The following is a 56,864-nucleotide window of genomic DNA, read 5'->3' as shown; positions in this document are numbered from 1 at the left end:
GTGCGCGAGGCGCTGTCGCATCTGAAATCCGACGGGCTGGTCGAGGCCCGGGCCGGCTCGGGCGTCTTCGTCACCGAGAATCGCGAGGCGCGGGCCTTCCGGATGACCGGGGTCGATCTCGATGGCACCGAGGCGCTGGCCCAGGTGATGGAGCTTCTGGAGGCGGTCGAGGTGGCGGCGACGCGCTCGGCCGCGCTGCACCGGGACGCGGCGGATCTGAAGGCGATCCGGCGGGCGCTGATCGGGATGGAATATGCCATCGCCAGCGACGAGCTGGGCGACGAGGAGGATTTTGCCTTCCATCAGGCCATCGTCGAGGCCACCCATAACCCGCATTTCGTCTCGCTCTGCCAGCATCTCGAATTCGGCGCGCGTGACGTGATCCGCCGGGCGCGGGCCAATACCCGCGCCAACCTGTCGGATCTTCTGGACGCGGTGCAGGCCGAGCATCAGGCGATCTACCGCGCCATTGCCGAGGGCGATCCGGAGGCCGCCGCCGCCGCCGCCGCGCGCCATCTGAGAAACGCGGCAGAGCGGACCCAGCTTTACCGGCGGCGGGAGGGCGAGGCATGAGCGGGGTGCACACGGGCGGTTGCCTCTGCGGCCGGGTGCGGTTCCGCGTCACCGGGACCTTCGGGCATTTCTTCCTGTGCCATTGCGCGCGCTGCCGCCATGACAGCGGATCGGCCTTCGCGGCGACGTTGTTTGCCGGGCAGGCGCGGCTCGACTGGCTGGCCGGGCGCGACCAGGTGCGGACCTTCCGGCTGGAGGGCACCCGCCATGCGCGGGCCTTTTGCGGGACATGCGGCTCGGCGCTGCCGGTCGAGACCGGGGACGGGGGGCTGGCGGTGCCGGCAGGCTGCCTTGACGGCGATCCGGGGATCGCGCCCGAGGCGCATATCTGCTGGGCCGACCGGGCGCCCTGGGAGGATGCCCTGGATCGGGCCCCCCGGCTTGCGGGTCTGCCGGGCGAGAGCTGAGGCGGGGCAAAGGCGGGGGCGCCGCCCTCCCTGTCGGAAGGACGGCGCCGGGGGACGGGCCGGGGCGCGGAAAGCCCGGTCGGGCCGGGAGGGAGCGCCCGCGCCGCTTTGGCCCGTATTCCGTTGAGCCGTATCTCGGCCGCGCTCAGATCGCGGCGGTGACGGTCATGGTCGAGAGATAGGCCTCGATCCCCTCGATCCCGCCTTCCGAGCCGTAGCCCGAATCGAGCACGCCGCCGAACGGGGTCTCGGGCAGGGCGAGGGCGAAATGGTTGATGCCCAGCATCCCCGATTTCAGCCGGTCCTGAACCTCTTGCGAGACCTCCATCGAGCGGGTGAAGAGATAGGCCCCGAGCCCCACCGGCAGGCGGTTGGCCTCGGCCAGCGATGCCTCGAGGCCCTCGCTGCGCATCACCAGCGCGATCGGGCCGAAGGGTTCCTCGTTCATCGCCAGCATCTCGGGGGTCATGCCCGAGACCACGGTGGGGGCGAAGAAATTGCCGATATTGCCGACCCGCGCGCCGCCGGTCTCGAGTTTCGCGCCCCGGCCTTCGGCATCGGCGACCATCTCGGCCACCTGGTTCAGCTGCGCCTTCTGGGTCAGCGGCCCCATCTGGGTGCCTGCCTCGAGCCCGTCGCCCAGTTTCAGCGCGGCCGCGCCCTCGGCCATGCGGGCGACGAAGTCGTCATGCAGCGCGTCGTCGACGATGAAGCGGGTGGGCGAGACGCAGACCTGGCCCGCGTTGCGGTATTTCCACTGCACCGCCATCGGCACCAGCCGGTCGAGATCGGCATCGGCGGCGACGATGACGGGGCCATGGCCGCCGAGTTCCATCGTCACCTTCTTGAGGTGCTGGCCGGCCTGGGCCGCGACGATCCGGCCGACCCGGGTCGAGCCGGTCAGCGAGACCTTGCGGATCTCGGGGGCCGAGATCAGCGCATCCGAGATCTCCGAGGTCTTGCCCCAGACCACCGAGATCGCGGCCGGGGGCAGGCCCGCATCGAGCAGCGCCCGGCCGATCATCCAGGCGGTGCCGGGCGTTTCCGAGGCCGGCTTGATCACCACCGAACAGCCCGCACCAAGCGCCGGGGCGACCTTCTGCATGGTGTTCCAGGCCGGGAAGTTCCAGGGCGTGAAGCAGGCCACGGGGCCTGCGGGTTTCTTCAGCACGCTGATATGGATCGAGGGCGCGCGCGAGGCCACGATCCGGCCATAGACGCGGCGGCCTTCCTCGGCGAACCAGTCCAGAAGATCGGCCGAGCCCATCCATTCGCCCCGGGCCTCGGCCAGCGGCTTGCCCTGTTCGAGCGTCATCACGCGGGCGGCCTGATCGGCGCGCTCGCGCATCAGATCGGCGGCGCGGCGCATCACCTTCGAGCGCTCATAGGGTGACAGGGCCGACCAGTCGGCAAAGCCCTTCAGCGACAGGCGGGCGGCCTCTTCGGCCTCGGCGCGGCCCGCACGCGGGATCGTCGCCAGCTCCTGCTCGTTGGCGGGGTTCGACACGGTCATCGTGCCTTCGCTGGCGGTGGCGCGGGCCTCGCCGCCGATGATGAGTGTCATGTCGGGATACATCTTCGTCTCCATCCGGTTTCGGGGGGCTCAGCCCGCCGAGAGTATTCCTTGCGCCGCCTTCCGCGCAATCATCATCACCGCCGCCTGGGTATTGCCCGAAACCATCTCGGGCATGACCGACGCGTCGATCACGCGCAGCCCGTCAATGCCACGGACCTTCAGTTCGGGATCGACCACGGCGGCGAGGTCGGTGCCCATGCGGCAGGTGCCCGCCGCATGGTAGATCGTCTGCCCGTTGGCGCGGGCGAATTGCAGCCAGTCCTCGTCGCTCCGGCAGTCGGGCCCGGGGCTGAGTTCGGCCACCCGGTAGGCATCCATCGGCGCCTGCCCGACGATCTCGCGGCCGAGCTTCATGCCGTCGACCATGGCGCGGCGATCCTCTTCGGCATCGAGGAAATTGGGCCGGATCTCGGGCTGCTGCGCGATATCGGGCGAGGTGGCATGGATCGAGCCCCGCGATTGCGGGCGCAGCTGGGTCACGCCCAGCGTCATGCCGGGGAAGCGGTCGAGCTTGCGCTCGGCGGCATTGGCGTAGCTGGCATGCATGAAGAAATACTGCACGTCGGGCCGGTCGAGACCCTCGCGCGAGCGCAGGAAGCCATGTGCCAGCCCGGTGCCGTAGGTCAGCACACCCCGGCGGGAAAGCGCGTATTTCGCGACCTCGCCCAGCAGTTTCGGAAAGCGCGTCAGCTCGTTCAGGGTGACGGGTTGCGAGACCCGCCAGTTCATCCGGGTGCAGAAATGGTCGAGATAGTTCTCGCCGACGCCGGGCAGATCGTGGACGACCTCTATGCCAAGCCCGCGCAGCCGGTCGGCATCGCCGATGCCCGACAGTTCCAGCAGTTGCGGGCTCTGGACCGCGCCGGCGGCCAGGATCACCTCGCCGGCCTGGACGCTGAGCGCGCCGCCGGGCCGGGAAAGGGTGACGCCGGTCGCGCGCCGGCCCTCCAGCAGCAGGCGGGTGGCGCGGGCATGGGTCAGCACGGTCAGGTTGGAGCGGCGGCGGGCCTTTGCCAGCCAGGCGCGGGCCGCCGAATGACGCTCGCCGCGCTCCTGGTTGACCTGATACCAGCCGACGCCCTCTTGCCCCGCGCCGTTATAGTCGGGGTTGAACCGCTGGCCCTGGGCGCGGGCCGCCTCGATGAAGGCCTGGCCCACGGGGGTCTTCTCGACCACCTCGGCGATGGGCATCGGGCCGTCCTGCCCGCGCATGCCGTCGGGATCGGGCCCCGCCCAGCGTTCGAGCGCGCGGAAATGCGGCAGCACATCTTCCCAGCCCCAGCCGGTGCAGCCGCGCGCCTCCCACAGGTCATAATCGCCGGGCTGGCCGCGGACATAGATCATGCCGTTGATCAGGGTCGAGCCGCCCAGTCCCTTGCCGCGCGGAATGGCGATCCGGCGGTTCAGCGTGGCGGGCTCGGCCTCGGACCAGAAGCCCCAGTTATAGGCGGGGTTGGTCAGAAGCTTGTAGAACCCGGCAGGAATGGTGATCCAGGGCGAACGGGCCTCGCCGCCCGCCTCGCACAGAAGGACCGAGGCGCGGCCCGAGCGGCTGAGCGCCTCGGCGAGGATGCACCCCGCCGTGCCGCCGCCGATGATGACGTAATCGAAGCGGCTGCCATCGGGCAGGTCTTGCGGCATCTGGCGCGTCCTCAGTCCTGGGGGGTGGCAGCGGGCAGGGCGCCCAGATGTTCGGCCATCAGCCGGATCTGCTGGCGCAGCATCGGCAGACCGGGATGGACCCGCGCGCCCGCCGCGCGGGCGGTGGCCAGGAGCCGGGTCTCGACCGGGTCCATGATCGCGTCGGCCACGACCTGACCGGCATGGAAGGCGGTATCGTCCAGCGGCAGCGGATCTTCCGGTTTCAGCCCCAGCGAGGTGGCGTTGACGATCAGATCGCGGCTCGCGGTCTCGGGCGCCCCGGCGGCGACGGGCACGCCCGGATAGGCCAGGGCCACCCGGGCGGCGAGATCCTCGGCCTTGTCCTGCGAGCGGTTGACGATGGTCAGGCGCGAGACCCCGGCCTCGGCCAGGGCAAAGGCGATGGCGGCACCCGCGCCGCCCGCGCCCAGAAGGCAGGCATTCATGCCGCGCGGCTCGATCCCTTCCGAGCGCAGCCCCTCGACGAAGCCGAGCCCGTCGAGAATGGCGCCGGTCAGCGTGCCGTCGGCCTCGCGCCGGACCACATTGACCGCGCCGATCTGGCCCGCGTCGCCCAGCAGCCGGTCGCAGAGCGCGACGATCTTCGTCTTGTGCGGCACGGTGACGACGAAGCCGCCAAGGCTTTCGATGCCCTTCAGGCCCGCGACCGCCGTGGCGAGGTTCTCGGGATGGACCTGCATCGGCACCATCACCCCGTCGATTCCCTCGGCCGCGCAGAGCGCGTTGATTTCCTGGGGCGTTTTCACATGGCCGATGGGATCGGCGAGAATGGACCAGACCCTGGTCTTGCCGGTGATCATCCTGTTCCTCATGTCATCAGGAGCCCGCCGGCGACGTCGATCGTCTGGCCGGTGACAAAGCTCGATTCCGCATCCGTGAGCCAGAGCGCGGCCTCGGCCACCTCGGCGGGCTCGCCCAGACGCCCCAGAGGCGTCATCTCGACCTGGGCCGCGTTCACCTCGGGGGCGACGCCCAGCACCATCGGCGTCTCGATCCGGCCCGGCGCCAGCGCGTTGACGCGGATGCCATGGGGTCCGAGCTCGCCCGCAAGATGGCGGGTGAAGCCGAGGATCGCGGATTTGGTGGCGGCGTAATGGCAGGCGACCACGGGCATGAAGGTCTTGCCCGCGACCGAGGACATGTTGACGATCCAGCCCCGCCTGGCCGCGATCATGCCCGGCGCCAGCGCGCGGACGGTGTTGAAGCTGCCGGTGAGGTTCACGTCGAGCACGCGGCGGAACTCGGCCGGGTCCATTTGCCAGACCTTGTGTGCGACGCCGTCATGCTTGGGCGAGATGCCCGCATTGTTGATGACGGTGTCGAAATTGCCCCCGGCGGCCTCGAGCGCGGCGGCCAGCGCGGTATAATCCGAGACATCGCAGGTCACGGGCAGGACCGATCCGGCGGTGCCGGAGGCCGAGATGGCGGCGGTCGCTTGGGCCACGGCCTCGGGGTCGAGATCGCAAAGCGCGACAGTCGCGCCGCGCGCGGCGAAGGCTTCGGCAATGGCCAGCCCGATGCCCCGGGCGCCGCCGGTGACCAGCACGCGGCGGCTTTGATGCGACAGGCGGGTGCGGAATTCGGGACGGACGGTTTCGCTGCGGGTCATGCTCATATCCCCAGATAGGCCTGCCGGACATAGTCGTCCTGAAGCAGGTCTTCGGCGCTTTCGGAAATGACGACGCGCCCGTTTTCAAGCACATAGCCCCGCTGCGCGACCTTGAGCGTCGAATAGACATTCTGCTCGACGATCAGCACGGTGGTGCCCTTGGCCGCGATCTGCCGCACCACCTCGAAGACCTGCGAGACGATGATCGGCGCAAGCCCCAGCGAGGGCTCGTCGAACATCAGAAGCCGCGGATTGGCCATCATGCCCCGGGCGATGGCGACCATCTGCTGCTCGCCCCCCGACAGCGACGAGGCGGTCTGGTTCAGCCGCTCGCGGACGCGGGGGAAGATGTCCATAACCTCTTCCAGGCGCTCGTCCTGGAAATCGCGGGCGGCGCGGCGATAGGCGCCCATCAGAAGGTTCTCGCGCACGGTCATGTCGGGGAAGAGCTGGCGCCCCTCGGGGATCAGGGTGATGCCCCGGTCGACGACCTGATCGCCCCTGAGGCGGGTGATGTCCTCGCCGCAGAAGGTGATCCTGCCCGATGTCGGCTTGATCAGCCCGGCGATGGTCTTGAGCGTCGTCGTCTTGCCGGCGCCATTGGCGCCGACGATGGTGACGATCTCGCCTTCCTTCACGTCGAGGCTGACATCCTGCAGGATCGAGGTCGGGCCGTAGCCGGCATGGATGTTTTCAACGGTGAGCATTGGCGAACTCCTTGCCCAGATAGGCCTCGATCACATGCGGGTCGCGGACCACCTCATGGGGGTCGCCCTCGGCGATGACCTCGCCCGCGGCCAGGACCAGCACGCGGTCGGACAGCGACATCACCGCCTGCATCACATGCTCGATGGCGATGATCGACACGCCGCTGTCGCGGATTGACAGCATCAGGTCGATGGCGCGGCGCACATCGGTCTGGTTGATGCCCGCCATCACCTCGTCGAGCAGCAGGATGCGCGGCTCCATCGCCATGACCCGGGCAACTTCCAGCCGCTTGAGCCCGCCGATGGTCAGCCCGCGCGCCTCGTCCTGCAGAAGCGGGCCGAGACCCATCCGCCAGGCGGTCTGGCGCGCGGCCTCGCGGGCGTCATGTTCGTCATGGTGGTGGTAGAAGGCGCCGACCATGATGTTCTCCTCGACCGTCATCGCCGCGAAGGGCTGGACGATCTGGAAGGTCCGGCCGACGCCGAGGGCCGCGAAATCGGCCGGGTTGACGGGGGTGTGATAGCCGCCATCGGGGCCGCGCACGGTGACCGAGCCCTCATTCGGGGTCAAAAAGCCCGAGAGCATGTTGAACAGCGTGGTCTTGCCCGCGCCATTCGGCCCGATCAGCCCCAGCACCTCGCCCTCGCGCAGGGTGAAGTTGACGTTCTTCGTGACATGCAGCCCGCCGAAGCGCTTGTTGAGGTTCTGAACCCGCATCACGTCGCGGCCGATGCCCTCACGGTCGGGCGAGGGGGGCGTCGTGGCCTGTGCGGGGGCCTTGATGCTGTCGGTCTGGGTGGTGGGCTCGTCCTCGTCCAGCTCGTGATGCGGCGCGCGGCGGAACTTCTGCAACAGGCCGATGATGCCGTTCGGCATGAACAGCACCGCCAGGAGCAGCACGACGCCATAGACGAAGCCATGCAGCCCCAGCGCCGAGGCGCCGAACGAGGCCCGCGCCCATTCGGTCAGCGGCACCAGCAGGACGGCGCCCAGAAGCGGGCCCGAGACGGTGCCGAGCCCGCCGATCAGCGCGAACATCGCGATCTGGATCGAGAAGGTCAGCGAGAACATCGCCGAGGGCTCGATGAAGGTCAGGTACATCGCGTGGAAGGTGCCCAGCATCGCGCAGAGTGCCGAGGAGATGGCGACCGCGACCAGCCGCACCTGCACGGTCTTCACGCCCGCGGCCTTGGCGGCGGATTCGCGTTCGCGGGTGGCGATCAGGTAGAAGCCGAGCCGCGAACGGCGCACCGCCCAGACCACGACCAGCACCGCGCAGAGCATGCCGAAGATGATCAGCAGGGACGGCCAGCGTTCGCGGAAGACCATCCAGGTCCAGCCCAGTTTCAGCGGGATCATCTTGCCGGTGGCGCCGCCGGTGAACTCCGAGAAATGCAGCGTCAGGACCCGGAACACCTCGAGAAAGGCGATCGAGGCCAGCGAGAAGAAGGGCCCCTTGAGACGGAAGCAGGGATAGGAGATTGCCATGCCGACGATCGCCGCGATGCCCGCGCCCGCGAACATGCCGATCCAGGGCGTGATGCCGAGATTGACGAGGATCACTGCGGTGTAGGCGCCGATGCCGTAGAAGGTGGCATGCCCCAGCGAGAGCTGTCCGGCAAAGCCGCCGACCAGGTTCCAGGCCGAGGACAGCGCCGCCATCAGGCAGATGGTGACGAAGATATGGGTGACGAAGGCATTGCCGATCCCCAGCGGGATCAGCAGCAGCGAGGCCAGCACCAGGGCCACGCCGATGGCGGGCCAGGGCAGCGACGGGGCGGACACGGAGGAGGTGCCGGAGGTCGTTTCGTTGCTCATGGGAGGGGCCTCAGGACAGGTGCGACAGGTTTTGCCGGGCGCCGAACAGGCCCGAGGGCCTCAGGATCAGGATCAGCAGGAACAGCCCGAAGACGACGGCCTCGCGCAGGTCCGAGCCGATGTAATAGCCCGACAGCGCATCGACCTCGCCGATGATCAGCGCGCCGAGGAAGGCGCCGGGGATCGAGCCGAGCCCGCCCAGCACCACCACGACGAAGGCGGTCAGCACGAAATAGGTGCCGATATTGGACGAGGTCGGGTAAAGCGGCGCGATCAGCACGGCGGCAAGGCCGACGCAGGCGGCGCCGAGCCCGAAGGTCAGCACGTAGATATGGTTGACATTGATGCCCATCAGCTCGGCCGCGCCGCGGTTCTGGGCAACGGCGCGGATCGCCCGGCCGGTCTGGCTGTATTTCAGGAACAGCTCGAGCCCGACCACCAGCACGATGGCCGCGCCGAAGATCATCAGCTGGCCGCTGAGAAGCCTCAGATCGCCGAATTCCAGCGGCGCGCGCAGGCCATGCGGCGGGGTATTGGCGATGTCGGCGCCGAAGATCAGCAGCGCGAGGTTGATCAGCGCGGTCGACAGGCCGACGGTGGCGAAGATCTGGATGTGGTCGTCGCGGGCCGACATCAGCGGCTGGATCAGCAGCCTCTGGGTCAGCGCGCCCATCACGAACAGCACCGGCACGACGACGATCACCGCCGCATAGGGGTGCAGCCCCATCTGGGTGGTGATCAGCCAGGTGATGAACATGCCCCCCATCAGGAATTCGCCATGGGCGAAGTTCACCACCTTGATGATGCCGAAGATCAGCGTCAGCCCGATGCTGACGATGGCGAAGAGGCCGCCCAGCATCAGGCCGTTCAGAAGGATTTGCAGAAATGTCGTCATGTCGGCTCCGCCACGTTCGGAGGGCGGGCGACACCCGCCCCCGCCGGTTTCGGGGGGTGTTTGCTGCCGCCGGGGACGGGGCAGGTCCTGGAAAAGGGCCTGGAACAGGGCCGGAGGCGGGGACCGGAGCGGTTGCCCGGACGGTCCCCGATCCGATCCGTCGGGCCGGTCAGTCGGGCAGGCGGATCTCGGCGACGGCCGCATCGGACGGATAGACCGTCAGAAGCTTGCCGTCCTGCCATTGCATGCCCATCATCCGCGCGCGCTCGTTCTGGTTGGTGTCGTCGAACTTGACGCCATAGCCCGCCGCGGTGCTGCCATCGGGAATGTCCATCGCCTTGACCGAGGCGACGATCTGGTCGGGCTCGAAGCCCTCGCCCTCGCCGATGGCCTGAAGCACCGCGAGCGCGCCGACATAGTTGGTCAGCGAATGGCCCGAGCGCGGCTCCTGCCCGTATTTGGCGCGATAGGCCTCGAGGAAGGTCTCGATGCCCGGGGTGAAGTCGGGATTGATCGCGTATTGGGTGAAATCGACGTCATAGATGCCGTCGATCACATCGGCGCCGACCGCATCGGCCGTGGGCTGCATCGAGTAGCCGCCGCCGCCGCCGATGATCGCCATCGGCTTGTAGCCGGCCTCGTTGGCCTGCTGCAGGAACAGCACCGTGTCGTTCTGATACGAGGTCTGCAGCACCACGTCGACGCCCTTGCCCTTCAGGTCGAGCACCAGCGAGGACATGTCGACGATATTGGCCGGGTAGCCCGATTTCAGCACCACGTTCAGCCCGCGCTCCTTGGCATGGGCGACCTCGTGACCGGCGACCGAGGTGCCGTAGGAGCTGTCCTCGTAGATGATGCCGATCTTGAGATCCTCGGGCGCCTTGCCGGCGGCCGGGGCGATCTGATCGACCAGCATGTCGATGACGGCGATGCCCATATGCTCGGCGGTTGGGTTGGTGCGGAACAGGTAGGTCATGCCGCGGCCGGTGACCTCGTCGGCGACGGCGCCGAGCTCGAAATAGGGGATGCCGGCCAGTTCGGTCACCTGCGAGGCCGCGATCACCCGCGACGAGGAATAGGTGCCGAAGACCGCCTTGACGCCCTCGAGCGAGATCAGCCGGCGGGCTTCGCCGATGGCCTGGTTGTTGTCGACGGCATCGCCGCGCTCGAGCACGATCTGTTCGCCGTGAAGGCCGCCCGCGGCATTGATCTGGTCGACCGCAAGGTCGAGCCCGCGCGCGCTTTCCTCGCCCAGCAGCGCCAGCGGGCCGCTGAAGGGATAGAGCGAGCCGATCTTGACATCGGCCAGCGCGCTGCCGCCGAGCGTCAGGCCAAGCGCGGTGCCCAGCAGGATGGATCTGGTGGTCATGGTGGTTCCTCCCGTTTCGGATTACGTGTTATGGGCAGGCGGCACGACCGGACGGCCCTGGGGCGCGCGGCCGGTCGGCCGAATTCTGTGGGGGGCGTTTCCGGCCCGGGCCCGTCGTTCAGGCCGGTCGCTCAGGGGCGTCGTTCAGGCCGCATCGGTCAGCAGGATGATCTTGCCGGTATGGGCCGAAGCCTCGAGCCGGGCATGGGCGTCCTGCACCCTTTTCAGCGGAAATGTGGAATCGATCACCGGTCCGGCGCCCTTCTGAAGGATCAGCGGCAGCACCTTCGCCTCGATCTCGCGGGCCAGCTCGGCCTTCATCGCCAGGGGCCGCGCCCGAAGCGTCGAGCCGCAGAGCGTCAGGCGCTTGAACAGCACCGGGCCCATGTCCATCTCGGCGCGCGAGCCCTGCTGGAAGGCGATCTGGGCGATCCGCCCGTCTTCGGCCACCAGGTCGAGATTGCGCTGCATGTAGGGGCCGCCGACCATGTCGAGGATCACCTCGGGGCCCTTGCCGCCGGTCAGATCGCGTACCGCCTGAACGAAATCGGTATCGCGGTAATTGACCGAGGCCGCGGCGCCCAGCTTCTCGGAGGCGCGGCATTTCTCGTCGCTGCCGCAGGTGGTGATGACGCGCGCGCCGATCGCCCGGGCCAGGAGCGTCGCGGTGACGCCGATGCCCGAGGTGCCGCCATGGATCAGCGCGGTTTCCCCGGGCTGCAGCCCGGCGCGGATGAAGAGGTTCGACCAGACGGTGAAATAGGTCTCGGGGATGCCTGCGGCCTCGGTCATCGACAGACCCTCGGGCACCGGCAGCGCCACATCGGCCTGCACGATGGCCTCTTCGGCATAGGCGCCGCCCGCGACCAGAGCCATCACCCGGTCGCCGGGGGCAAAGCGGGTCACGCCCGCGCCGATCTCGAGAACCTCGCCCGAAAGCTCCAGCCCCAGCACGTCGGAGGCGCCGGGCGGCGGCGGGTAATTGCCCTCGCGCTGCATCGCATCGGGGCGGTTCACGCCCGCAGCATGGACGCGGACCCGCATCTCGCACGGCCCGGGGGCGGACAGGGTCCGGGTTTCGAGCGTCAACGCCTCGGGGCCACCCGGAACGGGTGCCGTCACGGACAGAACGCCGGTCATCGGGCGGTTCCCACCGGGCATTGCGCCCGCGCCTTTGCGACCTGACGCGACTGTGACAATTTGAACATGCAACCTCCCGTTTGCCGTTGGCGGCTCCCCTTCCGCCCTGCGACGTTATGTGTAATTTGTTATAACAACATGTCAACACGATTTCGGGGAGGAGCGAAGGTGATGACGTCATGAACGGGGCCGATCCGGCGGCCTGGATCAGGCCGGTCGAAAAGCAAAGCCTGAGCGAACAGGCCTATAGGGGATTGCGCGAGGCACTGATGCGGGGCGAGTTGCAGCCCGGCACGGTGCTGACGCTGCGGCCGCTGTCGCAGCGATTCGGGATCAGCGCGACGCCGATGCGCGAGGCGCTGATGCGGCTGGTGGCCGAGAATGCATTGCGGCTCGATTCGCGGGGGCGGACCTGCGTGCCGTATCTGACCCGCGGCATCCTGATGGAGATCCGCGGCATCCGCGAGCATCTGGAGGGCAATGCCGCGGCCGAGGCCGCGCGGGTCGCCGTGCCCAAGGATATCGACGCGCTGGAGGACATGCATCGCCGGATGATCGCGGCGCAGGATGCGGGCGATTTCGCCGAGGCGATCGGCGAGAATACCCGCTTTCATTTGATGCTGTGCGAGATGGCCGGGCAGCCGGTGGCGCTCGATCTGGTGTCCAATCTCTGGATGCGCTGCGGGCCGATCCTGTCGCATCTCTACGATGGCGGCATCCCCCCCAACTGGGAGCCGCACCCCCATCGCCGGATCGTCGCCGCGATCCGCGCGGGCGATGCCGAGGCCGCCCGCGACGCCTTGATCTACGACATTCGCGGCAATGGCGAGGGGCTTCTGGCCCATGTCGCCGAGGGCCTGCCCGATTAGGGCAGGCTGCGGGCAGGCTCAGGCGGCGGCCAGATCGGCGATGAGCCCCAGCGGGTGACGGGCCGGGACCCTGGCCAGCCGCTCGGTCTGGCAGCGACAGGAAAAGCCGGTGGCGAGGACCGGCGCTTCGTCCCCGATCTTCGGCGCCCAGGACATGTCGAACAGGCGTCTCGAGACGGTCTGGTGGCGGGTCTTGTGCCCGAAGAGCCCCGCCATGCCGCAACAGCCGGTGGCGGGGGTGTCGATTTCCACGCCCAAGGCCGCGAAGACCCGGCGCCAGTCGGCGGCGGCCTCGGGCGCGCCGGTCGTCTCGGTGCAATGCGAAAAGAGCTTGGGCGCGGGGCCTGTCGCGGCGAGATCGGGAAAGCGCCGGCCCGCCGCGATCTCGCGAGAGAGGAATTCCTGCGGCAGCAGCACGGGCGGCAGCGCGATGCCCGCCTGCGGATAATCCTGCCGAAGCTGCATCACCACTGCGGGGTCGAGCCCGATCAGCGGTGCGCCTGTCGCGGCGGCGGCCTCCAGATGCCGCCTGAGGCGGGTGGCCATCGCGGCGAAGCGCGGATCGCCGAGGCTTTGTGCGGTCTTGCCCGCGGGACGCATCGCAAGCATGCGCGGCCGGTAGCCAAGCGCCTTCAGCCCGGCCAGCGCATCGGTCCGCGCCGCGCCGTCGAACAGCGCCGAGAACCAGTCCTCGATGACGATCACCGTGCCCTCGGGCAGCGGCCGGGCCAGATCGGCGGCGCCGATCCGGTCGGCGCGGGGCAGGGCGGGGGCCAGTGCCTTGGGCAGATCGACCGTGCCGGTCAGCGCCCCCCCGATCCGGGCCAGCAGCGGCCAGACCGGGCGCAACATCGGCGCAAGGACCTGAAGCGTCACGCTTTCCCGCTCGGCCAGCAGCATCAGCCGGTCGGCCAGCGGGCGCGCTTTCCGGGCATAGAGATCGGCATAGAAGGCAGCGCGCATGGCGGGGATGTCGACCTGCACCGGGCAGCTCGACGCGCAGGCCTTGCAGCCGAGGCAGGCGTCGAGCGTCGCTGTCAGATCGGCCTCGAGCGCGGCATCCACGCGGCCCTCGAGCCGCGCCTGCCGCCAGGCGCGCAGCGCATCGGCCCGGCCCTTTGGGCTCTGGCGCAGATCGGCGGTGGCCTTGAAGGAGGGGCACATCGGCGTCGCCGCGGCATAGGACAGGCATTGCGCATTGCCGTTGCAGCGGAAGGCGCGGGTCAGCGCATCGCCCTCGGGCGCGTTGAAGGGGCGGAACGGGATTTCGTCGATGGCGGGCACGGGTGCGTCAAGGCCCACCAGCTTGCCCGGATTGCAGCGCCCGGCCGGGTCGAAGGCGGCCTTGACGCCCTGCAGTGCGGCATAGGCCTCGGGTCCGATCCAGTCGCGCAGATAGGCCCCGCGCACGCCCTTGCCATGTTCGCCCCAGAAGATGCCGCCATGTTTGCGGGTCAGTTCGAAGACCGCATCCGAGACGGCGACCAGCCTCTCGCGGTCGGTGTCGATGTCCAGTGCGGGCCGGACATGCAGACAGCCCACATCGACATGGCCATAGATCCCGAAATCGAGCCCCTGGGCGTCCAGTACCGCCAGAAAGTCATCGAGGAAGGCGGGCAGGTTTTCGGGCGGCACCACGCAATCCTCGACAAAGGCCACGGGGCGCGCGCGCCCGTCGACCTTGCCCAGAAGCCCGACACCGGCCGAGCGCACGGCCCAAAGCTCGCGGATCTCGGCGGCATCGCGCGCCATGTGGATCGCCCGGGCGCCGGGCAGGGCATGGATCGCGGTTTCGCAGGCGTTCAGGCGGGATTGCAGACCGTCCGGGTCATCGCCGTTGAACTCGATGAAGACATAGGCCAGCGGCTGGCCACGGCTTGCGCGCAGCGCGGGCGGCAGCCGGGTCAGGATGCCTGCATCATCGGCCAGCTTCTGCACGCGCTCGTCCATCACCTCGATGGCGGTGGGCTCGAACTCGGCCAGCGGCAGGGCCGAGGCCAGCGCCTCGCGGAAGCTGGCAAATCCCGCGACCAGCAGACGCTTTTCGCGCGCGAGCGGGCGCAGGGCCACGCGGATCCTGCTCACCAGCCCCAGCGTGCCCTCGGCGCCCAGAAACAGCCGCCACCACTCGAAGCCGCCAGCCTCGGGGCAGGCGCGTTCCAGATCGTAGCCGGTGAAGCGGCGGTTCAGCCGGGGCGTCGCCGCGATGAAGGCCGCGCGCCCCGACCGGGCGGCGGCCTCGGCCGCGTCCAGCATCGGGCGGGTCCAGTCGGGGGCGGGGGCGAGGTTGGACAGCAGGCCCTCGGGCCGGGCGATCTCGAGCCCGATGATATTGTCCGAGGTCTTGCCATAGACCCGGCTGCCCTTGCCCGAGGCATCGGTCGAGACCATGCCGCCGATGGTGCAGCGGGTCGAGGTCGAGGTCTCGGGCGCGAAGAACACCCCGTGCGGGCGCAGCCGCTCGTTCAGATCGTCGAGCACCATCCCGGGTTCGACATCGGCCCAGCCTTCGGCGGCATCGAAATCCAGCAGCCGGTGCATGTGGCGGCGGGTGTCGACGATGACCCCGCGGCTGAGGCTCTGGCCATTGGTGCCGGTGCCGCCGCCCCGCGCGGTGACGGGCATGGCGGCAAAGCGCGGTTCGGCCATGACCCGTTCCAGCGTGACCATGTCGGCGGCGTCCATCGGCGCCACGACCAGATCGGGCATCACCTGATAGACCGAATTGTCGGTCGACATCGCGCTGCAAAGCGCCCGGTCGCTTTCGATCTCGCCCCGGAACCCGGCGGCGCGCAGCGCGGTCGTGAGGGCAGGCGGGCTTTGATCGGTCATGGCGGCCTTTCGCGGTGTCTTCGGGTCGGGGATCTTGAACCACAGATCCGGGCTTCGTAGAAATAGAAAGACATGAAGCTAGGTTCGGAAAATCTGAATATCACGCTCCGCCATCTGCGGGCGCTGCATGCGATCCGGGCGCAGGGCAGTTTCGCGCGGGCGGCGGAGGCGCTGGGGGTGGTGCCCTCGGCCCTGACCGAGACCGTGCGCCAGGCCGAGGAGGAGGTCGGGGCACCGCTCTTCGACCGCCGGATGCGGCCGCCGCAGCCGACGCCGCTGGGGCTGGCCTTTCTCGAGGAAACCGCGCCGGTGCTGGCCGATCTCGACCGGGCGCTGGGGCGGATGCGGGCGCAGGCGGGGCTGAGCGAGGGCCGGCTGGCGGTCGGGGCCGCGCCCTCGGCCATCGGCGATCTGGTCGGGCCGGCGCTGGCGCGGTTCCGCGCGGCGCATCCGGGGATCTCCTGCCTGCTGCATGACGATGTGGCCGAGCGGCTGGCGGGGCTCGTCTCGGACGGTACGCTCGATCTGGCAGTGGCGGGACGGGCGCGGCAAAGCCCCGATCTGACCCAGACCGAGCTGCGGCGCGATCCGTTCGGGCTGGCCTGCGGGGGGGGGCACCGGCTGGCCGGGCGCGATGCGGTGGCCCTGTCCGAGATCGACCCGGCCGAGGTCATCACGCTCTCGGCCGAGACCGGCACGCGACAATTGCTGGCAGGCGCCGCGGCCCTGCCCGAGGCCCTGAAAGAGACCCGGCTGCAGGCCCATTCGACCATCGCGCAGCTGTGCATGATCCGGGCCGGGCTGGGGGTCGCGTTGATGCCGAAAGCGGCGGTGGGGCTGTTCGGCGATCCGGCGATCCGCTTCGTTCCGGTGACGGGTCTTGGGCTCTGGCGGAAGCTCTACCTGCTGGAACCGGCACGGCGGGCGCGCTCGCATGTGGCGGCGGCGTTCCTGGCCGAGCTTGGAAAGAGCCCGGGCGCCACCTGATTGGGCAGCGCCCGGGGGGAGCGGCCCCGGGACCGAGGAAGAACCGGGGCCTTTCGGGTCAGGCCTGGCGCGCGCGCCGGGCCCGAATGTGTTTCCAGACCGGCGGCAGCACCGTGGTCAGGACCAGAAGCGCGATCAGCACCATGCAGATCGGCCGGGTGAACAGGATATGTTCGTTGCGCACGTCCAGCAGCAGAGACAGGCGCAGGTTGCTTTCGATCAGCGGCCCGAGGATCACCCCCAGCGCCACCGGCGCCAGCGGCAGGCCGGTCTTGCTCATGACATAGCCCAGCAGGCCGAAGCCGAACATCAGCCAGACATCGAACAGCGAGTTCTGCACGCAATAGGCGCCGACGATGCTGAGGCAGATGATCAGCGGGATCAGCAGCGGGCGCGGGATCCGCAGCACCTGGGCGAAGAGATTGGTCGCGAAGGAGCCGCCAAGCGGGATCAGGATCAGCGATGTCAGGAACATCTGGATCATGAAGCCGTAGATGATGTCGGCGCTGTTGCGGAACAGGTCGGGGCCGGGTTGCAGACCGTGCACAAGCAGCCCGCCCATGATCACCGCCGCGACCGAGCTGCCGGGAATGCCCAGCGTCACCGTCGGGATCAGCGCCGCCGCATTGTCGGCATTGTTGCCGAATTCCGAGGCGGCGATGCCTTCGGGATTGCCCTTGCCGAAGCTCTCGGGGTCCTTCGACATCCGCTTGGCGCGCTCATAGGCCAGGAAGGACACGAAGCTGCCGCTGGCGCCGGGCAGAAGCCCGACGAAGATGCCGTAGAAATAGGCCCAGCTCCAGATCCTGAAGTAACGCGGGATCTCGCGCATCGTCTTCAGGAAGGGCTGGAAGTCCAGCCTGATCCGGGCGCCCACGGCCCTGGCGGTATCCTCGGCCATCTCGAGACAGGGCGGGATGGCGTAAAGCCCGACCATCAGCACGACGATGTCGATGCCCGATTCCAGCTCGAGCTGGCCGAAGGTGAAGCGGTCGGTCGACATCACCGGGTCGAGACCGACCATGCCGATGAAAAGCCCGATCAGCGCCGAGAGCATGCCCTTGGGCAGATCCTCGCCCAGAAAGACCGCGACCGCGGCCATGCCGAAGATGCCGACCCAGAACACCTCGGGCGGGCCGAAGGCCAGGGTCACCAGCGACAGGGGCGGCGCCAGTACCATCATCGCGATGGCGCTCATCATGCCGCCGAAGGCCGAGGACAGAAGCGCGATCTGCAGCGCATAGCCGGCGCGGCCCTGCTGGGCCAGCGGGTAGCCGTCGAAGGTGGTCACGATGGCCGCGGGGGTGCCGGGAATGCGCAACAGGATCGCGGGGATCGCCCCGCCATACATCGCGCCGTTATAGATGCCCGCCATCATGCCGAGCGCGACCAGCGGGTCCATGGTGAAGGTCAGCGGCAGCAGGACCGCGATGCTCATGGTCGCGGTCAGCCCGGGCAGCGAGCCGACGACGATGCCGACCAGCACGCCGCCGACCATCGCCAGCAGGTTGGGGAAGGTCAGAACCGCCGGCAGCGCATCGAGAAGCGGAGAAAACAGGTCCATCTCAGCTGCCTCCGAGCCGGGTCCAGATCTCGGCCGGCAGCGGGCGCGAGAGGATCTGGATGAAGACGATATAGACCATCGCGAGGAAGCCCGCGGTGGTGGCCAGGATCGGCAGCGCCCGCCGATAGCCGAGCGTGACCGACAGCAGCGGCACGGTCAGCGCCGATGTGGTCAGAAAGCCCAGATATTTCAGCCCGATCAGCGCCAGGGCCATGACGCCCGCGACCAGGAAGAAGCGGCCGGGGCTGGCGAAGAAATCGGGATTGTCGCCGGTCCGGGTCTGTTTCAGATAGCCGCGTACGGCGATGAGCAGGCCCAGCAGAACGGCGGGGCCCAGCACCAGAAGGGGAAAGACGCGGGCATCGGCCCCGAACCCCAGCGCCCTGTGAATGCCGAGCGCGGCGAGAATCGCCACGCTCGTTCCCAGAACGACATCATTGTGGATGGATTTCATGATGTCCTTTCGACGGGGTTACTCAAGCCAGGGGCTCTCGGCCCAGATCTTGCGCATGGCCTGGTCGAAGGCGTCGAGCTGGGCGGCGAAATCTGTGCTGTCGGCAAAATCGAGCACCACGCCCTGATTGATCGCATCCTTGCGGAAATCGGGGTCGTTCACCGCCTGGGCGATGGCCGCCGACAGTTTCCCGACCGCCTCGGCGGGCATGCCCTTCGGCCCGGCAAAACCGCGCTGCGACGAGGCAACGATGTCGAAGCCCTGTTCCTTCAGGGTCGGGACCTCGGGGGCAAGCTCGGACCGCCTGGCGGCCATGATGCCCAGAATGTCGATCGAGTCCTGATAGTTGACCGCCTCGCCAAGATTGAAGCTGCCGACCGCGACATGACCGCCCATGGTGGCGTTGCGCGCGGCGACGCCGGGGAAGGGCACGAAGGTGAACTCGGCCCCGGTCAGCTTTTCAAGCTGCAGCCCGGCCAGGTGATCGTCGCCGCCGAAATTGCCGGTGGCCATGGTCACGACCTTCGGGTTTTCCCTGGCATAGTCGACCAGCCCGGCAATGTCCGTGAACTGGCTGCCCTTCTTGACGTTCAGCGCCGCAGGATCGGTGACCATGTTGGCGATGATGGTGAATTCCTGCCAGGTGAAATCGGCCTTGCCCTCGATCGGCTTGGTCACGATCGACGGCGTGGTGATGACGCCGATGGTGTAGCCGTCGGGCTTGGCATCATGCACCGCCTGCCAGCCGATGATGCCCGAGGCGCCGGTGCGGTTCTCGACCACGACCTTGGCGCCGTCGCCGAGATATTTCTCGATATAGGGCGCGACGGTGCGCACCATGATGTCGCTGCCGCCGCCGGCGCCATAGGGCACGACGATGGTGACGGGCTTCTCGGGATACTCGGCCAGAGCCGCGGTCCCGGCCAGCAGCGCGATGGCGGCCAGCGAGGCGGTGATGCGTTTCATCGGGTCTCTCCTTGTTGGGTCTTATCGGACGGCAGGGTTAAGGCGCCGTCACGCCACGTTCCATTTTTCCAGCGCCGGCATCAGCCAGCCGGGTTTCGGCGCGCCCGCGGCGATGGCCTCGATCCGCGCAGCCTCCTTGGCCAGCTTGTCACGGCAGAGCGGCAGCAGAGCGGCGGCATCGGCGGCGGGCACCACCATCACCCCGTCATCGTCGCCGATGATGATGTCGCCGTGATGGACGACGACATTGCCGACCGCCACCGGAATGTTGACATGGCCCGGCCCGAGCTTGCGCGAGCCGCGGGCGCAGGTGCCGCGGGCAAAGAGCTGGAACCCGCTTTCGGCGATCCAGGCGCTGTCGCGGCACATGCCGTCCAGCACCAGCCCGCCGAGGCCGCGCGCCATGGCGGCACGGGTCATCAGCTCGCCCCAGACGCCCGAATGGCGGTCGTTCGAGGTCGAGGCGACGATGATGTCGCCCGGTTCGGCCGCATGCAGCGCCGCATGCAGCATCAGGTTGTCATCGGGCGGCATCGCCACAGTGACGGCGCGGCCGCAGAGATGCATGCCCCTGGCGATCGGCTTGATCCCCGCATCCATGATGTTGCGGCGACCATAGCAGTCATTGGCGACCGGCGCCGGGATATCGCTGAACCCGGCGGCGAATTCGGCACTCAGCGGATGGTTCACGGGGGCGACCGAACAGTCGAAGCTCATGCGGAGGGTCCTTCCTTGGCGGGCGTAAGTCTGGCCACGGCGGCGCGCAGCTTGAGGCAGGCCTCCTCCAGCACCTCGATGCCGCAGGCAAACGAGATCCGGAAGAAGGGCGACAGTCCGAAGGCGGCGCCCGGCACGCAGACCACCTCGGCCTCCTCGACGAAATAGCGGGTCAGGTCGGCATCGCTGGCGATGGTGCCGCCATCCGGCCTTGTGGCGCCGATCAGGGGCGCGCAGTTGACGAAGAGATAGAAGGCGCCGTCGGGCGCGTGGCAGGACAGCCCCTCGGTCTCGTTGATCAGCCGGACGCCAAGCGCGCGGCGGGCGCGGAAGGCCTCGAGATTGGGGCCCATGAAGGCGCGGGTATCGGTCAGCGCGGCCAGCGCGCCGAATTGCGCGGGATGCATCACGCCTCCGGTGGTCTGGCCCTGATAGGTGCGCATGGCGTCGATCAGCGCCTGCGGCCCGGCCGCGAAGCCGACGCGCCAGCCGGTCATGCACCAGGCCTTCGAGACGCCATTGGCGGTCAGGGTCCGGGCCTTCATCGCCTCCGAGACCTGGGCGATGGTGAAATAGGGCGCGGGGCCGTAGCGCAGATGCTCGTAGATGTCGTCGCTGAGGACCATCACCTGCGGATGACGCTCCAGCACCTCTGCCAGGGCGCGGATCTCGGCCTCGGTCAGGATCGTGCCGGTCGGGTTGCAGGGGTTGTTGAGGATCAGCCAGCGGGTGTTCTCGGTGATCGCGGCCTCGAGAGCCTCGGGCCGCAGGCGGAAATTGTCGTCCCACCGGGTTTCGAGCCACACTGGCACGCCGCCATTCAGCCGCGTCATCTCGGAATAGCTGACCCAGCCCGGCGCCGGGATCAGCACCTCCTGGCCGGGCTCGAGGCTGGCCGCCAGCGCGTTGAAGACGATCTGCTTGACGCCATTGGCGACGATCACCTGACTGGCGCGGTAATCCAGGTCGTTGTCCAGGTGGAATTTCTGGCAGATCGCCTCGCGCAGCGCCGGAATGCCCTGGACCGGCGGATAGCCGGTGCGGTTCTCGGCCAGCGCGGCGACGCAGGCGGCCTTGATATGGTCGGGGGTCGGGAAATCGGGCTCGCCGGTCGCCAGCGAGATCACCCGGCGGCCCTGGCCGCGCAGATCCCGCGCCAGCTGCGCCGCCTCGAGCGAGGCCGAGGGCTTGGTGTCGCGCATCCGGCGGCTGACCGGATCGATGACGGGTATGACGGTCTCTGGGTCGGCTCTGTTCATCTCTGCTCATGCCATAACCGCGCACCCCGTGCAGCGGGGGTCGAGTCGGGCACGTCCTCGAAGGTTCGGAATATGTCGGGCGCGGTCGTCCGTTCATGGCGGTCCGCCGCGCTGTCTGCACGCTACCTAGTCAAAATAGGTTTACGCAAGCGAGTAATTTTTACCTTTCTGTCAAGAAAAACTTGCGATAGACCAAGCGGCGGCGGCCCGTCGGGCGCCGGCCTGCCAACTGCCTGAAACCTTGCGTAAACCTAATGAAAGCCACTGCGGAGCCCTGCCATGTCGATCCGCCGCCTGAAGACCCTTGTCGCCATCTCGCGCCATGGCAGCCTGTCGGCCGCTGCAGCCAGCGAGCATCTGACCCGTTCGGCAGTCTCCTTGCAGATGAAGCAGTTCGAGGAGGATCTGGGCGTCGAGATCTTCGACCGGCGGCGCCGGGTTCCCGAGCTGAATGCCCGCGGGCGGCTGCTGGTGCCCAAGGCCATCGAGGTGCTCGCCGCCTATGACGAACTGCGCCGCACGGCGCGGGGCGAGGCCACGATAACCGGCACGCTCAATATCGGCGCGATGTTCACCGCCATGACCGGGGCGGTGCCCCATGCGATGAAGCGGATGCGCGCGCTTTATCCCGACCTGCATATCCAGGCCGCCCCCGCCCATTCGGCCAATCTGGTGGCGCCGGTCGATCGCGGCGCCCTGGACGCGGCCTTCATCGGGCGGCCGCCGGTGCTGGGCTCGCGGCTGGTCTTTCACACCGTCACCGAAGAGCCGTTCCACCTTCTGACCGCCGGGGATTGCCCGCTCGACGATCCGCGCGAGATCCTCGAGGCCTATCCCTTCATCCGGATCAGCCGTTCGCTCTGGTCGGGGCAGCTGATCGACGACTGGCTGGTGCGCGAGGACATCACCGTCCACGAGGCGATGGAGCTTGACGGTATCCAGATGATCTCGACGATGGTCTATCACGGGCTGGGGGTGGCGGTGGTGCCCCGGCGCTGCGTGCCGGCGCCGAACCCGGTTGCGGTGCGCGAGATCGCGATCCCCGGCCTGGCCGGGCGGCCGGTCGGCATCCTCGCGCGCGATGACAGCCCCAAGGCCAGCCTGATCGATGCCTTCTGCACCCAGATGCGCCTGGTCGTGGCCGAGATCGGTCGCCGCGACGCGCCGGACGATGCGGATCAGGGGGCGTAAAGCTCGGCGAAGGCATTGCGCACGTTCTCGGTGACGGCTTCGAGCCGCCGCTCGATATGGCCGCGCATCTCGTGCTGGGCCGCCTCGGGGTCGCCCGCGCGCACCGCGTCGAGAATGCGCCGGTGCGGGGCGGTGGTGACGACCTCGGGCCCGTCGCGCTGGCTGAGCGTGCGCAGATCGATCAGCCGCACGAAATGGATGCGTCCGTTGACGTTTTCCAGAAGGCGGCTCAGCTCGGCATTGCCCGAGAGTGCTGTCAGTCGCATATGGAACGCTTCGTCGAGCCGGACCAGTTCCACCGGCGAGGTGCCGGGCTGGTAATCGGGGCAGGAGGCCTCGAGAAAGACCTCGAGCGCGTCGAGTTCCTGCGGGTCGGCGCGGCGCGCGGCAAGCTTGGCGGCCTCGCATTCGATCGCGGCGCGGGCCTCGTAAAGGTCCATGATCTCGCCCGGCGTCAGCGAGCGGCAGAAAAAGCCCTGACCGGGGCGGAACACCAGAAACCCCTCGGCCGCGAGCCGGTTCAGCGCTTCGCGCAGCGGCGTGCGGCTGGTCTCAAGCTGGCGCGCCAGCACCCCTTCGTTGAGGCGCGAATCCGGCTTGAAGGCATAGGTTGCGGCCATCTCCTTGAGCATCCGATAGGCTCTTTCAACCGTACCCGCCGTTTTTTTAGCCATTTCAATGGTTCCGTCCGAAAGGAGAAGAGGCGCGGATCCACAATAAGGGCGCCGGACAGAAAAACAATTGATTTGCGTTCCGGCCTGTGTATCACCCTGTATACAGCAAAGCATACCAAAACCGGACCCCGGCGAAGACGGTGACGGGCCAGGGCATGAGCCATGTACGGGTCAGGCAGGGGCCGGAGCGGACGGGACGGCATGAACGGGCAGGAGACGCAGGTGACGCAGGTGATGAACGGGGCGCAGGTCATCCTGAAGATGCTGGAGCTGCATGGCGTGTCCCATGTCTTCGGCCTGCCGGGCGAGACCACCATCGGCTGGTACAAGGAATGGCGCGCCCATTCGAACATCGAATTCGTGCTGACCCGCGACGAGCGCACCGCGTCCTATGCCGCCGAGGCCTATGCCAAGGTCACCGGCCGCCCGGCTGTGCTGGAGGCCCCGAGCCCGGGCGTCACCCATTGCACCCCGGGGATTGCCGAGGCCTTCCTCAGTTCGGTGCCGGTGATCTTCTTCAGCTCGGACATTCCGGTGAACCAGGACAAGAAGCACGGGCTGACCGGGATCGACCAGACCGCGCTTTATGCCAGCATCTGCAAGGAATCCTTCTACCTGACCTCGGTGAAGGACATTCCGATCCTGATGCGCCGGGCGTTCCGGGTGGCGACCTCGGGCCGGCCCGCGCCGGTCCATATCCGGGTGCCAATCAACATCTTCCACGAGACTGCCGAGATCGCCGATCTCTATGCCCAGCCGGAATACAGCGAATACCCGGCCCACCGCCCGGTGGCCGATCACGGCAGGATCCGCGCGGCCATCGACACGCTGCTGGCGGCCGAAAAGCCGCTGATCGTCTGCGGTCAGGGCGCGCTGATCTCGAAGGCGGGCGCCGAGGTGCAGGCGCTGGCCGAACTGTTGCAGGTCCCGGTCGCGACGACGACGCCCGGCAAGGGGCTGATGGCCGAGACCCATCCGCTGGCGCTTCGGGTGATCGGCGCGCGGGGCGGCATGGGCTATGCCAATGACTATGCCAAATCGGCCGACACCGTCTTCTTCGTCGGCACCAATACCGATTCCAGCTCGACCGATCACTGGACGCTGTATGGCGACCCGGCTTCCAAGACCTTCCTGCATCTCGACATCGCCGAGGCCCATGTCGGCAACAATTTCCCGCTGAAGGTGGGCATGGTGGGCGATGCCCGCGCGACGCTGGCCTATATGGCCGAGCTGATCCGGGTCGAGCATCCGCATCTGACGCGTCCCCGGCTCGACCTGACCGACATGAAGCGCACGGCGCTCGATGCGGTCTTCAACTCGAACATCGAAATGCCCGAGGGCACGATCTCGCCGGTCAAGCTGACCCGCGCGCTCGATACCCTGCTGCCGCCCGATGCCATCGTCACCGCCGAGCCCGGCGTCGCTGCGATCTATCCTTCGGCACTGCTGTCGGTGCGCGAGCCGGGACGGCGCTATCTGACCAATTATTCGATGGGCGCGCTGGGATATTCGGTGCCCGCCGGGATCGGCGCGGCCTTCGCCGGTGACGGGCCGGTGATCTCGCTGACGGGCGATGGCTCGCTCGCCTTCGTGCTGGGCGATTTCGAGACCATCCGGCGCAGCGGCAAGAACATCACCGTGATCCTGACCCGCAACGACACCTATGGCTGGATCCGGGGCGAGGCGATTCTGCTTGACGATGTCGACGAACCCTGGAGCACCGATTTCGGCGCGGTCGATTACGTGCAGGTCGCCCAGGGCTTCGGCTTCCAGACCGCGCGGATCGAGAGCGATGCCGAGATCGAGCCCGCCCTGCGCGCGGCCCTCGCCCATGAGGGCGCCAGCTTCATCGAGATCCGCGTGCCCTCGCAGGACAAGATCGTGCCCTTCGTGCCCTCCTGGGTGCGCGCTGCGCAAAAGAAGAAACTGCCCTATTTCACCTGATACCTCACCCGGCACCGAGCAAGAGCGCGAAAAACGCGCCGCCCCCAACACGGAGACGACGCCATGAAGATCCTGACCCTGCCCCGGACGCTGCTGTCGCGCGCTGCCCTGGTCGCCGCCGCCCTTGCGCTGCCGCTGGCGGCGCCGGCCGCCGCCGACTTTCCCGACAGGGACCTGACCCATATCATGCCCTGGAGCGCGGGCGGCGGCACCGATACCGTCATGCGCCAGTTCATGAGCTTCGCCGAGAAAACCCTTGGCACCGGCATCAACACCCAGAACGTGACCGGCGCGCAAAGCGGCATCGGAACGCTCAGACTGATGAAGTCGCGGCCAGACGGCTACACCATCGGTTCGCTGACCTGGGACAGCGTGATCACCGTGCCCTATTACGAACTGGTGCCGGGCTATGACACCGACCGGCTGGCCTATCTGGGCTCGGTCACCGTGCATCCGACCGCGCTGATCGTGCGGGCCGATGCGCCCTTCGCCACGCTCGACGATTTCGTCGCCGCCGCCAGGGCCGCGCCCGGTACGCTGAAGATCGCCAATGTCGGCACCGGCGGCGTCTGGCACCTGCCCGCGCTCGACTTTGCCAAGGAGGCCGGGATCGAGGTGCAGCACATTCCCTATCCCAAGGGCTCGGGCCCCGAGCGCGAGGCGCTGCTGTCGGGCGAGGTCGATGCGATGTCCTCGAGCATCTCGGCCGCCTATGCCGCCGTGCAGGCCGGTCAGGCCCGGGTTCTGGCGGTGATGTCGGAGACGCGCGACCCCAAGTTCCCCGATGTGCCGACCTTCCTTGAATCGGGCTATGACGTGGTCTGGGGCAGCTTCCGCCTGGTCGCGACCCAGGCCGACGTCGATGCCGACAAGCGCGCGGCGCTCGAAGCCGGCTTTGCCGCGGTGTTCGATCTGCCCGAATTCCAGCAAGCGGCCGAGAAATCCGCGATGGGCGCGCATTGGATGGATGCCGAGGCAACCGCCGCCTATGTGAAGGCCGCCCAGAAGAAGGCCTTCGCCCTGATCGACCAGCTGGTGGCCGAAGGCGTGCTGCAGAAGTAGCACTTCGGCCAGCCCCCCGGGGGCGGGGCCCGGATTTGCCGGGTCCCGCCTTCGACCGGCCCTCCGGTCGCGCCACGACCGGCCAAAGGGAGACCGCCATGACCGGAAAGACCAACGGCCAGATCCTGTTCGCGGCCGGCCTCGCCCTCGCCAATACCGTCTATGGCTGGCAGGTGCTGCAGATGCCGCGCCCCTTCGCCTCGGGCGAACCGGGGCCCGCCTTCCTGCCTGCCCTGTTGTGTCTCGCGCTTTACGGCATGTTGGCTCGCGTGCTGATTTCGGAATTCCGCGCCCGCGTTGAGGCCCGCCGCGCCGACACCTCGGACGCCGCCGATGCGGCGGCCGATACCGGGCTGCCCGGGCTGCTGCCGGTGCTCGGCCCGCTTTTCGCCATCGGCGCCACCGCGCTTTTCGTGATCGGCTTCGTCTGGCTGGGCTACGTGATCTCGGCTGCGCTCTACTGCTTTGCCATCGCATTCTACTTCAATCTCGAGGATAGCGGGCGCTGGGGCCGCTCGGCGCTGATGGCGCTGGCGGTCGGGGTCGGGGTGACGGGCTTCGGCTGGCTGTTCTTCGACCGGCTTTTCGGCCTGTCGCTGCCGCTCTGGGGGCTCTGACATGCTGGCCGATCTCGCCCAAGGCTTTCTCTCGCTCACCCATCCCGCCACCTTCCTGCACCTGATCGGAGGCTTCCTGCTGGGGCTCGTGTTCGGCGCCATCCCGGGCCTGACCGCGACCCTGGCCATCGCGCTTCTGCTGCCCTTCACCTTCGGCATGGAGGTGACCGATGCGCTGGTCATGGTGGCCGGGATCTACATGGCCGGGATCTATTCCGGCTCGATCACCGGCATCACGCTGAACATCCCCGGCGCGCCCTCGGGCGCGATCACCACGCTTGACGGCCACGCCCTGATGAAGCGCGGAGAGGGGCCGCAGGCACTGGGAATGAGCGCCTTCTCCTCGGCGCTCGGCGGCCTGATCGGCGCGGTGGTGCTGATCGCGCTGGCCCAGCCGGTCAGTTCGCTCGCGCTCCTGTTCCAGACCCCCGACAAGTTCTCGCTGGTGCTGATGGCGATCGTCACCGTGACCATCGTGTCGTCGGGCTCGCTGTCGAAGGCCATCGCGGCGATGGTGCTGGGGCTGATGATCTCGACCGTGGGCATCGACCCGATGGTGCCCGAGGGCCGGTTCGATTTCGGCAGCTATCACCTGATCGAAGGCATCGGGCTGTTGCCCGCCGTGATCGGGCTGTTCGCGGTCTGCGAGCTGATCGCCCAGGCGGCGACGCCCTCGGCGATGATGCGGGCCGACCGGGTGGCCCAGATCGTCCGGCCGCGGCGCCGCGATTTCCTGCCCTCGCTTGCGCATGTCCGCGAGGTCGGCCCCGTCGCCTATGCCAAGAGCGCGGTGATCGGCGTCGTGATCGGCATGCTGCCGGGCGGCGGCGCCTCGATGGCCTCCTTCATCGCCTATGCCGAGGCCAAGCGCTCCGCGCGTCGCCCCGAGATCTTCGGCAAGGGATCGTATGAAGGGCTCGCGGCCTCCGAGACCGCCAATAACGCGATGTGCGGCGGCGCGGTGATCCCGCTTCTGACCATGGGCATTCCGGGCGACGCGGTCACCGCCATCATCTTCGGCGTGCTGCTGCTGCACGGGCTTGTGCCAGGGCCCGCGCTCCTGGGATCGAATTTCATCGAGATCGCGCCGATGTTCGCGGCGCTCTTCGTGTCCTCGATCCTGGTCTTCCTGTCGGTCCTGGCCTTCGGGCCGGTCTATCTGCGGCTCAGCCAGATCAATCGCGGCGTGCTTTACGCCTTCATCGCGCTGATCTCGATGGTGGGCGTCTTCGCCTCGTCCTGGTCGGCCTTCCAGATGTGGATGGCGCTGGCGATCGGGGTGCTGGCCTTCCTGATGCGCCGCTTCGGCTATCCGGTGGTGCCGGCGCTGATGGGCGTGATCCTCGGCCCCTATTTCGAGGAATTCCTGCGCCGCTCGCTTATTGTGTCCGAGGGCGATCCGACGATCTTCCTCACCAGCCCCGCCAGCGCCGCGCTTCTGGGTCTGACCGTGCTGTTCGTCTGGTTCCTGCGGTTGCGCCCGGCGCTGCGCGACCGGCAGGCTGCGCGCGAAAGCGGCGAGGGCGAATAGCGGCCGGCCCGTCGGGGGGCTGTCGGCCGGCAGGGACAGCGGCCCCTTGGCCCCGGGCGGGCGGGCATGACCAGCGGCTTCCGGCGCCTGTCCGCTGCAAGACCCGGCAGCAACCGACCGGCCCCGAAGACGGGATCGGGATGCGGAAACGAGGCTCTGTCTGCGCGACGACAGAATCGTGGGGCGAAGGCCAGCCCGGTCTGACCGCCGTCAGACTTCGGCCGCGCCGCCAGCCCTCCCCCCGCAACAAGAGGCCCGGCCGGGCCGCCGGGGGTGGCAGATCCCCCGCAACCCGTACCCGGCGCGTCTTTTCGTAGCGGCGAGCGGTTTCTGCCGCGCAATGCGCTGAAAGCAGCCGAGCACGGCGCAGTATCGGCAGCTTGTTGCCGCTTGATGCGCGTGGATCCTGCCGCGCTTGCGAGCCCATGAGAAGCCCATGAGAAGGATGGCACCCGTGGGGCAGTCAACTGCGCCCCGGACCCGGCCCCGGTCGATCCGCCCGGTCGCGACAGCCCCTTCGGCCGCCTCGAAAGGATGGCGAATGGGCCATTGGTATAGTCCGCTCTCCTTTCGATATACGATTGCGCTTCAGCCCTACCGGCTGAGACATATCTGGCAGGCTTCCCCCGCGTCTATCTTGGCCGCGATTGTGGGAGGAAGTCGTGTCACGTGGCAGGCCCTTCCGGTTTTTTCAAAGCGTTAAGGTTGCCATGAACACCCAGAGAATACGGTACTTCCTGTCCACCACGGCCCTCGTCTCGGTCGCGGCCCTTTCGCTCGCCCCGGCTGGCTGGGCCGAGGATGAGAACACGACCAGCAACTGGACCGGGAAATTCGACGATACCTTCAACTACTTCGAGAACTGGGACAACGGTTTCAACGGGGCCGATCTGGTCATCGATGGCGAAGGCGCCGTGGTCAGTTCCAAGGGGGTCACGGTTGCTGCCGATTACGGCTCCAATCCCACGATTCCGAATGTCGGACCCCGGACTGTCACGATCTCGGGCGGTGCTACCCTGAATGCGACCTCCGACGAAAATGCCGTCCTGGCGATCGGCTGGAGCAGGGGCGAGACGGAATCGACCGTCACCGTGACCGGGGAAGGGTCCAGGCTTTATACTGCCGGCTCCTGGAGCCGCATCGGCTTTCAAGACGGTACGACCGGCGTCCTCTATGTCAAGGATGGCGGCACCTACGATGCGGGCTACCACGTCGCCATCGGCCGTGGCGAGGGGGCGACCGGGCGGATCGATGTCGACAACGGCAAGCTCAAAAGCGCTGAAGGCGCCGAGCTGATCCTTGGCTATGGTGCGAACTCGACAGGCCAGGTGGACCTGAAAAACGGCTCGACCGCGACCCTGAACGGCGGGGTCTATCTGGGCAAGTCCAGCGGTTCGAGATCGAACTTCAACATCCTCAGCGGTTCTTCCGCCACCACCAGCGGCGAGGTCACGGTGGGCGAAGGCAGCGATTTGACCGCGAGCTTCACAGTCCAGGGCGCAGGCTCGAGCTACACCGCCAATGGCGTGTTCCTCATGGGCGCGGGCAATTCCTCTGAGGCCGGTTTCAACATCCTCGAAGGCGCCGAGGCCACGACCAATGACACGGTCACGGTGGGTCAGGGCGCGGGCTCGGCCGGCTATGTCACCGTCGACGGGCAGGGCTCGACCTACACTTCCAACGGCGCATTTCGGCTTGGCCAGGGCACAGGCTCGACGGGCACGCTGACCGTCAGCAACGCGGCCGAGGCCAGCTTCAAGGAGGGCCTTTCCGTCGGCGAGGACGGCACCGGTGCGATCTCCGTGCAATCCGGCGGCAAGGCGACGTCCGAGGGGGATGTCATTCTGGGCGTGAATTCCGAGGGCGGCAGCGGCAAGCTGAGCGTCGCGGGCGCGGGCTCGAGCTTCACCCTGAAGGACAGCAATCTCGTCATCGGCTCCAAGGCCCCCAAAAGCGGCTCCAACGATTACCCGGGCTATGTGGCGGTCTCGGACGGCGGGACCCTGACGCTGCAGGGCGCTGACAGCGACCTGTCGCTGGGCGATGCAGCGCAGAGCTATGGCCTTCTTCAGGTCAGCGGCAAAGACGCAAGCGCCACCGTGGGCGGGGATCTTTCCGCGGGCATTTCGGGCACGGCCACTATCATCATCATGAACGACGCGTTGCTCACCGTCGACGGCAAGACCTATCTGGCCAGGGGTGAGGGCTCGACCGGCAATTGGACCGTTTATGATGCCGACGTGGTTCTGAATGACGAGACCTATATCGGCTATGGCGGTCAGGGCGATATGACTATCACCGCAGGCGGCACGGTCACGGCGAACGACGCCGTCTCGCTGGGCCATGATGCCGGCGAGGGCGACGAGTATGGGGTGATCCGGATCTCGGGTGTCGGGTCTTCGCTTGAAATGACGGAATCGCTGCTTACGGTCGGTCATGACAGTGCAGGCGTTTCCGGTCTCAGGCTTGGCTTCGGCGGCGCATCCACGTCGTATCCCGCCGAGGGGGGTATCGTCTGGATCTCGGAAGGGGGGGCGGCCTCGGTCGGCGATCTCTCCGTCGGGCAGGAACAGGGCGCCACTGGCACCGTCGCCGTCGTCGGGGCGGGCACGGATGGCGATGAGAACACCGTCGCCTCAAGTCTGAAGGTTGCGGACAACGCCACCGTCGGCAACAGGGGGCGCGGCTCCCTGCTCGCACTGGATGGCAGCAGCGTCGAGATCGGCGGCGATCTTACGGTCGGCGCCGCATCCTCGGGCAACGGCATCATGAGGGTGAACAATGGCGCGACCGTCTCGGTCGGCACCGACGATGGCGAGGGCAATTACGACGGCACCGTCACCGTTGCGCGGGACAGCGGCTCGACCGGGACGCTTGTCATCGGCGCAAGCTATGACGTGGAAGAAGAGAATGGCGGCGCCGTGGCCTCGGGCCGCGTGAATGCCGGCAGGCTGGCCTTCGGCACCGGCACCGGCTCGCTGGTGTTCAACATCACCGACACCGATTATAGCTTCGGGATGGATGTCACCGGCGGCGGCGCGATCAACGCCTATAACGGCACCATCAGCCTGAGCGGCGACTATTCCGGCTATTACGGCAATACCAATATCCATGGCGGGACCGTCGCGGTCGATACCGATACGTTCGTCAACAGCGCCGTCACCGTCATGGCTGGCGCAACCCTGGCCGGGTCGGGTTCGCTGTCGGACGTGACCCTGCAGGACGGCTCGACCGTGGCGCCGGGCGGCGCGGGCATCGGTACGCTGACCATTGCGGGCGGCGATCTCAGCTTCGCCGACGGCGCCAGCTACGCGGTCACCGTGTCCAGCGACGGCACCTCGGACCTGCTGGCGGTGAAAAGCACCGACGAGGGCCAATACAGCTCGCTGGTTCCCGACGAACCCGGCACCATCGGCGGCGCGGTCACCCTGGGCGGCAGCTCGTCTCTGAAAGTGTCGCGTCTGGCAAGCGATGACGAGGCCGATTTCAGCCTGAACACCTGGTACACGATCATGACCGCGGATCAGGGCATCACCGGCGAATTCTCCGAGGTCAGCGACACCTTCGCCTATCTCGACACGACCCTCGACTATGACAACGACACCGAAGTCCTGCTTGCTCTGACCCGCAACGATGTCGATTTCGAGGATGTGGTGAGCTCGTCGAACTCCAACGCGCGCAATACCGCGCGGGCTATCGGGACGATGGACGAGGAAAACCCGCTCTACAAGAAGGTGCTGTTCCTCGAAGACGGCGAGATCGACCGGACCTATCAGGCGCTGTCGGGCGAGACCCATGCCAGCATGTCCACGGCGATGCTGCAATCCACCGAGCCGACCCGTCGGCTGGTGGTGAACCGGATGCGCCAGATAACCCCGGGTGCGGCTACCCCGGCGGCGGTTACCCGCAACGCGACCTCCTATGAGACCGCGGGCAGCTTCTTCTCCAATCCCGAGGTCTGGGGGCAGGCCTATGGCAGCTGGTCCAAGCTTGACGGCAGCGACGGCGCGTCGGGCATGGAAGCGACCACCGGCGGTTTCGTGATCGGGGCCGATGCCGAGACCGATGGCGGCTGGCGCACGGGTGTCTTCGGCAGCTTCGGGCTGGTCGATACCGATGCCAAGGACAGCAGCGCTGACAGCGATGCCGACAGCTACCAACTCGGTGTCTACACCGCCAGGAGCTTCGGCCAGATGGCGCTCCGGATGGGGGCGAGCTACACTTGGGATGACGTCTCGGCCAAACGGAACGTCTCGGTGGGCGGTGTCCGTCAGGATCTCGAAGCCGATTACTGGGCGCGCACCGCGCAGGCCTTCGTCGAGCTGGGCTATCAGACCAGCGCCGGCCGCACGAGCCTCGAGCCCTTCATCGGTCAGGCGATCCTCTACCAGGAGATCGACAGCTTCACCGAAACCGGCGGCTCGGCGGCGCTGTCTGTCGACGGCGAGGACCTGACCCAGGGCATCACCACCGTCGGCCTGCGCTTCGGCCGCGATCTCGAAGGTATTGGCGCCGGGATGAGCAACCTGCACGGCGGTGTGGCCTGGCAGCATGTCAGCGGCGATCTGAACGCGGAATCGACCATGCGCTTCGCCTCGGGCAGCGATGCCTTCTCGGTCACCGGCTCGGCGCTGGACCGCAACCAGGCGGTGCTGTCGCTGGGTCTGCGGACCGAGCTGACCGAGCGCTCGGTTCTCGACATCGGCTATCAGGGCACGCTGAGCGAAAACAGCCAGTCCCACGCGATCCAGGCGACCTATTCGGTCAGGTTCTGATCGGATCTGAGATCGAGCAGCGACGCCCGGCCGGAGACCTCCTCCGGCCGGGCGTTCGCTTTTCGAGGGGCCGGGCGCCCCCGGCAAGCTCCATCCCCATGCCCCGCCGCTGTCCGCCCCCGTCTGCCATGCGACCGCTGCGACCGTTTCGCGCAATCGGCGCGAAAGGATTTGCAATATCGGGTCGGGAAAGTTCGTTGGCATGGCTGCCGCGTTCGGGGAGGCGACCGCGAAAGCCCTGCCTGTTATCAGTTTTCATGAACAACGGAGAAGACAATTTGCGTACCCTGTGCATGCCAGCCCTGCTCGCTGGTCTCATGAGCCTTGGGGCCTGTGCCTCGATTACCAATGATGCGAATGTTCCGGTCGCCCTTTCCTTCAGCAACGGCGAGTCGGGCCGCTGCAAGCTTTCCAACAAACGTCAGGCACAAGTGGCTGATATTCCTGCCGTCGTCAGCGTCCGGCGGTCGGACGACGCGTTGAGATATGATTGCGAGACGAAGCGGGGCCGCGAAGCCGTCGGGGCGATCCCGAGCACCATGGGCGGAAAGATCGTCGCAAGCGCGGTTTTCCTGGATTTCGGCATTGTCGACTCGATCACCGACAAACACCGCGAATATCCGGCAAGCTACGTCATTCCCGTGGAAAGATAGGCGCCCGCGGCAAGACAGCCGTTTTTTGCGATGACGGAATATAGCCCGCCCGCCGCATGCCCGCGCGGCGGGTGGAAACCGGGGGGTCCTGTCCTTGCCCATTCCGCCGATGCAGGGCATCGGTCAGAACCCTCCGAAGATGTTCTGCAAGTATTTGCGACAATGTAGCTTTACGCTTGACGGTCGCGCTTCGCATCCCGGAAGATCCCGGCGCGGACCGACCTGCTGCGGGTGCCGCGCCGATCTTCCCACAGGACGCACTGAACCGGGCCGCCTTGCCCGGAGGGCCAAACTCTCAAAGGAGGCCCTCGCATGGACAGGAAGAAGAACACGACGAGCCCGTATCCGGCCGAGTTCCGCGAACGGGCGGTGCAGATGGTCATCGACCCTCTCGACAGCTATGCGTCTTTGACAGGCGCGGTGCGCGACATCGCCGGCAAGCTGGGTTGCTCGCCAGACAGCCTGCGGGTCTTGTACAAGCAGGCTCGGCGTGACAGCGGCAAGGAAGCGGGCCCGACCAGTGCCGAGAAGGCCCGCATCAGGGAACTCGAGCGCGGGAACCGCGAGTTGTGGCAAGCGAACGAGATCCTGAAGAAGGCCAGCGCTTGTTTTGCCCGGGCGGAGCTCGACCGCCCGTTCCGCAAATGACTGGCTTCATTGATGAATTCCGGGAGGAATTCGGGGTCGAGCCGATCTGCCGCGTGCCGCCGGTCGCCTCGTCAACATACCATGCACGGAAGGCCGCCGCACGGGACCCATCGCGGGCATCGCCACGGATGCGGCGCGATGCCGGGTTGAAGGACAAGATCCGGGAGATCTGGTCTGACAACCGCAAACTCTACGGCGCGCGGAAAGTCTGGCATGCCCTGAAGCGGGACAATGTCGCTGCGGCACGCTGCACCGTGGAGCGCCTGATGCGCGCGATGGGCCTGCAGGGCGTCATCCGTGGCAAGAAGGTGATCACCACAAACCCCGACACCACGCGCCCATGTCCGGATGACAAGGTGAACCGGGAATTCCGTGCCGAGCGGCCGAACCAGCTCTGGGTGTCGGACTTTACCTGCGTGCCAACATGGTCAGGCACCGTCTATGTCGCCTTCGTCATCGACGTGTTCGCACGGCGGATCGTCGGGTGGCGCGTCTCGACCTCTATGACCACCCAGGTCGTGCTCGATGCCCCGGAGCAGGCGATTTGGCAGAGAAAGCCGCCTGGAAACAAGGGCTTGATCCACCGCTCGGAGCGCGGATCGCAGTATCTGTCCGTCAAGTACACCGAGGGCCTGGCCGACGCGGACGTCGACCCATCCGTGGGAAGCGTCGGCGATTCCTACGATAACGCGCTGGCCGAGAGCGTGATCGGCCTCTTCAAAACCGGGGTCATCAAGCAGTTCGGGCCCTGGAAGACGATGCAGGACGTCGAGCGGGGGGCAATGCACTGGGTGGATTGGCACAATAACGAGCGCTTCCTCGGATCGATCGGATACATCCCGCAGGCCGAGGCCGAACGCCGGTATCTTGATCGAATGCAGCCGATGGCCAAGGTCGCATGACGCGTTGAACGAAATGCCCTCCGGGCAAGTCGGCGCGGTTCACCCGGGCGACCGGTCCGAGCGGGCACAAGACGATCGAAGCCGAGCGCAAGAAGAGCGATCTCCTCGACGAAGAGGTCGGCGACATGAGCCAGGTGATCCTCACCGATCCAGTCCTCGAGACGATCAGGGAACGATGTCGGTCGATGCCATCCCTGCCACCCGCTGACACCCGGAAGCTTAACATCGAACGACGTTTCCACACAGGCTCGGCCCTGAGGTGACGCGGGCCTGGTCGCCCCCGGGGCATAGGGGGCTTGGGTCGTCTCCGCGGAGACGGTGAAATTTCGAGGCCGCTCGCGGTGTGATCCCGGCGGAGTATCGAGCTACAGGATCGCAGTCCGGACCGGCGTCAGGGAGCACGCCACCGATATGTCTGTCGCGCGCGTCGTCAGGAGCATGAGGGGTGCCGGCTGTGGAGATGATCGCAACGATCAGGCGGGCGCATTGCGGCCAAATCAAGCCCATCGCGCAGATCTGCCGTGAGCAGCGGGCGTCTTGGAACGCTGTGCGCATGGTCATCAGATCGGGTGCGGTCGAGTTCGGCGGTGGCTGCATGACGCAGCGCGAGCCGATGATGCGGATCCGGCTTGCGAGGCGTTGCGCGGCCGGGGTTGTGAGGCCGTCCCGATATGCATCCGGTGGGCCGAAGGCGGCACGGGAGGCACCGGCCAGCGATTCCATGCCGGGGGCAAGATCCGGGGCCGGACGTCCGGATCAGGCCTGATTTCCCCCGAGGGAGCGGTTGAAGATCCTGACCGGCTCGGTCAGGCGGTAGAGCCTGGCCGGGCGCGCGCTGGCAGCCTTGCTTTTCTCTCCGGTCTCCTCGAGGAAGCCGAGATCCGCGATCTTGCGCCGGAACGAGCTTTGGTCGAGCGCCTCTCCGAGGACGATCTCGTAGGTTCGCTGCAGCATCGGCAGGGTGAAGCTTTCCGGCAGAAAGGCCGCCGGGAGGGATGAATAGGCTCCTTTGCCACGGAGCCGGGCGGCCGCATCGGCGATCTGGCGGCCGTGGTCGAAAGGCAGATCCGGCAGGTCGGAAACCGGATGGAGCGAGGTGCGCTCATCCAGCTCCTCCGGCAGCGCGTCCCGCGGTACCAGGGCGAGATAGGCAATCGACACCGACCAGCCGCGCGGGTCCCGGTCCGGTCCGGCATAGGTCCTGAGCTGCTCGAGATAGACCCCCGCGAGCCCGGCCTTGTCGCGGAGGATCCGCGACACGGTCTGGGGCAGGTCTCTGTCCTCATCGGGATGAACGAAGCCGCCGGGCAAGGCCCATCGGCCTGCAAAGGGATCCTGCTGCCTGCGGTGAAGAAGGACCTTCAGGATATCCTCCTTGATCGTCAACAACACCGCATCCACCGTGACGACGGGCTGGCGGAAGGTCTTCGTGGCCATGGGTGTGCTCATCATGTTCCGGTTGCGTTGATCGACCATATCCTTGCAACTTGCATATTGCAATTTTAATCCGGTGTCAGGGAAGACGATCATATGGAAGGGGAACGCGCGGTGAAAGCGGAAGACATCCTTGAACTGTCCGGACCTGCGGGCGCGGGTAAGCTGATGCCGGGCGGCCCGCACGAGATCCGCAGGACATTTCGCAAGCTGGTTGCGCTTTGGCACCCGGACCATAATCCGGATCCGCGCGCGGCCGCCGTGTTCCGGCACCTGGTCGCGCTTCGGGATCTTGCGCTCGGCAGGAGCGGCGCCGGGCGGACAGGGCAGATTGGGGCAGGGCAGGAGGAGATCCTGACCGCGAGGGATGGCAGGCGGTTCAGGACACGTGTCCATTACCGGCATGAGGGGGATGCCGGCACGCTTCTCGTGGGGGCGCGGGCCATTTCGCACATGATCCCGGGCGGGAACCGGGATCTCGCCCGTCTGGAGGAGGACGCCGTCCGCGGTTTCCGCTTTGCGGATGCAGACATGGCGGCGCAGATGGCATGGGCATTGCCGGCCCTGCTCGAGGTGCGGGCGCTCAGGGATGATGCGACGCTCCTGATCTATGAGCGGCCGGAGGGCGAAGTGGTTCTGGCCGATCTCCTCGACGCCTTCGGCCCCTTGCCGCCCGAGCATGCCGCATGGCTGGGGTCCGGCCTGTTAAACCTGGCCGCCTGGCTGAGCTGGGCCGGTCTGTTCCATGGCGGGATCGGTCCGGACAGCGTGCTGGTGAACCCGGACACGCATTCCGTCCGGCTTGTCGGGGGCTGGGCGTTCTCGGGCCGGCTTGGCAGCCGTCCGGCCGCCTTGCCGAACCGCACGCTCGATCTGATGCCGGCCCTCGCCGTGAAAGGGGCCGTGGCGGAAGAAAGCCTGCAGCTTGAACTGATCCGGAGGACGATCCTGGAAAGCCTTGGCGACGGGGCCGGAGCGCATCCCGGGCGGATCGGCGTCCCTGCGCCGCTGGCGGATTTCCTCAGATTGCCCTCGGCGGCAGATGGCATTTCGGATTACCGCGCCTGGCAGGAGGCCCTTGTCCGCGCCTGGGGACACCGCAGGTTCGTCGCCTATCCGCATCGCCTGTCCATATAACTTGCAAATAGCAATTTGCAAATATCAAATAACAAGGCTAGATGGGTCGGGCAGGACATGGAAACCAGGCAGGAAAGGGTTGGACATGGGAAACGGACGTTGGAGCGCGACGGGTTGGTCGGCCTATGCCAGGACGGTCACGGCGGGCAAGAGCAAGGCCGAGATCTTCACCTCGCGCGGGATGAAGCCGGATTACGATCCGAGCAGGTTCAGGCTCCGCGAAAGCCGCGACAGCGCCGACAATCCGCAATCGACGCCGATCATCCTGGCCTCGGACGTGACCGGATCGATGGGGATGATCGCCGAGAAGATCATGCGCGACGGGCTCAACACTCTGGCCACCGAGATCTATGCCCGCAGGCCGGTCCCGGATCCGCATATCATGATCGCGGCTGTGGGCGATGCCGAATGCGACAGGGCTCCGCTTCAGGTGACCCAGTTCGAGGCGGATATCCGCGTGGCCCGGCAGGCCCGGGAGCTCTGGCTCGAGGGCGGGGGAGGGGGCAACAGGGGCGAGTCCTATTCCATCGCCCAGCTCTTTGCGGCGCTGAAGGTGTCGGCCGACGCAATCGAGAGGCGCGGCAAGAAGGGGTATCTGTTCACGATCGGGGACGAACCGAACCTTGACGGCATGACCCGGGCCCAGATCGAGCGCTATCTCGGGGTCACGCTCGAGCGGGACCTCTCGGCGGCCGAGATCCTTCAGATGGCTCGCAAGAACTGGGAGGTCTTCCATGTGGTTCTCGTGAACGAGGGCTATTGCCGTTATGGCCGGGACGAGGTCCTCGCGACCTGGCGGGCGCTGCTGCCGGAGCGGACGATCGAGCTGCAAAGCGTCGACGCACTGACGCTGTCGGGCAATGTGCGCTACAGCGGGTCCTATTTCTCGGATGACGACAACCTGTCGGCAAGCTTCGTCGAGTCCTACACGGTGGCGAATACCCGCATCGCCTATGACCTGCGGGACAACCTGCAGCTCTACGGCTATGTCAACAACCTCTTCGACGAGGACGCGGTCACCTATATGCGCGCCAGCCGGGCGGTTGTCGGCGGCTACGAGGCGACGCTGGTCGAGCCGCGCATGATCGGTATCGGGCTCAAGATGACGTTCTGAGCCCCAGGCGCCGGTTGCCGGAAGGGCCCGCCGCCGCGGGCCCTTGCCGTTTCCGGGCCGCATATCCGGACCGCGGGATCTGCGGGCCCGCACGGACGCGGCGCCGCCGCCTTGACCGGCCGGTCGTCCCGTAAAGCTCCGGCCCCGCCCCGACGCGCCCTCGACCGGATCGAGAACGGCCGGCACCGCGGGCGTGGTCCGGATAGCGCAGGCGGCTGACATGCCCCCGGTCCCCGGGGCAGGGCACCATTCCGACGCGCCGCTCCGCAGCTGACCGGGCAAAGCTCTCCTGCCCCCTGACCGATCACGGAAACCCAGCCGGGCTGGCGGAGCGAGGGCCGACTGGCCCGGAACGTCGGGTGCCGGAACCGTCCCGCCCCGGCATTTTCCCATGCGTTGGCGGCTTCCGCGCCTGCTCCGGCACGTCCTGCCGAAAAAGGGGCGCGGATAGCCTCCCCTTGGATCTCTTGCGCCGGGGCATTGACCGCGCGATCCTGTCGGGGCCTGATGACTGGCGCCGGACGGAGTGGGCAGGAGGGCCCTCAGCCTTGCGATCCGCCCGACCGGTACCAGCGCCGGATGCGCCAGTTGGCCTCGGCCCAGGCCAGCATGCAGAGCACAGGCAGCAGCAGCGATGCCGCGCAGGCGGCGACGGCGATGGGTGGCCAGGTCTCGGCTTCCATCCCCCGCAACCGCTCGCGCGCCTCGGCCAGGCGGTCCAGATCGGTCCCGTCGCGCAGGGTGATCCCGCTGCGGCCGCTGACGAGAACCGGGGTTTCATAGGTCTCGGCCGGGGCGCGCTGCCCGCAAAGGACATCCTGCACGAGACAGGACGGCCCCATGGGCACGAGGCTGTGGGACCGCCCTTCCGGCCGGATCGCGGGCTTTGGCAGGACCGCTTCCACGAAGGCCCGGTCGGGGGCATTGCGATAGGGCAGGGCCCGCATTTGCGCCGCAACCAGCGCGTCGGGCAGGGCGGCGATCCTGCCGGGCAGATCCGGGGCGATCCGCGACAGGGCGCGCGCGCCTTGCATCAACTGGTCGCGGTAGGCGGCGATCAGTGCGGGGTCCGCCGGACCGGCGCCCGGGATGCTGGCGGGAAAGACCCGGCTGATCCGGTCCACCACCCCGATCTCCTCTCCGCTCATCAGGACCGGGTCTGCGTCGCGGGACAGGCTGACCGTCCGGAACGAGACCGGACCGGCATGAAGCACCCTGTTGCCGAACTCGGGATCGGGCCGCAGATCATCGAGACCGCGCCCGATCAGTGCATCCAGCGGGATTTCGGCGCCCCCTCCATAGGTCTGTTCGAGCCGCGTGACTGTGGACCGAAGCCCGGTCCTCTCGTCCATCCGCTCTGCCAGCAGAAACCAGCAGAACAGGCTGGCCAGCGCACCGAGGACTGCGGACCCGAAGCCGAATGCCAGCACCGTCGTCTGTGCCCGCAAAAGCGGCAGCCCCGCGCGCATTTCCCGCGCGATGGAGCGGTTCCCGAGGCGCAGCAGGAACACGCCCGGATCCGGCAGGGTCGGGTCGATCCGCGTGCTGCGGTAGCGGGTGGTCATCGGCAGGCGTAGCACGGTGCCCGAAGCATCGGGCAGGTGCGCGACCTCGACAGGCTGGTCCTGGTCCGGCAGGGCGCCTCGGGCGACGATGTCGCGTTCCCAATGGGCGGGCATTTCCACCAGGTCCCTGCATTGGTCGAAGGCGAAGATATTCGTGCTGTCGCGGGTGGGATGGGCAAGGGTCCGCAGCCTGTCGCTGAACATCCCGACCTTCAGGTCATCGGGCACGCGCAGGCTGCGGCGCATCCTCAGGAACGCCATCAGGCCGGGTCCCCATCCCGAAAGCGCGACGCCCGCCGCGAGGAGGCAGAGCATCAGAAACAGCGCCGCGGGCATGACATATCCGTCCCGGTCCAGGGTCGTTATCCCGATCCAGACCAGGGCCCCGGCGATCCCGCCGACGAAAAGGAAGTTCCCCATGAACATCAGGCGCCGGAGCCCGCGCAGACGGTTGAACCGGCGCAGGTAGAGGAGCTCTTCGGCGGTGGCGCCGCGGCATTTGATCGGCTTGGGGGCGGGCCCGGCATCGGCCGTGAAGGAGAAGGTGAAGGATGGCGGGCGCGCGGGATCACTCATCGGATCTGTGGGGTCTTCCTGTTCGAACTCGGAAACGGGCCTTGCTGCGGCAAGATGGGGTCGGGCTTGCCCAAGTCCAGCCATCTCCTGACATTTCAGTATCATAATACTGATTATCGGACCTGTGCTACCGCTCGGTTGTGACGCTGTGTTGCGTCACCTGTAACTGAGAGGTTTCCTATGAAAAACACGGTTCTCCGTGCCACGCTGACCATGGCGGCGAAGTCCGTTCTGCCTGCGCTGCTCGGCGCGCTCGGCGCGCTCGGCACTCTGGCAGCAGTGGCCTACTCCGAGGGCTATCGCGCGTTCTGCGGGCTGCTGTGACATGCAGGCAGATCGCGCACCCCTCCAAACCTATGAGCAAGCCATCTGGCGGCTCGTTCAATCCGTCGTTTCCGAGAAGTTCGACGCGGCACAGATCGACCTCGCCGTTGATATCGTCGCCGATGTCTTCTGGGTTACGGACAAGAAAGTCCTAGAGGATGTTGCCAAGGCCTCCTCCGGCCTTGGCCTGTGCTCGGCGGATGCTCCTGCCCGCCGCTCTCATAGCAGGATCTGCGCCTAATGGATCCCGTTGTCACTGGCTCCCTTATCTCGGGCGGCGCCAGCCTTCTTGGCGGCCTTTTCGGCAGCAAGAAGAAGGCGAAATACGTCGTCCCGGACTATGGAAAAATCCGCGCACGGGCCGAGGCGGCCGGGTTCAATCCCCTGACCGCCTTGACCTCTGCTCCGGGCGCTGTTGCGTCGGCCGGGCAGAATTACATGGGTCAGGCCATTGCCGATGCCGGTCTGCTGCTCGCGGACGGCCTTGCCAAGAAGGCCGAGAAAACCGGCGAGCTGCAGAAGGCGCGGGAACAAAACGCGCAGTTGAAGGAGCGTGTTCAGCAGCTTACCATTCGTCCCCGAGTTGGCGGCATCTACGCCAGCAACGTCAATACGCCGTCCATTCGGGCGGCAGTTGGGGGTGAACATGGAGTTCCTGGCAAAAGCCGTCAGAGTGTATCTCTGGATAGCCCTTTCGCTGGCGATATTCTCGGGCCTGACGACGGCAATCGCACTGGCCCTCAGTTAGCGGTTACCAAAGACGTTCCGGCCTTTCGTGCCTTCGGGCACGACTTTTACGGCTCCGGAAACTTCTCTACCGGTCAGCAGATCGAGGATAGTATTGGCGAAGGCCCCTTTTCGTGGCTTTGGCCCTCCCTCACCGTACCAGATGCTTTCCTCAATGAGGCGTTCAAGGCCACTGGCCGAGGTCGCTACCGAACGCATCATAAAGGCTCTCCGATCTACACGCTTGAAGACGGCCAGCGCTATGCGTTGCAGCCGCCGGACAAGCCGTCCTTGTTCCAGCGCTTCAACACCTATCGCAAGTGGTGGGAACGATGAGCCGCCGTCCGAAGCGCTGCAAGGGCTGCGCCGCCCGTAGGGCCGCGCTGTCCCGCTCTTTCAAGAAAATCTCCCAACGCCTTAGAAGGAAAAAGAAATGAGCTATCAGAACGCGCGCAATGTGCGCCGCGAAAGCCGTACCCTTGTCGGCCGCTTTCGGGGTGGCAAGCTCGCCCCCGTCATGGCCGTGCCCGTCCGTGGCAATGAAGGCGGGTTCCTGTCTCAGCAGATCACGCTGGAACTCGACCCCATCGCGGGCCGCATGATCACGCCCATCACCGGCGAGTTCATCTCGGTTTTCGTGCCGGTTCAGGCCGTCGATGCCATCAAGGACCCGGATGCGGCCTATGCCGGCATGACCGAAGTCCTGCGCGAGAAGCTGCTTTCCGGCAATCCGCTGTTCGATCTGGAACCGGAGAGCGAGATTTCGCGGCGCTGCGGGGTCAATCCCCGCTCCATTGGCGGCGTGAAGAAGGTCAATGAGATCGTCCGCCTTGGACATAACGCCGCCGTCAACTTCCTGCGGCAGCGCAAATATGTGAAGGCCAAGCAGGTCCTGCATTCCAATACGGCGATCACCCCTGCCCTGATCTCGCAGACCGTGCTGGACCGGCTGAACGGCGTTCTCGATCCCGAGGATCGCGTGAACGGGCGTATTCAATTCGATGGTAACATTCCGATCCGTGGTGTCGGCCGCATTAACCCCGGCTCTGGCGCCAACCCTCTCACCAATCAATCGGTGACCGAAACCGGCGGTGACACCGATACATATTCTCGCGCTTTTGACCTCGGGGCCAACGGTGGTTATCTCCGTGTGGAAACCGACGCCACCGGTGTTCCGCAGGTGTTCGCCGATCTCGGCGGCGCTGCCGATATCAGCCTGACCGATTTTTACAACGCCGAAACCATGGATCGACTGACCCGTGCGATGCGCGAGTTTGTCGACGCCAATCCGCAATACGGCGAGGAAATGGCGCTCCGCTGGGCGCATGGGCTCTCGGTCGATACCGGCAAGATGCCTTTCATCATTTCCCAGCAATCGCGCGTGTTCGGCCGCTCCATCGTCGGTGCCACAGACACGACGGACGTTGAGGGCGACGTGATGCGCTCTGACATGATGCTGCAACTGTCCTTCTCGGTTCCGATCCCCAGGACGGAGCTTGGCGGCATCGTCATGACCTTCGCCACCATCAAGCCCGACGAAACCCTGTCGTCGCAGCCGCACCCGTATCTGTCGGACGTCTGGGGCCTCGATAACTTCGTCGCCGATGAATTGGGCGCTTGATCCGGTTCCGGTGACTGTCCGGGACCTCGACAGCGATTGCGCCGCAAGCCGGCTTTGCTCCCGCGCTTCAACGCCTGTCGCAACTGGCGGGAAAGACCAGCCGCGTGAAGCGGTCGGCCGAGCATTCCACCCGGGGCGCGCGCGCATGGTGACAGGTCCTTGTCGTGGCATGGCGGCCGCACTCCGCGCTGCGTCCTTCGAGGACTCCATGACAGGATTTGCCCGTTCCGGCCCCCCCCCGATGCCGGAGAGGCATCAGGATCCGGACAAGGGAGGATGCCCTTGTCGGGCAGTGGCATCGGCCGGGCCCTGCCCCTGACCTCGACAGCGGTGCCGAACCGACTGTCGCGGAAAAGGGCCGGTGCGCGCCCGGACCAGGCCGCTCAGAGCAGCGACAGAAGCTTCTGCGCGGCCTCTTCGGACGAGGCCGGGTTCTGGCCCGTCACCAGCTTGCCATCGCTCACCACGAAAGAGGCCCAGTCCTCGCCCTTCCGGTAATCGCCGCCCTTCGATTTCAGCATGTCCTCGACCAGGAACGGAACGACCGAGGTCAGGCCGACACCGTCTTCCTCGCTGTTGGTGAAACCGGTCACCCTCTTGCCTGCGACCAGCGGCTTGCCGTCCGGCCCCCTGGGATGCCGGAAGACACCCGGCGCGTGGCAGACGGCCCCGACCGGGCGGTCGCTTGCGGCGAAGGCCTCGATCAGGGCGATGGCGTCCCGGTCTTCGGCGAGGTCCCACAGCGGGCCGTGGCCCCCGGGGAAGAAGAGCGCATCATAGCCTTCGGCCGGAACCGAAGACAGGATCTCGGACCTGGCCAGATGCCTTTGCGCGGCATCGTCCGCCTTGAACCGCCTGGTGGCCTCGGTCCCGGCATCGTCGCCGTCGCTGGCCGGATCCAGCGGCGGCTGGCCGCCTTTGGGCGAGGCCAGGGTGATCTCGGCCCCGGCATCCTTGAAGACGTAGTAGGGCGCGGCGAATTCCTCGAGCCAGAACCCCGTCCTCTTGCCGGTATCGCCCAGCTTGTCATGCGATGTCAGAACCATGAGGATTTTCATAGAAGCCTTCCCTTGGCGGTCGTGTCGGTTACTGGCAAAGCCTGATGACGCGTTTGCCGAAAGCCTCGCCATTCAGCAGCCCAACGAAAGCGGCGGGCGCCTGTTCCAGACCGTCGATCATTTCCTCGCGATACCTGATCTTTCCCTGCGCCACCCAATCGCCCATCTGTCTGGCGAATTCCGGGTAGAGGTGGCCGAAATCGTCGAAGACGATGAAGCCGCGCATGGTCATCCGCTTGCGCAGGATCGTGCCCATGAGCTGGGGGATCCGGTCGGGGCCGTCGGGCAGCGACGTTGCGTTATATTGCGAGATCAGACCGCAAACCGGGATCCGGGCCGAGGTGTTGAGCAGGGGCATCACGGCATCGAAGACTGCGCCGCCGACATTCTCGAAATAGATGTCGATGCCCTCGGGAAGCGCGGCCTCAAGCGCTTTGGGAAAGCCCTCGGCCTTGTAGTCGATGCAGGCGTCGAAACCGAGGGTCTCCGTGACATGGCGGCATTTCCCGTCTCCGCCGGCAATGCCGACAACCCGCAGGCCCAGGATCTTGCCGATCTGGCCGACCGTGGCCCCGACCGGGCCGCTGGCTCCGGCCACGACCAGGGTTTCGCCCGCTTTCGGCTGCCCGATCCGGGTCAGCCCGGCCCAGGCCGTCAGGCCCGGCATGCCGAGGACGCCAAGCGCCCAGGATGGATGTTCGGGCGACTTGCCCATGTTGATCACGCCGCGTCCATCCGAGAGCGCGTAATCCTGCCAGCCGCCGAAGGCCACGACCCGGTCCCCGGTCTCGAAGCCCTCGACCTGCGATGTCACCACCTCTGCCACCGTGCCGCCGACCATCACCTCGCCGATCTCGACCGGGGCGGCATAGGAGGGCGCATCGCTCATCCGGCCGCGCATATAGGGATCGAGCGACAGGTATTCGTTGCGCAACAGCATCTGGCCGGGCCCGGGGGTCGGCACCTCGCCGGTTTCCAGGCGCAGGGTGTTTTCGTCCGGGGCGCCCGTCGGGCGGCGGGCCAGGACATATCTGCGGTTCACGCTATCGGTTTGGGCCATGGGTCATTCCAGTCTGATCGGATCCTGTCCCGACAAGTTTGTGCGCGCCCGCCGCATGACAAGGGCGGCGTGGCGCACATCCCCTTGAACAGGGCAAGGCGGGCCTTCGGCCGGCATCGGGCGCGCGAGTCCCCCGGTGGCAGGGGTCCGACGGCGCGAAGGCGATGCGCCCGGGGCGCCGCGGTGCCCGAAATCGTCCGGCCCCGTCAGCCGTTCCGCAGCCGGTCCCAGAAGGCCGATTTCCGGGCATGGGTCCTGCGCAGCCCGTCCAGATAGGCGGCATGCGAGAGGTGGATGCCGTAATCCTGTATCTCGGCATCCGCGGCGGCACAGTCCGAGAGGTGCCCTGCGGCATGGCCGTAGCGGCCCGCACGTCTCCGATCCAGGGCGAAATCGATCATCGCGCGCCGCAGCAGGACGGCGGCAAGCGGGTTGGCGGGCGCGAGCGCCTCGGCAAGCGGTGTGAGGATCTCGTAGGCATCGCCGTCGATCTCTGCGTTGCGGGTCTCGATCAGTTCGGCCGCCAGGGACAGGTCGGGAGCCTCGAGGCAATAGGCCAGCGCCGTCTCGACCGGGCTGAAGTCAAGCACGATCCGCCGCGCCGCATCCGCGGCCTCGATATCCTCGAAATCTGGCAAAAGCCCGAGGTGACGGCGCAGGGCGTCGGGGCAGAGCTTCCGCTCGAAGCGGTTCCAGAGCGCGGCCCGCAGATCCTCCTTGCGGCCAAGCGCCTCCAGGCAGGCGAAATGCGCCGCATCCAGCTCGGGGTCGTCGAACCAGGGATCATCACTCTCGCCGGGCAGCGCGGCCTCGATCAGGCGCAGCGCGTCCCCGGCGCGTCCCGCCGCCAGCAGCCGGAGGGCGGCATCGGGGGCAATGGTGGCATAGGTCAGCTGCTCGGGGGTATATTGCGCAAGCCAGGCATCGACGTCGCCCTCGGCATCGGCCACGTCCCGCAGGATCCTGTCGAGGCTGCGGTTGCGTTCGGCGCGGGCGCGCCCGGTACGGGCGTCGCGGTCGGAGAGGAACGCGTAGCGGGCAAGCTCGGCCTCGCCGGGGGGCGCGGCGCGGGCGGCTTCGGCAAGTGCCTTGAGACGGGCCAGACCGGTCGTGCCGAGCGCCTCGGCCAGCGCGGGTACGGCGTCATCGAAGACACCATAGACATCGTCCGAGATCGCGTCGAAGACGGTTTCGGCCAGCGTCGCGGGGTCCAGGCCCAGCCGCGGCGCAAGGCGCCCGATCGCCGCCATGGCCCCGCCCATCACCTCGCCGAGGGTACCCCGGCTGTCATCGGTGCGCTCGAAGAGGCCGGGGGCCAGCTGCAGCTCGGCCCAGAGCAGCTCGAAGGCCGCAGCCGGGGCATCGGGCGCGATCCGGGTCTCGATGAGCTGGGTCAGTCCCGCCAGTTCCTGCGTCAGCGTCTTCTGCGCCTTGCGCGAGATGAAGCTGCGGCCCCGCCGGATCGAGGCGAAGCGTTTGCGCAGATCGGCAGTGATCGCCTCCGGCCCCCGATCCGCCGAAAGCGCCATGCGCACCCGGCGCTGGCGCGCCGCGTCGCCCTTCACCGCTTCGAGCAGCAGCTCTGCCAGCCTGTCGGCGCCAAGCTCGAGCAGGTTCTTCTTGTTGAGGGCCTTGCCTGCCATTCCGGTCCTCCTCGGATCACGCCACCTCGCGCGGGATCATGCGGCCGAACAGGCGCTTTGCAAGCCCGAACCCGATATCGGCAGGACGCCCCGGGACCGCCCTGCCTTCAGGCGCGGGCAAGAACCGGGTCCGCTTGCCCGCGCGCCGATGTCGCCATGTCCGGTTATGGAGCTGCGGGGGCACCCACCCGGCCCGCGCGGCATTGGGGCGGCGGTTCCCCCGCTAAGGCCCCTTCCGCAGGGGGCCGCAACGTCGGGGATCGGGTGCAGTCGGGCTGGCCCGGCACCGCAGCCCGGACGAGAGACCGGGCGGGGTCAGGGCAGGGTCAGGGCGGCGGGCAAGACAAGCCCCCCCCATGGCTCCTCGCCCCCTGGCCCTGCGACGCCCGCGCCCTATCCGTCCGGCAAAAGCGCGATCTTGGGCGCGGCCTCGCCGCCCCCGGCGATACTGGCGAAGGCGGCGGCGCCCTCGTCCAGAGGCATCGTCCGGACCCAGCCAAGCCTGCCCAGACGGCCCTCGAAAAGGGCTGCGGCGGTGTCGCGGAACTCCTCGGCGGTATAGGTGTAGCTGCCGATGAAGGTCAGCTCCTGCAGGGTGGCGCGCCGGATGTCGAAGCCGGGACCGGCATCGCCGAGCCCGATATGGACCATCGCCCCGCCCGGGCGCAGCGCCGCGCTGGCCGCCGCCCGTGTCGCTCCGAAGCCGACGCCGTCGATGACCAGATCGACGCCCTCGGGGCCGGAGCCGGGCAGGGTCGGGTCGAAGGTCCGGATGCCGTGGCTCACGACCCTCGCGCCACCGGAACCCCATTGATGGAGAGAAAGTCCGGTCGGACCGGCGCGCCCGGCTCCGAACCTTGGCCCGTGAGCAGCGGCGGGACATGGGTATTTTCGCCAAGAAGAAGCGGAAGGGCGCGGGATATGCCAGGTGCGGGCTGCCCTGCGCTGGCCGAAGCGTGACGGGCTTTCTGTTTCGGATTGCCCGCACGGAGGGTGCCGCCATGTTGTCGGGCGAGGGCGCCGGGATCGGTCTTGGCGTCTTTGCGTCGTCTCATCCTGTCAGGCAGGGCGGTGCGCGCAGGACTGCGGCGGGGACCCGCGCCACAAGAGGCATAGCCTCCGTGGGGTCCGTCGCCCGTGCCATCTGTGGCCTGTTTCGCTGCCTCTGGCATGCCGCGCGCCTTGCGACAGAGGCAATGCGGTGCCGGTCCCGCCAGCCGAACTCGGGCCTAACGCCGGGGCGCGTGGCGGTGATCCTGGGCCTTGTGCCGGGAGCGGCCGGTAGAGGGACGGGCCCGCATCCTTGGCGCCTTCCCGAAAGTCTGTGCTGCCCCTGCATTTCGGGCGGGATCTGTCGGCGCGGATCGGAGCGCCCCGGCAAAAAGGCGCGGGGATCGCTGTCCCGTCTCGGGTTGTCCGGGGGGCGTCGCCCGCAGCGCCCGGCCCGCGCCGAGACAGCCCGAGGAGCCTGCCCGGGCCTTGCCGAGGCCCGTCTCATCCCGTCGCGCCCCGTCTTCCGGCCCTGCTTCACGGGCGCGAATGATAGACATATTGAGTTGTATATCCAGCCTGCCGCACCGGAGGCCGCCATGCAGATCGCCAGATGGGGAAATTCGCTTGCCGTCCGCCTGCCCGCGGACCTGGTCCGGACCCTCGGCCTGCGCGAGGGCGACCGGATCGAGCTCGAGCCTTCGGGCGAGGGCCGGCTTGCGGTCAGCCGCGATCCCGTGCCGAGGAGGTGCTGTCGGAGCTGCGCCGGTTCCGTGGCCGGCTGGCGCCCGGGGATCGGCTGAGCCGCGACACGGCCAATGGCCGCTGATGTCTTCGACCCCAATGTCATCCTTTGCCTGCTGGATGACGGGCTCAGGGCCGACCGGGCCGAGGCGCTGCTGGCCCGGGGCGGCACGATCAGCGTCCAGGTGCTGAACGAGGCGCTGGTGACCTGCCTGCGCAAGGTCCGCATGACCCCTGACGAGGCGGGCGCGTTCCTGTTCGGGATCCGCGATCTCTGCGAGACGGTCGCGCTGAGCGTCGATACCCATGATGTCGGGCGCGCGCTGGCCGCCCGCTACAAGCTGTCTGTCTACGACGCGATGATCGTCGCCGCGGCGCTTCTGAGCGGATGCACGCGGCTCCGGTCCGAGGACATGCAGGACGGGCTGACCGTCGAGGGGCGGTTGAAGATCGTCAACCCCTTCGCCGCAGCCGCCCGAACCGCTGCCTTCGCCCGGGCGATACGGGGCGGGCTTGTCTCGCGCCGCCCGCGCCACAGCTTCCAGGGTCGATCCGGACCCGAAGGAGACCGACCATGACCCGAACCCTGTTCATCACCGGCGCCTCCAGCGGCATCGGTGCCGCCACCGCCCGCGCCGCCGTCGCGAAGGGCTGGTCAGTGGGGCTGATGGCGCGCTCGGCCGACAGGCTGGAGGCGCTTGCAGCCGAGCTGGGCGAGGCCGCCCTGGCGCTGCCCGGCGACGCCACCGACCTGGCCGCTCAGGAAGAGGCCGTGGCCCGTACCGTCGAACAGTTCGGTGCGCTGCACGCGGCCTTCGCCAATGCCGGGCGCGGGCTCGAACGGTCCGGCACCGAGGCGGGCGACCCCGGGGACTGGCGCGGGATGGTCGATCTGAACGTGATGGGCGTGCTGTTCACCGCCCGCGCCGCCGTGCCGCATCTGCGCCGCACCAAGGGGCATCTGGTGTTGACCGGCTCGGCCGCGGGGCGGACCCATATCAAGGGCTCGATCTATTCCGCGACCAAGTGGTTCGTGCATGGCTATGGCGGCAACATGTCCGAGGAGATGCGCGAATGGGGCGGCCGCTGCACGGTGATCTCGCCCGGAATGGTCGACACGCCGTTCTTCGACAGCCCCAAGCCCGACAAGATCCGGCCCGAGGATGTGGCCGATGCGGTGCTTTATGCGCTGGAGCAGAACCCCCGCGCCGAGCTGCGCGAGATCCATATCATGCCGACCGGCTGAGGGGGGGGGCGCTCAGCCCGCCGCCCGCCTTTCGCGGATCATGATGAAGAGGCCGCTGGCGACGATCACCGCCGCCCCCACCGCCGTCGCGCGGTCGGGAACCTCCTGCCAGAACAGCCAGCCGAAACCGGTGGCCCAGAGCAGCGCGGTATAGTCGAGCGGCGCGATCACCACCGCGGGCGCCATCCGGAAGGCCTGGGTGATCAGCGTGATCCCCAGCGTACCGAACAGGGCGATGCCGGCGAAGGCCCAGAGATCGCCGGTCGCGACCGGGGTCCAGACGACGCCGACCGCCAGACCGCTCAGCAGCAGCGAGCTGGCGACCAGCCACAGCTGCATCGTCCAGACGCTTTCGCGGGGGTCGAGCCAGCGGGCGCTGAGCATCAGCACCGCATAACACAGCGCGGCCAGCAGCGGCAGCACCGAGGCGGGCTGAAACGCCTCCGCCCCCGGGCGCACCACGATCAGCACCCCCGCGAAGCCTGCCGCCACCGCCAGCCAGCGCCGCCAGCCCACCGGCTCGCGCAGGACCAGAGCCGACAGCGCGGTGATGAAGACCGGCGCGACGAAGATCAGCCCGGTCGCCTCGGCCAGTCCCAGATGCCGGAAACTGGTGAAGAACAGCAGCGCCGCCGCGACCTGCAACCCGCCGCGCGCCAGATGCGCCCTTGGCCGATGCGAGATCAGGGCCCTTGCACCGCCCGCCCGAAGCGCGATGGCAGCGGCGAAGGGCAATGCGATCAGGCTGCGCAGAAACAGGATCTGGAGCGGCGAGTAACCTGCTGTCAGCGCCTTGGCGAAAGCATCGTTGAGGCAGAGACAGGCCACGCCCGCGCACATCGCCGCGATCCCCGCCATGCAGTCGCGCCGCGCCCCGCCTGCCGCCATTCCGCTCCTCCTTCCGTTCCTTTCGACAGCCACTGGGCCCGCTTCCGGCATCCTCCCCCGGAACCGCGATCCTGCCCCCGGGGCCTCAGCAGGGGGCTTGTCGCATCCCTGGAGGCCGCGCCGTCGCGGGCTGACTGGGTGAGGGCCGACTTTGGCCTTGCGCGGTTCGTTCCGTCAAGCTCGGCGCGCCCTCTGTGCGGATGAGGAGGGCTGCGCAAACTCCGTCGCGCAAAGGAAAAAGCCTGGCCTTGCCGGGCGTCCCCTGCGGGAAAACCCGGACCCGCCAGGCCTCTTGCTGCCCCGGTGCGACCGGCAGGCGCTGATGCTGTCCTTTCATTCGCGCGGTCTGGCGGTCATGATGACGCCCATGGGCGCGCAGGGCTGCCTTCGCTGCACTGTGCCATGGCCCATTGCCTGCCATACACCGCGGCCGTCCCTCCGCCTTGAACGGCCGCGCGGCGGGCGGTGGCATCCTTGCAGCTTGCGCCCGCCTCTCGGTGAATGCAGCCCGACCCGCAGCGGGTGACAAGCCGGCAGAGCTCACGGCCCGCCCGCGCGGCGTTGTCATCGTCGAAGTCGCGCCCCGCCCCTGTCCCCGGCCGCTTAAAATCAGGACAATCGCGGCGATTGGCCGGTATCGTTCCGAAGAAGCTTCGCAAAGGGACGGTGCCAGCCTGCCCCATGCGGAAAATCGCCGGCGCGGCAAACACTTGTCCGCGGCCGAAATCGAAGTCATGGCATCCGGTGACGATATCGCGTAACAGCGGGGCGCGGGGGATATCCTGATGAACAGAAATCGCGGCTCCGGGCGACGGGTGTCATTGTCGCTTCCGATCCTGCGGACCTCGCGGGATCAGCACGATGCCGGGAACCTGACCCTCGGCAGCCTGCTGTCGGGACTGGGCGAGGCCTCGTTCGGCTGGGCGGTGGTCGTCTTCGCGCTCCTGACCATGTTGCCGCTGCCGCCCGGATCCTCGCTGGTGACGGCGCTGCCGGTGCTGGTCACCACCGCGCAGATGATGCTGGGCTACCGCCATGTCCGCCTGCCCGGGGTGCTGGCGCGGCTGCGGCTGGATCACGACAAGCTGCGGCGCACCGTGCTGCGCCTGCGCCCGGTCACCCGGCGGCTCGAGCGGGTGCTGAGGCCGCGCCACACCGCGCTGTTCCGCCGCCGCAACGAGCGCGCGCTGGGGGCGGCGCTGTTCGTGATCGCCTTCACCCTGTTCCTGCCGGTGCCGGGCAGCGGCTGGTTCCCGGCGATCTCGCTGTTCGTCGCGGGTGTCGGCATCGTCGAGCATGACGGCCGGGTCACCATCTGGGGCCTTGTCATGGGCGCGGCCTCGGTGCTGCTGACCGCCGCCATCGTGGTCTCGCTGACCCTCAGCGCCGAGGCGGTGATCCCGTAGCCGTCCCCGGCCCGGCTCGGCAAAGGGTCGGTCGCTTGCCCGCCAGGGGTCCCTGTCCTTCGGGCGCGGGTTTCCGCATCGCCGTCAACAGCACTGGAACCGGCAGGGCATGTGTCCTTCCTGCTCGAGCGCCAGCATCAGAACCAGACGCTTGAAAAATCGACGTTCATGTCACCTTGCCGACCCGCATTTCGGATCGATGCCGTCCCGCCCCGATGATCGTTATCCGAAGGGCGCATCGGCGCGGCCCCGAGGCCGATCATCGCCGACCATGGCCTAAGGTTCGCGCAGGGTGAAACAGGCCGGGGGTCATTCGGACAGGATCTTGCCGACGAAAGCCGGTCTGATCCCCTTCGCCTGAGCAGGACGACCCGCTCATGGGACTTGCCCGGAGCAAAGCGGTCGTTCACGGAAAACGCAGCGACGGTCCGGAATGCGCCCATGGCCGTAAGTCGGCCATCGTGCTAGGCTGGTCGCTTGAAGAAGTATGTTCGAGGATCTGGCGCGGGCCCTCGACCTGTCGAGGCAAGAGGGGTTTGTTGTAAGGATCGCCGGCTCGTTCCCAGAAAGCGACATGCCGAGGCGGATGGGAAAATATGTCAGGGAAGGGCATGTTCAGTCCGAAATCCACTGGATGAAGGCTGAGCTTATCGCCAATGGCCTAGCTGACTCATGACGGCAGCTTCACCCCGTCCGCCGGGCCTCACAGCTCGAAGGTCTGGTTCGGGTCAGCAATGCCTGACTTCGGGCTGGAAAGGCCGGGTTCGGCCAACGGACCGGACCCGGAAGATCGGCTGCAGACATGCTCGATATGCGACCGGCACCCGGGCCGCTCGGGCAGATGCGCAGGCCCGTTGAACGCCGCAGTCACCGCCGCGAACGGGCGGGCGGAACGTGTGATCCGCTGCTTGATGACGACGGCGAAGGCCCGGCAACCGGGCGCCGCTTGCCTCGGCAGAGCGCCTTGATCGCCCGGCACCGCGTCGAACCCGAGCCAGGACAGGGGCGTTTCGCCGGGCCGACCCGCCCGGTCGCCAGCGACAAGCCCCGGTTCGAGGCGCCGTTTCACAGCCAAGGCCAGCCCCGGCCGCCGCCCATCTTCCAAGCCGAAGCTCCCGCGGGCGAGCATGCCCCCCGGATCCGGATCTGCTGGCCTCCGCCCCATCCGCTACGGCCACGGCCTTGACCCTGCCGGGCCCCGCCCGACATCTCGTCCGACACCGGCAGCGGCGCGCGGGCATCACGCTTCCGGAGCTTTTCCAACCACCTTGAGCCGCCCTGACGGCGCCCCCAAGGGTCAGCCCCTGCCGGGCGCGGCACCTTCGACGAAAAGCCGCCAGGCGCGGTCGAACCAGGCCTTCCGCGCCGCCGGATCGGCCAGCGCGTCATCGCCCATCAGCGCCGCATTGCTCGGGCCCAGCACCAGGGCCGCGATCAGCTGGTCGGCGACGAAATCGGCATCCGGCGCGGCAAGCTCGCCCGCGGCGGCGGCGGCCCGGATCGCCTCGGCCAGCTTCGGCGTGAACGGGTCCGCGCCGACCAGCGGCCGGGCGCGCATCGCCTCGATGAAGGCCTCGCGCTTCAGCGCCAGCAGCTCGGGGTCGAGATTGGCATCCAGAAACCAGCGCGCCAGATGCCGGACCCGGTCGAGCGGCCGCTCGGGGCAGTCGGCCGCCACCGCCCCGAACCAGGCCTCGGTCCGCTCCAGCGCCTTCTGCGCCACCGCTGCGAACAGTTCCTCCTTGGTGGCGAAGCGGCGATAAAGCGTGTCCTTGCCGATACCGCAAGCGGCGATCACCTGCTCCATCGTGGTCGCGGCGAAGCCCTGGGCGATGAACAGCTCGCGCGCCCGGACGACGATCTCGGCCGCGATCCGTTCGGACTGGCGCTTGGTCGGGCGTCCGGCGCGTGCCGGGCGGGGGGTATCTGCTGTCGTCATTCCCGTGCAGCCTTCCGGAAGTGCAGCTGTCTTATGGGCAATTTTCCGGCCGGACGGCAAGCGGCCCATATTCCGACCAAAATACTCTGTTTTTAACTGGACGGTATCGTCCCGTTTTGCTAACGCCGCTTCGACAGTCACGAAACGGAGATGTCGGATGGACAGAGGGACCTTGGGCAGGACGACCGCGGCATTGGCCGCCGCACTCGGCGCGGCCGCGACCGATGCTGCCGCACAGCAGGATGCCTTCGCGCTCGAGACCATCGTGTTGCAGGCCGATATCGCCGATACCTCGAGCTCCTACGCGCTCCCGGACATGCGCTCGGCGACCAAGACCGACACGCCGGTGGTCGAGACGCCCCAGGCGCTGAGCGTGCTGACCCGCAAGCAGTTCGACGACCAGAACACCCAGACCGTGGGCCAGGCGCTGCGCTACACCTCGGGCGTGCTGTCCGAGATCGACGCCTCGACCCGCTATGACAGCGTGTTCCTGCGCGGCTTCGGCGGCTTCGGCACCTCGTCGCAATTCGTGGCCTCGCTGGACGGGCTGCGGTTGCCGCGCGGCCAGGCCTTCGCCCAGCCCGCCGTCGATCCGTTCCTGCTGGACCGGGTCGATGTGCTCAAGGGCCCTTCGGCGCTGCTGTACGGGCCCTCGAGCCCCGGCGGTCTGGTCAACATGGTCACCCGCGCCCCGGATGGCACGACCGGCGGCGAGGCGCGGCTGGAATACGGCACCCATGACCGGGTCCAGGCCGGGGTCGAGCAGCACGGCACCCTCGATCAGGCCGGCACCCTGCAATACAGCCTGATCGCCATCGGCCGCAGCGCGAACACCCGCTACGACGATGTCGACGAGCGGCGTTACGCCATCGCCCCGGTCCTGGTCTGGCAGCCCTCGGCCGGGACAAGGCTGACCTTCGGCGGCTACTGGCAGGACGACCCCGAGGGCGGCTATTTCAACTCGATCTATCCCAGGGGCCGCGCGCCTGCCGCCTATGCCCGCTATCTCGACCGCGACTTCAATGTGGGCGACCCGGATTTCGACAGCTTCGAGCGCACCCAATGGGCGCTGACGGCCGGGCTCGAACATGCCTTCTCGGCCGATCTGACGCTGCGTTCGAAACTGCGCTATGGCCGGATCGACGCCGACATGAAGGGCCTCCAGATGGGCGCGCCGCTCGACGCCGGCGGCGAGCTTGCGCGGCTCGCGCTGATCTCGGGCGAGACCGTGCGGGCGCTGAACTGGGACACCAATCTCGAATACCGCTTTGCGACCGGCGCGGTCGAGCACCGGCTGCTGGCCGGGGCCGATCTGTTGTGGAATGACAGCGACTGGCAATATTCCTTCGCGATGGCCCCGCCGCTCGACGTGACCGCCCCGGCCTATGGCGGCGTCTCGGGCCCGTTCACGGCCATGACCGACAGCCACCAGACCATGCGGCAGGCCGGGCTCTACCTGACCGATCAGCTCGCCTTCGGCCGGTTCCGCGCGGTGCTGGGCCTGCGCCATGACCGGATCGAGACCGACAGCCTGAACCGGCTGAGCGCGACCAGTACCGACCAGAGCACCGAGAACACCTCCTACCGCGCGGCCCTGCTCTATCTCTTCGACAATGGCGCCGCGCCCTATGTCAGCTATTCGACCTCGCTCGAGCCGACCTCGGGTGTCGATGCCGCGGGCAATCCCTTCGTGCCGACCGAGTCCGAGCAATGGGAGCTGGGGATCAAGTACCAGCCGCCCGGCATGGACGCGCTGTTCACCATGGCCGCCTTCAGCATCGACCAGACCAACGTGCTGACCCCGGGCGACGTCTCGGGCTATTTCATCCAGACCGGCAAGATCCGCTCGCGCGGGGTGGAATTCGAGGGCCGCGGCAAGCTGACCGACCGGCTCGAGCTGATCGGCGCGCTGACCCTGCTCGATACCGAGCTGCGTTCCTCGTCCAATGCCGCGATCATCGGCAACCGGCCGCAGGCGGTACCGGATTATT

Annotated in this window: 46 protein-coding genes, 3 pseudogenes and 1 other annotated feature (2 of these 50 cut by a window edge); of the genes and pseudogenes, 24 read left to right on the top strand and 25 right to left on the bottom strand. The window is 67.6% G+C overall.

Features of this window, described 5'->3' with window-relative positions; translation table 11 throughout:
* Both B5V46_RS18660 and B5V46_RS18655 read left to right on the top strand, forming a co-directional pair.
* Window positions 1-573, top strand: the 3' portion of a protein-coding gene (locus B5V46_RS18660; protein ID WP_369822858.1) for a FadR/GntR family transcriptional regulator. Its footprint begins 132 nt before the window's first position; only the last 573 of its 705 coding nucleotides appear in the window; the start codon falls outside the window, past its left edge; it ends in the stop codon at window positions 571-573.
* Window positions 570-980, top strand: coding sequence for a GFA family protein (locus B5V46_RS18655; RefSeq protein ID WP_080618190.1), 411 nt, complete (start codon window positions 570-572; stop codon window positions 978-980). Before B5V46_RS18660 ends, B5V46_RS18655 begins: the two co-directional genes overlap by 4 nt.
* A gap of 145 nt (window positions 981-1,125) precedes the next feature.
* Here B5V46_RS18655 and B5V46_RS18650 read toward each other — a convergent pair whose 3' ends face one another.
* The 9 genes from B5V46_RS18650 to B5V46_RS18610 form a co-directional block, all read right to left on the bottom strand.
* Complete coding sequence (locus tag B5V46_RS18650; protein ID WP_080618298.1) at window positions 1,126-2,556, bottom strand: NAD-dependent succinate-semialdehyde dehydrogenase; 1,431 nt, start codon at window positions 2,554-2,556, stop codon at window positions 1,126-1,128.
* Between the two features lie 27 nt (window positions 2,557-2,583).
* Window positions 2,584-4,197 (bottom strand): GMC family oxidoreductase, encoded by a 1,614-nt coding sequence (locus tag B5V46_RS18645; protein WP_080618189.1) that lies wholly within the window; start codon window positions 4,195-4,197, stop codon window positions 2,584-2,586.
* An 11-nt stretch (window positions 4,198-4,208) separates the two neighbouring features.
* Window positions 4,209-5,018: a shikimate dehydrogenase gene (locus B5V46_RS18640; RefSeq protein ID WP_080618188.1), complete on the bottom strand. Its 810-nt coding sequence runs from the start codon at window positions 5,016-5,018 to the stop codon at window positions 4,209-4,211.
* Between the two features lie 8 nt (window positions 5,019-5,026).
* Window positions 5,027-5,827, bottom strand: coding sequence for a 3-oxoacyl-ACP reductase FabG (fabG, locus tag B5V46_RS18635; protein ID WP_080618296.1), 801 nt, complete (start codon window positions 5,825-5,827; stop codon window positions 5,027-5,029).
* Window positions 5,828-5,829: 2 nt separating this feature from the next.
* The gene (locus B5V46_RS18630; protein WP_080618187.1) at window positions 5,830-6,534 is read right to left on the bottom strand and encodes an ABC transporter ATP-binding protein; all 705 of its coding nucleotides are present in this window, start codon (window positions 6,532-6,534) and stop codon (window positions 5,830-5,832) included.
* Window positions 6,521-8,353 carry a branched-chain amino acid ABC transporter ATP-binding protein/permease gene (locus B5V46_RS18625; RefSeq protein WP_080618186.1) on the bottom strand — a complete coding sequence of 611 codons (1,833 nt, stop codon included), beginning with the start codon at window positions 8,351-8,353 and terminating at the stop codon, window positions 6,521-6,523. The genes B5V46_RS18630 and B5V46_RS18625 overlap by 14 nt, the downstream gene beginning before the upstream one ends.
* Window positions 8,354-8,363: 10 nt before the next feature.
* Window positions 8,364-9,248, bottom strand: coding sequence for a branched-chain amino acid ABC transporter permease (locus B5V46_RS18620; protein WP_080618185.1), 885 nt, complete (start codon window positions 9,246-9,248; stop codon window positions 8,364-8,366).
* 169 nt (window positions 9,249-9,417) lie between these two features.
* Window positions 9,418-10,617, bottom strand: a complete 1,200-nt coding sequence (locus B5V46_RS18615; RefSeq protein ID WP_080618184.1) for an ABC transporter substrate-binding protein — start codon at window positions 10,615-10,617, stop codon at window positions 9,418-9,420.
* Window positions 10,618-10,761: 144 nt separating this feature from the next.
* The gene (locus B5V46_RS18610; protein ID WP_080618294.1) at window positions 10,762-11,757 is read right to left on the bottom strand and encodes an NAD(P)H-quinone oxidoreductase; all 996 of its coding nucleotides are present in this window, start codon (window positions 11,755-11,757) and stop codon (window positions 10,762-10,764) included.
* 179 nt (window positions 11,758-11,936) lie between these two features.
* On the opposite strand from B5V46_RS18610, the gene B5V46_RS18605 reads away from it, so the two are divergent.
* Window positions 11,937-12,626 (top strand): GntR family transcriptional regulator, encoded by a 690-nt coding sequence (locus B5V46_RS18605; RefSeq protein ID WP_080618183.1) that lies wholly within the window; start codon window positions 11,937-11,939, stop codon window positions 12,624-12,626.
* Between the two features lie 18 nt (window positions 12,627-12,644).
* On the opposite strand, the gene B5V46_RS18600 is transcribed toward B5V46_RS18605, so the two are convergent.
* A complete protein-coding gene (locus tag B5V46_RS18600) occupies window positions 12,645-15,458 on the bottom strand; it encodes an FAD-binding and (Fe-S)-binding domain-containing protein (RefSeq protein WP_080618182.1) in 2,814 nt (937 codons plus the stop codon).
* 72 nt (window positions 15,459-15,530) lie between these two features.
* Here B5V46_RS18600 and B5V46_RS18595 point away from each other — a divergent pair, with 72 nt between their 5' ends.
* Window positions 15,531-16,445: a LysR family transcriptional regulator gene (locus tag B5V46_RS18595; protein ID WP_080618181.1), complete on the top strand. Its 915-nt coding sequence runs from the start codon at window positions 15,531-15,533 to the stop codon at window positions 16,443-16,445.
* A 58-nt stretch (window positions 16,446-16,503) separates the two neighbouring features.
* Here B5V46_RS18595 and B5V46_RS18590 read toward each other — a convergent pair whose 3' ends face one another.
* The 5 genes from B5V46_RS18590 to B5V46_RS18570 are packed head-to-tail and all read right to left on the bottom strand — an operon-like array spanning window position 16,504 to window position 21,348.
* Window positions 16,504-18,009 (bottom strand): tripartite tricarboxylate transporter permease, encoded by a 1,506-nt coding sequence (locus tag B5V46_RS18590; protein ID WP_231119344.1) that lies wholly within the window; start codon window positions 18,007-18,009, stop codon window positions 16,504-16,506.
* Window position 18,010: 1 nt separating this feature from the next.
* A complete protein-coding gene (locus B5V46_RS18585; RefSeq protein WP_080618180.1) occupies window positions 18,011-18,463 on the bottom strand; it encodes a tripartite tricarboxylate transporter TctB family protein in 453 nt (150 codons plus the stop codon).
* A gap of 18 nt (window positions 18,464-18,481) precedes the next feature.
* Complete coding sequence (locus tag B5V46_RS18580; protein WP_080618179.1) at window positions 18,482-19,429, bottom strand: tripartite tricarboxylate transporter substrate binding protein; 948 nt, start codon at window positions 19,427-19,429, stop codon at window positions 18,482-18,484.
* A 48-nt stretch (window positions 19,430-19,477) separates the two neighbouring features.
* Complete coding sequence (locus B5V46_RS18575; protein WP_080618178.1) at window positions 19,478-20,146, bottom strand: RraA family protein; 669 nt, start codon at window positions 20,144-20,146, stop codon at window positions 19,478-19,480.
* Complete coding sequence (locus tag B5V46_RS18570) at window positions 20,143-21,348, bottom strand: pyridoxal phosphate-dependent aminotransferase (protein WP_155774214.1); 1,206 nt, start codon at window positions 21,346-21,348, stop codon at window positions 20,143-20,145. The genes B5V46_RS18575 and B5V46_RS18570 overlap by 4 nt, the downstream gene beginning before the upstream one ends.
* A 336-nt stretch (window positions 21,349-21,684) precedes the next feature.
* Here B5V46_RS18570 and B5V46_RS18565 point away from each other — a divergent pair, with 336 nt between their 5' ends.
* Window positions 21,685-22,596 (top strand): LysR family transcriptional regulator, encoded by a 912-nt coding sequence (locus B5V46_RS18565; RefSeq protein ID WP_080618176.1) that lies wholly within the window; start codon window positions 21,685-21,687, stop codon window positions 22,594-22,596.
* Here B5V46_RS18565 and B5V46_RS18560 read toward each other — a convergent pair.
* Complete coding sequence (locus B5V46_RS18560) at window positions 22,584-23,270, bottom strand: GntR family transcriptional regulator (RefSeq protein ID WP_080618175.1); 687 nt, start codon at window positions 23,268-23,270, stop codon at window positions 22,584-22,586. The genes B5V46_RS18565 and B5V46_RS18560 overlap by 13 nt on opposite strands.
* 201 nt (window positions 23,271-23,471) lie before the next feature.
* On the opposite strand from B5V46_RS18560, the gene B5V46_RS18555 reads away from it, so the two are divergent.
* From B5V46_RS18555 to B5V46_RS18525, 7 genes are all read left to right on the top strand, one after another.
* A complete protein-coding gene (locus B5V46_RS18555; RefSeq protein WP_196774426.1) occupies window positions 23,472-25,214 on the top strand; it encodes a thiamine pyrophosphate-binding protein in 1,743 nt (580 codons plus the stop codon).
* 63 nt (window positions 25,215-25,277) lie between these two features.
* Window positions 25,278-26,276 (top strand): tripartite tricarboxylate transporter substrate binding protein, encoded by a 999-nt coding sequence (locus tag B5V46_RS18550; protein WP_080618173.1) that lies wholly within the window; start codon window positions 25,278-25,280, stop codon window positions 26,274-26,276.
* 98 nt (window positions 26,277-26,374) lie between these two features.
* A complete protein-coding gene (locus B5V46_RS18545; RefSeq protein WP_080618172.1) occupies window positions 26,375-26,893 on the top strand; it encodes a tripartite tricarboxylate transporter TctB family protein in 519 nt (172 codons plus the stop codon).
* A gap of 1 nt (window position 26,894) precedes the next feature.
* Window positions 26,895-28,424 (top strand): tripartite tricarboxylate transporter permease, encoded by a 1,530-nt coding sequence (locus B5V46_RS18540; RefSeq protein ID WP_080618171.1) that lies wholly within the window; start codon window positions 26,895-26,897, stop codon window positions 28,422-28,424.
* A gap of 710 nt (window positions 28,425-29,134) precedes the next feature.
* Window positions 29,135-33,199, top strand: coding sequence for an autotransporter domain-containing protein (locus tag B5V46_RS18535; RefSeq protein ID WP_080618170.1), 4,065 nt, complete (start codon window positions 29,135-29,137; stop codon window positions 33,197-33,199).
* Between the two features lie 293 nt (window positions 33,200-33,492).
* Window positions 33,493-33,852: a hypothetical protein gene (locus tag B5V46_RS18530; RefSeq protein ID WP_080618169.1), complete on the top strand. Its 360-nt coding sequence runs from the start codon at window positions 33,493-33,495 to the stop codon at window positions 33,850-33,852.
* A gap of 312 nt (window positions 33,853-34,164) precedes the next feature.
* A protein-coding gene (locus B5V46_RS18525) for an IS3 family transposase (protein ID WP_155774203.1) occupies window positions 34,165-35,402 on the top strand; the annotation gives its coding sequence in 2 pieces (ribosomal slippage) (window positions 34,165-34,465 and window positions 34,465-35,402; 1,239 coding nt in all).
* Window positions 34,455-34,571: a sequence feature (AL1L pseudoknot), on the top strand. Its footprint overlaps the gene before it by 117 nt.
* Window positions 35,403-36,158: 756 nt before the next feature.
* Here the strand turns inward: B5V46_RS18525 and B5V46_RS20625 are convergent.
* Window positions 36,159-37,289 carry an NUDIX domain-containing protein gene (locus B5V46_RS20625; protein ID WP_231119342.1) on the bottom strand — a complete coding sequence of 377 codons (1,131 nt, stop codon included), beginning with the start codon at window positions 37,287-37,289 and terminating at the stop codon, window positions 36,159-36,161.
* A 90-nt stretch (window positions 37,290-37,379) separates the two neighbouring features.
* On the opposite strand from B5V46_RS20625, the gene B5V46_RS20070 reads away from it, so the two are divergent.
* Together B5V46_RS20070 and B5V46_RS18500 are read left to right on the top strand one after the other, a co-directional pair.
* Window positions 37,380-37,973: a hypothetical protein gene (locus tag B5V46_RS20070; RefSeq protein WP_155774202.1), complete on the top strand. Its 594-nt coding sequence runs from the start codon at window positions 37,380-37,382 to the stop codon at window positions 37,971-37,973.
* An 85-nt stretch (window positions 37,974-38,058) separates the two neighbouring features.
* Complete coding sequence (locus B5V46_RS18500; RefSeq protein WP_080618166.1) at window positions 38,059-39,087, top strand: TonB-dependent receptor; 1,029 nt, start codon at window positions 38,059-38,061, stop codon at window positions 39,085-39,087.
* Between the two features lie 542 nt (window positions 39,088-39,629).
* On the opposite strand, the gene B5V46_RS18495 is transcribed toward B5V46_RS18500, so the two are convergent.
* The gene (locus B5V46_RS18495) at window positions 39,630-41,228 is read right to left on the bottom strand and encodes a hypothetical protein (protein WP_080618165.1); all 1,599 of its coding nucleotides are present in this window, start codon (window positions 41,226-41,228) and stop codon (window positions 39,630-39,632) included.
* Window positions 41,229-41,408: 180 nt separating this feature from the next.
* On the opposite strand from B5V46_RS18495, the gene B5V46_RS20065 reads away from it, so the two are divergent.
* From B5V46_RS20065 to B5V46_RS18480, 4 genes are all read left to right on the top strand, one after another.
* On the top strand, window positions 41,409-41,552 hold the full coding sequence (locus B5V46_RS20065; protein WP_155774201.1) for a hypothetical protein: 144 nt from the start codon (window positions 41,409-41,411) through the stop codon (window positions 41,550-41,552).
* A gap of 1 nt (window position 41,553) precedes the next feature.
* The gene (locus tag B5V46_RS18490) at window positions 41,554-41,793 is read left to right on the top strand and encodes a hypothetical protein (protein ID WP_080618164.1); all 240 of its coding nucleotides are present in this window, start codon (window positions 41,554-41,556) and stop codon (window positions 41,791-41,793) included.
* Window positions 41,793-42,614, top strand: a complete 822-nt coding sequence (locus B5V46_RS18485) for a hypothetical protein (RefSeq protein WP_080618163.1) — start codon at window positions 41,793-41,795, stop codon at window positions 42,612-42,614. The genes B5V46_RS18490 and B5V46_RS18485 overlap by 1 nt, the downstream gene beginning before the upstream one ends.
* Before the next feature lie 97 nt (window positions 42,615-42,711).
* Window positions 42,712-43,899, top strand: a complete 1,188-nt coding sequence (locus tag B5V46_RS18480; protein WP_196774425.1) for a hypothetical protein — start codon at window positions 42,712-42,714, stop codon at window positions 43,897-43,899.
* 383 nt (window positions 43,900-44,282) lie between these two features.
* Here the strand turns inward: B5V46_RS18480 and B5V46_RS18475 are convergent, their stop codons facing one another.
* The 4 genes from B5V46_RS18475 to B5V46_RS20620 form a co-directional block, all read right to left on the bottom strand.
* Complete coding sequence (locus B5V46_RS18475) at window positions 44,283-44,957, bottom strand: type 1 glutamine amidotransferase domain-containing protein (RefSeq protein ID WP_080618162.1); 675 nt, start codon at window positions 44,955-44,957, stop codon at window positions 44,283-44,285.
* Between the two features lie 28 nt (window positions 44,958-44,985).
* Entirely contained in the window at window positions 44,986-46,017 is a 1,032-nt protein-coding gene (locus tag B5V46_RS18470) for an NADP-dependent oxidoreductase (RefSeq protein WP_080618161.1), read from the bottom strand.
* A gap of 206 nt (window positions 46,018-46,223) precedes the next feature.
* Window positions 46,224-47,660, bottom strand: a complete 1,437-nt coding sequence (locus B5V46_RS18465) for a DUF6880 family protein (RefSeq protein WP_080618160.1) — start codon at window positions 47,658-47,660, stop codon at window positions 46,224-46,226.
* A 393-nt stretch (window positions 47,661-48,053) separates the two neighbouring features.
* Entirely contained in the window at window positions 48,054-48,446 is a 393-nt protein-coding gene (locus tag B5V46_RS20620) for a zinc-binding dehydrogenase (protein ID WP_369822857.1), read from the bottom strand.
* 803 nt (window positions 48,447-49,249) lie between these two features.
* Here B5V46_RS20620 and B5V46_RS18455 point away from each other — a divergent pair.
* The 3 genes and pseudogenes from B5V46_RS18455 (at window position 49,250) to B5V46_RS18445 (ending at window position 50,640) form a co-directional block, all read left to right on the top strand.
* Window positions 49,250-49,479 (top strand): annotated as a pseudogene (locus B5V46_RS18455) (AbrB/MazE/SpoVT family DNA-binding domain-containing protein).
* Window positions 49,469-49,861, top strand: a pseudogene (locus B5V46_RS18450) (PIN domain-containing protein); the annotation flags it as partial. The pseudogenes B5V46_RS18455 and B5V46_RS18450, both read left to right, overlap by 11 nt.
* Window positions 49,862-49,968: 107 nt before the next feature.
* Window positions 49,969-50,640 (top strand): SDR family oxidoreductase, encoded by a 672-nt coding sequence (locus B5V46_RS18445; RefSeq protein ID WP_080618157.1) that lies wholly within the window; start codon window positions 49,969-49,971, stop codon window positions 50,638-50,640.
* Between the two features lie 12 nt (window positions 50,641-50,652).
* Here the strand turns inward: B5V46_RS18445 and B5V46_RS18440 are convergent, their stop codons facing one another.
* Window positions 50,653-51,528: a DMT family transporter gene (locus tag B5V46_RS18440; protein ID WP_231119341.1), complete on the bottom strand. Its 876-nt coding sequence runs from the start codon at window positions 51,526-51,528 to the stop codon at window positions 50,653-50,655.
* Between the two features lie 815 nt (window positions 51,529-52,343).
* Here B5V46_RS18440 and B5V46_RS18435 point away from each other — a divergent pair.
* On the top strand, window positions 52,344-52,934 hold the full coding sequence (locus B5V46_RS18435; RefSeq protein WP_369822859.1) for an exopolysaccharide biosynthesis protein: 591 nt from the start codon (window positions 52,344-52,346) through the stop codon (window positions 52,932-52,934).
* 487 nt (window positions 52,935-53,421) lie between these two features.
* Window positions 53,422-53,610, top strand: a pseudogene (locus B5V46_RS18430) (hypothetical protein); the annotation flags it as partial.
* A gap of 27 nt (window positions 53,611-53,637) precedes the next feature.
* Here the strand turns inward: B5V46_RS18430 and B5V46_RS18425 are convergent.
* Complete coding sequence (locus B5V46_RS18425; protein WP_080618155.1) at window positions 53,638-54,063, bottom strand: hypothetical protein; 426 nt, start codon at window positions 54,061-54,063, stop codon at window positions 53,638-53,640.
* A gap of 168 nt (window positions 54,064-54,231) precedes the next feature.
* Window positions 54,232-54,873 (bottom strand): TetR/AcrR family transcriptional regulator, encoded by a 642-nt coding sequence (locus tag B5V46_RS18420; protein WP_196774424.1) that lies wholly within the window; start codon window positions 54,871-54,873, stop codon window positions 54,232-54,234.
* Between the two features lie 157 nt (window positions 54,874-55,030).
* On the opposite strand from B5V46_RS18420, the gene B5V46_RS18415 reads away from it, so the two are divergent.
* A protein-coding gene (locus B5V46_RS18415; protein WP_080618154.1) for a TonB-dependent siderophore receptor crosses the window boundary here: on the top strand, window positions 55,031-56,864 show its 5' portion. 311 nt of this gene lie beyond the right edge of the window; only the first 1,834 of its 2,145 coding nucleotides appear in the window; its start codon is at window positions 55,031-55,033; its stop codon lies off the right edge, out of view.

Origin of the sequence: Rhodovulum sp. MB263 (genome assembly GCF_002073975.1) — a bacterium.
Taxonomy (GTDB): domain Bacteria; phylum Pseudomonadota; class Alphaproteobacteria; order Rhodobacterales; family Rhodobacteraceae; genus Rhodovulum.
Note: the sequence above shows the minus strand (reverse complement) of the source record. Positions and strands in the feature narration are given on the sequence as shown.

Coding starts and splice junctions, on each gene's coding strand:
- B5V46_RS18595 (WP_080618181.1), top strand. CDS start 15,531: ATGAAGCTAGGTTCGGAAAATCTGAATATCACGCTCCGCCATCTGCGG.
- B5V46_RS18605 (WP_080618183.1), top strand. CDS start 11,937: ATGAACGGGGCCGATCCGGCGGCCTGGATCAGGCCGGTCGAAAAGCAA.
- B5V46_RS18440 (WP_231119341.1), bottom strand. CDS start 51,528: ATGGCGGCAGGCGGGGCGCGGCGCGACTGCATGGCGGGGATCGCGGCG.
- B5V46_RS18500 (WP_080618166.1), top strand. CDS start 38,059: ATGGGAAACGGACGTTGGAGCGCGACGGGTTGGTCGGCCTATGCCAGG.
- B5V46_RS18445 (WP_080618157.1), top strand. CDS start 49,969: ATGACCCGAACCCTGTTCATCACCGGCGCCTCCAGCGGCATCGGTGCC.
- B5V46_RS18570 (WP_155774214.1), bottom strand. CDS start 21,348: ATGCGCGACACCAAGCCCTCGGCCTCGCTCGAGGCGGCGCAGCTGGCG.
- B5V46_RS18550 (WP_080618173.1), top strand. CDS start 25,278: ATGAAGATCCTGACCCTGCCCCGGACGCTGCTGTCGCGCGCTGCCCTG.
- B5V46_RS20070 (WP_155774202.1), top strand. CDS start 37,380: ATGGCATGGGCATTGCCGGCCCTGCTCGAGGTGCGGGCGCTCAGGGAT.
- B5V46_RS18630 (WP_080618187.1), bottom strand. CDS start 6,534: ATGCTCACCGTTGAAAACATCCATGCCGGCTACGGCCCGACCTCGATC.
- fabG (WP_080618296.1), bottom strand. CDS start 5,827: ATGACCCGCAGCGAAACCGTCCGTCCCGAATTCCGCACCCGCCTGTCG.
- B5V46_RS18540 (WP_080618171.1), top strand. CDS start 26,895: ATGCTGGCCGATCTCGCCCAAGGCTTTCTCTCGCTCACCCATCCCGCC.
- B5V46_RS18645 (WP_080618189.1), bottom strand. CDS start 4,197: ATGCCGCAAGACCTGCCCGATGGCAGCCGCTTCGATTACGTCATCATC.
- B5V46_RS18625 (WP_080618186.1), bottom strand. CDS start 8,353: ATGAGCAACGAAACGACCTCCGGCACCTCCTCCGTGTCCGCCCCGTCG.
- B5V46_RS18610 (WP_080618294.1), bottom strand. CDS start 11,757: ATGACCGGCGTTCTGTCCGTGACGGCACCCGTTCCGGGTGGCCCCGAG.
- B5V46_RS18530 (WP_080618169.1), top strand. CDS start 33,493: ATGCCAGCCCTGCTCGCTGGTCTCATGAGCCTTGGGGCCTGTGCCTCG.
- B5V46_RS18470 (WP_080618161.1), bottom strand. CDS start 46,017: ATGGCCCAAACCGATAGCGTGAACCGCAGATATGTCCTGGCCCGCCGC.
- B5V46_RS18420 (WP_196774424.1), bottom strand. CDS start 54,873: ATGACGACAGCAGATACCCCCCGCCCGGCACGCGCCGGACGCCCGACC.
- B5V46_RS18425 (WP_080618155.1), bottom strand. CDS start 54,063: ATGCTCGCCCGCGGGAGCTTCGGCTTGGAAGATGGGCGGCGGCCGGGG.
- B5V46_RS20065 (WP_155774201.1), top strand. CDS start 41,409: ATGAAAAACACGGTTCTCCGTGCCACGCTGACCATGGCGGCGAAGTCC.
- B5V46_RS18615 (WP_080618184.1), bottom strand. CDS start 10,617: ATGACCACCAGATCCATCCTGCTGGGCACCGCGCTTGGCCTGACGCTC.
- B5V46_RS18560 (WP_080618175.1), bottom strand. CDS start 23,270: ATGGCTAAAAAAACGGCGGGTACGGTTGAAAGAGCCTATCGGATGCTC.
- B5V46_RS18620 (WP_080618185.1), bottom strand. CDS start 9,248: ATGACGACATTTCTGCAAATCCTTCTGAACGGCCTGATGCTGGGCGGC.
- B5V46_RS18485 (WP_080618163.1), top strand. CDS start 41,793: ATGGATCCCGTTGTCACTGGCTCCCTTATCTCGGGCGGCGCCAGCCTT.
- B5V46_RS18490 (WP_080618164.1), top strand. CDS start 41,554: ATGCAGGCAGATCGCGCACCCCTCCAAACCTATGAGCAAGCCATCTGG.
- B5V46_RS18545 (WP_080618172.1), top strand. CDS start 26,375: ATGACCGGAAAGACCAACGGCCAGATCCTGTTCGCGGCCGGCCTCGCC.
- B5V46_RS18600 (WP_080618182.1), bottom strand. CDS start 15,458: ATGACCGATCAAAGCCCGCCTGCCCTCACGACCGCGCTGCGCGCCGCC.
- B5V46_RS18575 (WP_080618178.1), bottom strand. CDS start 20,146: ATGAGCTTCGACTGTTCGGTCGCCCCCGTGAACCATCCGCTGAGTGCC.
- B5V46_RS18640 (WP_080618188.1), bottom strand. CDS start 5,018: ATGATCACCGGCAAGACCAGGGTCTGGTCCATTCTCGCCGATCCCATC.
- B5V46_RS18555 (WP_196774426.1), top strand. CDS start 23,472: ATGAACGGGCAGGAGACGCAGGTGACGCAGGTGATGAACGGGGCGCAG.
- B5V46_RS18465 (WP_080618160.1), bottom strand. CDS start 47,660: ATGGCAGGCAAGGCCCTCAACAAGAAGAACCTGCTCGAGCTTGGCGCC.
- B5V46_RS18590 (WP_231119344.1), bottom strand. CDS start 18,009: ATGGACCTGTTTTCTCCGCTTCTCGATGCGCTGCCGGCGGTTCTGACC.
- B5V46_RS18655 (WP_080618190.1), top strand. CDS start 570: ATGAGCGGGGTGCACACGGGCGGTTGCCTCTGCGGCCGGGTGCGGTTC.
- B5V46_RS18585 (WP_080618180.1), bottom strand. CDS start 18,463: ATGAAATCCATCCACAATGATGTCGTTCTGGGAACGAGCGTGGCGATT.
- B5V46_RS18480 (WP_196774425.1), top strand. CDS start 42,712: ATGAGCTATCAGAACGCGCGCAATGTGCGCCGCGAAAGCCGTACCCTT.
- B5V46_RS18495 (WP_080618165.1), bottom strand. CDS start 41,228: ATGAGTGATCCCGCGCGCCCGCCATCCTTCACCTTCTCCTTCACGGCC.
- B5V46_RS18580 (WP_080618179.1), bottom strand. CDS start 19,429: ATGAAACGCATCACCGCCTCGCTGGCCGCCATCGCGCTGCTGGCCGGG.
- B5V46_RS18475 (WP_080618162.1), bottom strand. CDS start 44,957: ATGAAAATCCTCATGGTTCTGACATCGCATGACAAGCTGGGCGATACC.
- B5V46_RS18565 (WP_080618176.1), top strand. CDS start 21,685: ATGTCGATCCGCCGCCTGAAGACCCTTGTCGCCATCTCGCGCCATGGC.
- B5V46_RS18535 (WP_080618170.1), top strand. CDS start 29,135: ATGAACACCCAGAGAATACGGTACTTCCTGTCCACCACGGCCCTCGTC.
- B5V46_RS18650 (WP_080618298.1), bottom strand. CDS start 2,556: ATGTATCCCGACATGACACTCATCATCGGCGGCGAGGCCCGCGCCACC.